The sequence below is a fragment of the Bifidobacterium pseudolongum subsp. globosum genome, from assembly GCF_004155535.1.
Classification (GTDB): domain Bacteria; phylum Actinomycetota; class Actinomycetes; order Actinomycetales; family Bifidobacteriaceae; genus Bifidobacterium; species Bifidobacterium pseudolongum_C.
Genome location: NZ_RYUH01000004.1, coordinates 173015 through 229912, shown reverse-complemented (window position 1 = coordinate 229912; position 56898 = coordinate 173015). Strand labels below are relative to the sequence as shown.

Genomic DNA, 56898 nt, shown 5'->3' with positions numbered 1-56898 from the left:
AGCGGCAGTGCGATGTTTTCCACCGCCGGCAGTTCGGGCAGCAGTTGGCCGGACTGGAACACGAAGCCGAACGCGTTGCGGCGCAGTGCGGTGCGCTCGGCGTCGGGCATGGCGGCAAGGTCGGCGCCACGGAATTGCACGGTGCCGGCGGTGGGTGTGATGATGCCGGCGAGCGCGTGCAGCAGCGTGGATTTGCCGGAGCCGGAGGGGCCCATCACGGCCACGGTCTCGCCGGGTTGGAGTGTGAAGTTGACGCGGTTGAGCGCGAGCGGGTGCGGGGCGAACGCTCCGGGAACGCCCGGGGCTCCCGGGGCTCCCGGAGCTCCCGGGGCGGGTTGTTGCGCGGTGCGCGGTTTGGCGGCCTGCGCGGCGTAGTCCATCGTGAGGCCGGTGGCGGTGAGGATCGGTTGTGCTGTGTTGTTCATGCCTCCGACTGTATGGCGGCGGGAACGGCACAGGTATCGTGCGCGGGAATGAATCGGGGCGCGGAGCGCGCGCGGTCTCATCCTTGGGAATGAGGCGGCATGATGCCGGTTGCCGCAAACGCGGACGGTGTGCGCATGGGGTGGAGGCGCGCGCCGCTAAAGCAGCTTCCAGCTGGTGCGGTGTTCGTCGCAGGGGCCGTATTGCGCGATCGCGGCCCGGTGCGCCTGCGAACCGTAGCCCTTGTTGTGCGCCCATCCGTAGCGCGCGTAATCGGGATCGGATTCGGCGAGGCGGGTCATCAGGCGGTCGCGCGTGACCTTCGCGAGCACGGCCGCGCACGCCACGGAACCGCAGTGCTGGTCGCCCTTGACCTGCGTGACGACGTGCGCGGGCACGGGCACCGCGGGCGCCTCGAATGTGCCGAGCGCCTTGGTGATGTAGTCGTTCGGGCCGTCCAGGATCGCACCGACGCGCGGCATGCGGGCGGTGGGATCGAGCGCGTCCCAGTCCGCGGCGAGCGTGGCCTGCTGGGAGCCAGACGTCGGTATGCTTCCCTGCGCGCGGAATCCACCCCCGGATTGCGCGGCAGGCATGGCATCGGTGGTGTCGCCGGCGGCGTCGGCGAACGCGCCGAACAGTGTGCGCTCCACCGCGTCGAGCGCGCGCAGGGCGGCGATGCCGAGCGCGTGCGAGATGCCCCATTCGTCGATCTCCGCGCTCGAGGCCGCGCCGACCGCCCACGCGTCGGCCCACTGCTGCAGTGGTTCGTAGAGCGCTTCGCGGCGGCGTTCGGTGAGTATCTTCGAATCGGCCAGATACTGCGGCATCTCGCGCGCGGCCTGCGGCAGGCGCCGTGCGAGAAACGCCGCCGCGCCCACCATGACCGGGCCGGCGAGGCTGCCACGGCCGACTTCGTCGAACCCGACGATCACGCTGTGGCCTTCGCGCGCGAGCGACTCCTCAAGATCGAATGTGGGGATTGTGGAAATGCTCATCAGTTCTCTTTTCGGGCGGGGTTGCGGCGTATGCTTTCCCGGCGGCATGCGGGTGGTTCATGCGGACACTCATACGGTTCCGCGAGTGCGGCTGGGCGGTCAGCCAGTGGGGGCGCGCGTGGGCACGTCGCGGAAGACGTTGTGGTGCGCGCTGAGCCAGCCCATGCGGTTGAACGGCCAGTAGCGCATGAACGCCACGCCCTCCACGTCGCCGACCGGCACCAGGCCCTGCGCGCCGTCGTTCGTGTGCGCGCGCGAATCGGCGGAATTGGCGCGGTTGTCTCCCAACACAAACAGGCGGCCGGCCGGCACGGTCACCGAGAACGCGCTGTGGCTGGGCTCCACGCCCGGTTTGAGATACGCCGATTCATCGATCGGCACGCCGTTGATCACAATCGGTGCGCCGCCGCCCGCGCACTCCACCGTGTCGCCGGGCAGGCCGATCAGCCGTTTGATCAAACGGTCGCTGTTGTGCGCGGCGCCCTCGTTCGCAAGCCAGTTGGCGGGGTCCTTGAACACGACGATGTCGCCGCGGCGCAGGGCGATCGGGCGCGGCGAGAGGCGTGTGGTGATCACGCGGTCACCGGGCATGATCGTGTTTTCCATCGAGCCGGACGGAATCGCGTACATGCCGAACACGGCCAGACGCAGGCCGAGCACCAGCACGACCGGCAGCACGCACCACAGCAATATGTCGCGCAATGTGAACGGTGTGCGCGCGTGCGCGGCGCGGGCTGTGTGGGCACGGAGGGGGAAGTGCGCCGTCGGTGTGGGGTGCTCGGCCGGGGCGGATCGAGGCGACGGCGCCGGAGCGGCCGCGGCGGCCGGCATATGCGGATTGGGCGCGCGGCGAGATGGTGCGGGCGCGACGCCGGGAACCGTGCGCGGCGGCGCGGCATGTCGCGGGGTGTGAGGGTTGAGCCGCGCGTCGATGCGCAGCTGGATGAGACGCGGGTTGGCTCGGCGCGCGTCGGGCAGATGGAACGGGGCGCGGCGCGTCTCCCCGTGGCGCGGGCCGGTGCGGTGCGGCATAGAGGGGGTGGGCGCGGCATTGGCGGGGGTGCGTGCGGCATCAACGGCACGGTCTGCGGCAGTGCGGGCGGAGGCGAAAAGTGCGCTTGCGGCTGGTGGAACGTGGGGATTCGTGGAGTGCGAACTGACGCGGCGCGGCGCGGGCCCGGTTTCGGCATGCGGGGCCCGGTGCGGGTTCCCTGCGTGGTGATTGCTCATGCCGACTCCTTATATATGGGCTGCAGTCGTAGGCCATTGTAAGCCACAGCCGGCATATGCCAGATCAGGCCTAACCACGACCTCCGTTAATCATTCCCCGACGAAAGTCATGCTCAGCAACCCCAGACACGACCTCCGTCAAGCACTCCCCGACAAAAGTCATGCCAAGCAACCCAAAACATGACTTTTGTCGAAAGGGGGACGAGGAAAGTCATGCGGGTACATGCAACCAGACCAGTAGATTAAGTGGGCTAAGCAGGCTAAGTGGACTTGGCTTGCGCGCAGGCCAGCACACACAGGCGGCAGAAACGCAAAGACCCCGGGCGAACCGGGGTCTTTCTTACAAATTACCGCGTGAATATCACTTGGCGGAATTGTCGCGGCGCTCGGCGATGCGGGCGGCCTTACCGCGCAGGTTGCGCAGGTAGTAGAGCTTGGCGCGGCGCACCTTGCCACGACGGACGACCTTGATGGAGTCGATCGTGGGGGCATGCAGCGGGAAGCGGCGCTCGACACCGGTGCCGAAGCTAATCTTGCGCACGATGAAGGTCTCACGCACACCAGCACCCTGACGGGCGATGACCACGCCGGTGAACGTCTGGATACGGGAGTTGTTGCCTTCCTGGATCTTCACGTTCACGTCCACGGTGTCGCCGGGGCGGAAGTCCGGGATTTCCTCGGAGGCCTTCAGATGCTTCGCATCAAATGCTTCAATAGCGTTAACCATTGTTCCCTCGCTCGCTGCCGCATATCAGCGCAGTGGTTGGGGCGCCTTGGGCAGGCGCCTGAATCGTCGCGGACCACTTCGGCCCGCGGGCTGCCAATCCGCCGAAAGTCAGGGTTCGGCTGGACCTTGAGATGGGCGGATCTATGCGGCGACCAACCCATCGGCACAACGAGGCATCAGTATATATGGCCATACAGACCGCGCACTTTTTTTGAAGTCTCAGAAAAAGTGCGCGTTGTATTGAGGCATATGCCGTATTTAGAGGGGTTTGACCGCGCACTTTTTCCGTAACCCCGAAAAAAGTGCGCGGTCGACCTGTCAGAACTCACGCACCTTGCGGTAGAAGTTGATCAGGCTGCGCGTGGAGGCATCCTGCGCGGCGAGCGCCTCGTCGCTTTCGGAGATCGCCGGGGTGATCTCCTTGGCCAGCTGCTTGCCCAGCTCAACGCCCCACTGGTCGTAGGAATCGAGGCCCCACACGGTGCCCTCAACGAACGTGATGTGCTCATAGAGCGCGATCAGCTCGCCGAGCGCGAACGGGTCGAGGCGCACGCCGAAGATCGACGTGGTCGGACGGTTGCCGGTGAACACGCGGGCCGGGACGATCTCTTCCGGCGTGCCCTCGGCGCGCACTTCTTCGGCGGTCTTGCCGAACGCGAGCGCCTTGGTCTGCGCGAAGTAGTTGCCCAGCAGCAGTTCGTGCATGTCCTGGTCGCCGTCCTTGAGCGGGTTCGGCGTGTTGGCGAACGCGATGAAGTCGGCCGGGATCAGCTGCGTGCCCTGGTGGATCAGCTGGTAGAACGCGTGCTGGCCGTTGGTGCCGGGCTCGCCCCAGAAAATCTCGCCGGTCTCGGTGGTGACGGGCGTGCCGTCCCAACGCACGGACTTGCCGTTCGATTCCATGGTGAGCTGCTGCAGGTACGCCGGGAAGCGGTGCAGGTACTGGTCGTACGGGAGCACAGCGTGCGAGGCGACCTTGAAGAAGTTGCGGTACCAGACGTTGAGCATGCCCATGAGCACGACGACGTTCTTTTCGAACGGGGTGTTGGCGAAATACTCGTCGATCTGGTGGAAGCCGTTGAGGAACTCCTCGAAGCGGGCCGGGCCGAAGACGATGGCGAGCGTGAGGCCGACGGCGGAATCGACGGAGTAACGGCCGCCGACCCAATCCCAGAAGCCGAACGCGTTGGTCGGGTCGATGCCGAACTCCTTGACGCGTTCCAGGTTGGTGGAGACGGCCACGAAGTGCTTCTCGATGGCTTCCGCGTTCTTCTCGGCGGTGCCGTCGATCGCGTTGCTGGCGGCGAGCTCCTCGAGGAGCCATGCGCGCGCCTCACGGGCGTTGGTCAGGGTTTCGAGGGTGCCGAAGGTCTTGGAGACGACCACGAACAGCGTGGTCTCCGGATCGAGGTCCTTCGTCTTCTCGGCGATGTCGTTGGGGTCGATGTTGGAAACGTAGCGGGCCTTGATGCCGGCGTCGGCGAACGGCTTGAGCGCCTCGTACGCCATGACGGGACCCAGGTCGGAGCCACCGATGCCGATGTTGACGACGGTTTCGATCTCCTTGCCGGTCACGCCCTTCCATTCGCCAGAACGCACCTTCTCAGCGAACGCGTACATGCGCTCGAGGGTCTCGCGCACATCCTTGACGGTGTCCTGGCCGTCCACGATGTACTTGCCTTCGTCTTCGGCCGGGCGGCGCAGCGCGGTGTGCAGCACGGCGCGGTCCTCGGTGTTGTTGATGTGCACGCCCGTGTACATCTGCTTGGTGCGCTCGGCGAGGTTGACCTCGTTGGCGAGTTCGGCGAAGAGCTCCAGCGTCTCCGGCTTGATCAGGTTCTTGGAAAGATCGAAGTGCAGCGTGCCCGCTTCGAACGTGAGGTCGTCCACGCGGTTCTCGTCGTCCGCGAACCACTTCTTGAGGTCGATGCCCTCGGACTGCATCTCGTCGTAGTGACGCTGCAGCTTGGCCCATGCCTCGGTCTGAGTGGCGTCAACTGGCGGATTGATAGCCATATTTGGTCCTTTCATCATCATCAGGTGGAAAGCGTGGCCGCGCCCGCGGCGAATCCGCCCGGCGGCCGCTGTCTCAACGCATGTTCCGCACACGTTCGCAACGCTTCACCGAAAGTCCACACTACTCATGAAATGCGACAGTGCCCGCGCACGCCGCACACCCGTGCAGCGCGCGCCGTGCGCGGCGGAAAACCGCGGCGCGCGCTGCGGCGGCTACAGCAGATCCTCGCGCCCGGAGTCGGCGAGATGCTTGACCATCGCCTTGACTTCCTGACTGCGCGCGCGTGGTGCGATGAGCAGCGCGTCGGGCGTATCGACGACGACCATGTCGTTCACGCCGAGCAATGCGATGGTGCGCCCGGAATTCGGCACCACCACGTCACCCGCCGAATCGAGGTACGCCACGTCGTCCACACTGCCGAGCACCTTGATGTTGCGCTCGTTCACGCTCGGCAGCAGCGCGGCGACCGAGTTGAAATCACCCACGTCGTCCCAACCGAAGTCGCCCGGGATCATCGCCACACCACCCTCCACGGACAGCGGTTCGGCCACCGCATAATCGAACGCGATCTTCTCAATCGACGGCCAGTGCGCGTGCATCGCCTCGTCGCGGTGCTCGTGGAAATCCGCGCGCGCGACCGTCTCCAGCTGGTTCTCGCCGCGTTCGTGCGCCTCGGTGCAGGCGCGCTCGAACGCGCGGTCATCCTCGATGATCGCGTCGGCGATTGTGTCGATCGCGCGCGCGAGCTGCGGTTTGTGCGCGTGCAGGTGGTCGAGCAGCACGTCTGCGCGCATGACGAACATGCCCGCATTCCAGCGGTATTCGCCCGTGGAGAGATACGCCTGCGCGGTCGCGGCGTTCGGCTTTTCGACGAACCGCTCCACAATGCATGCGCTCGGCGCGTTCGGAATCCGCTCGGCGAGCGACGCGCCCTCGTGAATGTAGCCGAACGCGGTCGACGGGCGCGAGGCGGCGATGCCGATCGTGGTGACGTAGCCGGCGCGCGCGGTCTCCACCGCCTGCCGCACCGCTTCGATGAACGCGATCTTGCCGCGGATCACATGGTCGGCGGCGAACGAACCGACAACGATGTCACCGCCGTTGCGCCGCGCCAGCACGGCGGTGGCGAGCGCGATCGCCGCGGTCGAGTCGCGCGGCGCCGGCTCGGCGAAGATCTGGTCCGCGCCGATTTCGGGCAGCTGTTCGCGCACGGTGGCCACGTGGCAGTCGCCGGTGCTCACGCACACATGGTCCATGCCGCAGATCTGCGCGAGGCGGTCGTAGGTGGATTGGATGAGCGTGCGGCCCTGGCCCAGCAGATCGTAGAAGAACTTGGGCCGGCGCTCACGGCTGAGCGGCCACAGGCGCGTGCCGGTGCCGCCGGCGGGGATGATGGCGTAGAAATCGTCGAATCCGTTGGTCATGGGGATTATCTTAGCGGCGGCGGTGGCAGCGTACGAATTGTACGCGCTTTTGCCGTCTCTGCGTACAATTCGCGCGCAATAGCTCCCCTTTGCGTACGATTTGTACGCAGCCCGCTCTCGCCTGCGTACAATTCGAGCGCAACCGGCCTCCCCCGCGCAAGAATTGTACGCACGCTTTTGAAAACTGCGTACAATTCGAGCGCAAGCTCTGCCGCCATGTCCGTGTGTGACTGAGTGTCACCACCAACAGCCACCCGATGCCCCCGCAGCGACCACCCATGACTAAGCATCGCCACCAACAACCACCCGACACCTCCGCAGCGACCACCCATGACTAAGCACCGCCACCAACAACCACTTTTCGTGCCTGCCTTTCTGCGGCTGCATCCTTCCTGTTGCTACGGGTAGTGCTTCCACGCCTGAGGGCTAGACGGAATCGTTGGAATATAGCGGATCATATAGAAGATGGGCGCGAAAAAGCACTACCCGTAGCGAAGAAGGTACTACCCGTAGCGAAAGGTGCGCGAGATGGGACTCGAACCCACACGACCGAAGTCACAGGAACCTAAATCCTGCGCGGCTACCAATTACGCCACTCGCGCGCATAGTACAAAACCCTAGGCGGCGAACACCACCTAGGGCCTTATGGAGCCACTTGACAGAATCGAACTGTCGACCTGCTCATTACGAGTGAGCCGCTCTACCGACTGAGCTAAAGTGGCGTGCCACATGATTTGCATCTGTGCACAGAAAGAATATCTTACCCAACATCGCGGATTTGTCCAATCCTGACGGCGCAGCATGCCCCACACGGCGTGTCGCAAGACACGACACGCGGCATTCATCCGGCCGATATACCATAATCGCGCATATCGGAACACAATCACACAATCCAACCACTACCAGTAGCAGAAGAACCACTACCCGTAGCAGGATAAGAAGTAGCAAAATATATGCAGTACCAGGATAGAAGTAGAAGCAACACAACAGAATAGAAGCAACACAACAAGCGGCACAACCCCATCATCCGCATACGACCCACCGCGCACAACCCCACACAGAAGAACCGACACCATGCTCGCTATGCTCCAACCCATCTCGCTCCTGCTCATCATTGTGGCGGGCTATCTGTTCAAGCGCAACAGACTGTTCGGCCCGCGCGACTACCGCATTGTGCAGGTGGCGCTCTTCGACCTGGTGTTGCCGGGCGCGATCGTCTATTCCTTTGCCAAGAACTCGCACGACATCTCGCTGCTGTGGCTTTCCGCATACGGCTTCATTGTGGCGCTCGTACCGGTGATCATCATCTACCTCGCCACATCACACCGCCCGATCGCCCAACGCGCGTTCCTCATGTTCAACGGCACGGGCCTGAACATCGGCTGCTTCTGCTTTCCCGTGGTGCAGGCGTTCCTCGGCAACGCGGCCGTAGTGCCCGCCGCGATGTTCGACATCGGCAACTGCGTGATGGTGGCCGCCGGCACGAACGTGATGACGCAGACGCTGCTGCACATCCAACCCGGCCGCACGCTCACCGAGCAGCACGCCGGCGACGCCCCGACGCTCCCCTACTCGCCGCCCACCGACCGCGACGCCAAGCGCCTCGCCCGCCGCGCGCTCGCGAAGACGATCGCGCGCGGCTTCGTCGGTTCGGTGCCGTTCGACGTCTACATGCTCATGATCGTGCTGACGGTGGCGGGCTGGTCGGTGCCCACGTGGCTCGCCGACATGTTCGCACCGTTCGCCAACGCGAACGCGTGCGTGGCGATGCTCATGGTCGGCATGCTCATGGACCTGCCCGCGAACAAACACGACATGCTGTCCGTGCTGCAGGTGATCGCCTGGCGGCTGCCGTTCGGCATCGCGTTCGGCCTCGCCGCATGGTACCTGCTGCCGTTCAGCCCGATGATCCGCGAGGCCACGCTGATGTGCTGCCTGGCGCCGATCGCCGTCTTCTCCACGCTGTTCACCGACGAAGTGCTGGGCAATGCGAAACTCGCCGGCTTCTCGCTCACCGTGACCGCCGTGATCAGCCTGCTCACGATGACCGGCGCGCACGCGCTGATCGCCGCGGGAATCCTGTAGAGGCCGCTCAGCCGCCGATCACTTTCTGTGCGATCCGCTTGACCGCGCATCGCACGCGGCTCACCGGCAGCGTGAACTCGCCGGGCAGTTCCTCCACGTACCCGTTGAATCCCTGCTTGAACTCGAGCACGCCGTGCCCTTCGCTGTGCGGGTCGTCGAACACGCCGTCGATGCCGTAGAAATTGTACCGGTCGATGCTGTGCTCCACGCACAGCCGCAGCATCGCCTCGTGCTGGATCAGCGCGGAGGCATAGAACGGCTTGAATTCCTCGAGCGAGCCGGAGAATAGGTAGACGACTTCGTTCGGATGCTCGACGAACAGCGAGCACGCGGCCGGCAGCATGTCGCCGCGCGCCGCGAGTTCGCGCGCCGCCTGCAACCGCTTGTTCGCGGCAGCCAGATTGCTCGACTCCTCGTTGTACCGCCGGCGCAGTTTGGTCGTCTCGCGCGCCTGCATCTTCGCGCTGATCGAATCGACGAGCGCCTGCAGATCATTGGCTTTGCGCTGCATGGATTCGAGGTAGCGTGCGGTGTCGATATACGCGACCATGAAATGCGCGCGCTCACCGAACGCCCGCGCGAAATCATGGAAGTACTGCTCGCCGCGGAACGCGAACCGGCGCCGCTCTGCGGTCTGCTGTTCAATCCGCGCGAACACGCCGAACTGGTCTTCGCCCACTTCGCGCACCACCACACCCATGCTGCGCGCGCGTTTGACGCTCCACTGCGTGCGCTTGGAGTATGACCCGAGCAACGCGCGCTCGCTGGAGATCCCTGTGAGGTCCTTGACGTAGACCCAGCGGTTCATCACCGAGTCGTAGCCGGTGCCGAACCCTTGGTGCCGCCAGTGCGCACTCGTGTAGTCGCGCATAAGCGCGCCGTCCGCCGCGCCGTCCGCGCTGCCGTCGGAATGGTGCCTGCGGTAGACGTCGTTGGGCCAGCACGAGATGCTCAGCGCGTGGTGGCGCCGGCCGTCCGCGAGGATCGCCTCGCTCACCGCGCTCACCATGTCCGGGTCGTCCGGGTCGCACAGCGGCCCCGCCCACACTGACCCGACCGGGCCGAAGCGCGAGGGCGTGTACGCGATCATCGCGCCAGCGACCGGCTCGTCATGCTCATCGACGACACCGACGAGCGACGTGCGCGCGCCGTGCGACTGCGCCATGTCGCGCATGCCCAGCGACTGTTGGAAGCTGCCTTCGGCCATGCGCTGCGAGAGCTGCTCGAATTCGCCGTCGCGCAACGGGCGCACGTTCCAGTGGCGTGCGGTTGCCTGTGCCATCGTCCTGCCTTCCGTGAGCGGTCGACCTTACGGATACCATGAAAATATACCGTAACGATATTGCGCTCAAAGCAGAGATTTATCACACAGAAAAAGAAGCAATGATTATCGCCTTGAGCGAACGGTGTGCACGAACTGTTCAAGCCGGTAGATCGCGGGGCGCAGCACACGCATGAACTCGCCGGGCAGTTCCTCGACGTACCCGTTGAACCCCTGCTTGAACTCGAGCACGCCGCGCCCCTCGCTGTGCGGGTCATCGAACACGCCGTCGATGCCGTAGAAGTTGTAGCGCGCGATGCCCTGCTCGACGCACAGCCGCAGCATCGCCTCGTACTGGATGAGCGCCGACGCATAGAACGGCTTGTATTCCTCGAGCGAACCGGAGAACAGATAGACAACTTCCTGCGGCATGTCCACAAACAGCGACGCCGCGACCGGGAGGCGCTCCCCGCGCTCCACAAGCACGCGCGCCTCGTCGAGCCGCTTGCGCGCGGCGGCGAGATTGCTCGACTCCTCGTTGTGGCGCCGGCGCAGTTTGGTCGTCTCATGTACGGCGATCTTCGCGTCCAGGTCGTCCACGAGCCGCTGCAGATCATCGGCCTTCTGCTGCATCGCGCTCGCGTAGGCGTGTGTGTCGATCTCGGCGATCAGAAAATGCGCGTGCTCGCCGTACGCCTGCGCGAACTCGCGGAAATACTCCTCGCCGCGGTAGGCGAAATGCCGGCGTTCGGCGGTGTCCTGCTCGATCGACGAGAAGATGTGCAGCTCGTCCATACCGATCTGCCGGATGCGCACGCCCATGCTGCACGCGCGTTTGACGCTCCACTGCGTGCGCTTCGAGAACGACGCGAGCAGCTGCTCCGCGCTGGCGATGCCGGTGAGGTCCTTGACGAACCGCCAGCGCGGCACGGCCGTGTAGCCGCGCGTGAACCCGCCGTGGGCCATGTGCGCGGCGGTGATGTTCGCAATCATCGCGTTGTCCGGGTCGCTTGCCGCGTCGCCGGCGATCGGTTCGCCCTGCGCGTCGAGCACACGGTACGGCTGTTCGGGGGTGATGTCGAGGTGCACGGCATGCAGACGCTTGGCGCAGGCCGCCAGATGCTCCAGGAAGAACACGGTCAGCTCGCGGTCGTCGTAGTCGCACAGCGGCCCGTCGTGCACCGCGCAGAACGTGGTGGGGCCCGACCCGTGCGTCTCCAACAGCGCGGCCGCCACGACCTCGCCGCCTTCGCGCACGCCCACGAATCGCGTGGCCACGCCGTTGCGGTTGCGCAACGCGGCCGCCATCACGGTCTGCTGGAAGTTGCCGTGCGCGGCGCGCGCGGAGAACGCCTCGAAATCGTCTTGGGAAAGTTCAGTGAACGTCAAAGCACGCATGAATACCTCCCCAGCCTAGTCGGCGAGCAGCGCCTTGACGGCGGGCACAAGCGCGCGCAGCGCCTTGCCGCGGTGCGAGATCGCGTTCTTCTGCTCGGGCGTCATCTGCGCGCTCGTGAGCAGTTCACCGCTGTCCTGCGCGCTCTGCGGCTGCTCGTCGGGCATGAAGATCGGGTCATAGCCGAAGCCGTTCATGCCGTGCGGGTGGCGCACAATCGTACCGGGCATCTCGCCGAGCGCCACGGTCTCGTGGAACTCGCCGAGGCCGTCGCCATCGCTCTCCACCGGCACCACGAGCGCGGCGGCGCAGCGGAAGCGCGCCGTGCGGTCGTCGTCGGGGATGTCTTCGATCTGCGCAAGCAGCAGGCGGTTGTTCGCGGCGTCGTCGCCGTGCGTGCCGGACCAGCGCGCCGAAAGGATGCCGGGCGCGTTGCCCATCACGTCCACGATCAAGCCGGAGTCGTCGGCGATCGCAGGCAGTCCGGTGGCGCCGGCCACGAACCGCGCCTTGAGCAGCGCGTTCTCTTCGAACGTCACGCCGGTCTCCGCGGGGTCGGCGAGGTCCAGGCTGCCGGCCGAGACGAGTTCGATGCCCTGCGCGGCGGCGCTGAGTTGCTCGGTGAGGATGTTGCGGATCTCGACGAGTTTGCCTTCGTTGTGCGTGGCGACGACGATCTTCACGGTGTGCTCCTTGCTGCGTTGATGTGACTGGATGATCAGTGCTCGGCGAGTTCGGCGAGCGCGTCGGCCTGCGCGCGCTGCAGTTCGCGGTTGCCTTTGGTGGCCAGGTCGAGCAGTTCGTTGAGTTCGGCGCGCGAGAACGGGCGGTGCTCTGCGGTGCCCTGGATTTCGATGAAGTCGCCCGATCCGGTCATCGCCACGTTCATGTCGGTCATGGCCTGGCTGTCTTCGATGTACGGCAGGTCGAGCATGGGCGTGCCGTTGATCACGCCGACCGAGACGGCGGAGACGCTGTCTTTGAGCACGCGCTCCACACTGCGGATCTTGCGCTGGCTTTTCGCCCAGTGCAGCGCGTCGACAAGCGCCACGTACGCGCCGGTGATCGACGCGGTGCGCGTGCCGCCGTCGGCCTGCAGCACGTCGCAGTCGAGCTGGATCTGATTTTCACCCAGGGCCTTCATGTCGACTACGCCGCGCAGGCAGCGGCCGATGAGGCGGCTGATCTCGTGCGTGCGGCCGCCGACCTTGCCGCGCACGGATTCACGGTCGGTGCGTTCGGCTGTGGCGCGCGGCAGCATCGAATACTCCGCGGTCACCCAGCCCAGGCCGCTGTCCTTGCGCCAGCGCGGCACGCCGGAGGTGAACGTGGCGGTGCACATGACGCGCGTGTTGCCGCATTCGATGAGCACGGAGCCTTCGGGCACGTCGGTGAAGCTGCGGGTGATCTTCACGGGGCGCAGTTCGTCGACGGCGCGGCCGTCAGGGCGAATGATCGTCTGGGCGTCGAGCATGTCTTTGATTTCCACGGTGTTGGGTGTCCTCTCATGGTGCGCGCACGGCGGCGCACCGGTTGTGTTGCTCTTTGCAGGATAGTACGTGCGCGCCGGTTCAGCGCGTGGCTACTTCGCGAGCGCGTGTTCGGGAAGCGCGCGGTCGACGAGGCACACCACCGCGCCGCTCGCCAGGAACGCGGCGAGCACTTTAAGGCACGCGATGCCGAACTGCGCCCAGCCCACGGCCGGCAGGTTCAGGAAGTCGTACGGGTAGGGGCTGCCGCCGGCGCCGGGGCCGGCGTGCGGCCACCACCAGGCGCGCACGAGCACGAAGGTCAGGTAGAGCGGCGGGTAGATGAGCCACAGCAGCGGGTACGACGCCTTGAGGCGCCGGTGTTCGTCGAACAGCAGAAAATCGAGCACCACCATGGCGGGCACAATGCGGTGCAGCATCGTGTTGGTCATGATGCCCATGATCTGCGGCACAGTGCGCGGGTCGTCGGGCGGCAACATCGTGAACGCCACAAGCGCCACCACGATCGCGTAGGTGGTGGCCGCGCCTTTGAGCCACGCCGGCGGCTGCACACCGTGCACAAGGCTCGCCGCGGCCGCCCACAGCATGACGAAGCCGACGAGCGCGCCGGTCTGGAACGTGAAATACACCCAACGGTTCGGCTGGGTCCACGCTTCCGACGTGCCCATCACGCACAACGCCACAATCGCCAGGCGCCAGATTCCCGCAACAAAACGCATGGCCCCAGTCTAGCGTGCGGCCCTGCACCACCCGCGCGCCGCCCGCTTGCGAGACGCCCGCAGCGTATTGCCGCTCGCGGCGACTACGCTAAGAGCAACGCTGCACACAGCCCAGCAAAGGAGCCACCCATGCCCACACCAGCCAACCAGCCCGCCAATCTGAGCCGTTCGAGCAGCGGACCGGTCAATCCCTCGATGATGACCGACATGTACGAGTACACGATGCTCGACGCCACACTGCGCGACGGCACCGCCAACCGCGACTGCGTGTTCGAGGTGTTCACGCGCCATCTGCCCGAAGGCCGCCGCTACGGCGTGGTGGCCGGCATCGGCCGCCTGCTCGACGAACTCGAGGCGTTCCACCCGAGCGAAGCCGACCTGCGGTTCCTGGCCGACCGCCACATCGTGAACAAAGAGACGATCGCCTGGCTTGAGAACTACCACTTCAACGGCACGATCCGCGGCTACCGTGAAGGCGAGGCGTACTTCCCGAACTCGCCGATCCTGCAGGTCGAAGGCACGTTCGGCGAGTGCACACTGCTCGAAACACTGATTCTGTCGATCCTCAACTACGATTCCGCGGTGGCCGCGGCGGCCTCGCGCATGACGTCGGCCGCGAAGAACCGCCCATGCATGGACATGGGCGGCCGGCGCACCAACGAGTGGGCGGCCGTGGCGGCGGCGCGCGCGTCGATCGTCGGCGGCTTCAAGGGCACGGCGAATCTGCTCGCCGCGCAACTGTACGGTCTGACCGCAATCGGCACCGCCGCGCACTGCTTCACCCTCGTGCACGACAGCGAGCGCGCCGCATTCGAATCGCAGATCGCCGCGCTCGGCAAGAACACCACGCTGCTCGTCGACACATACAACATCGAGGAGGCCGTGCGCACGGCGGTGGAAGTGGCCGGTCCGGAGCTCGGCGGCGTGCGCATCGACTCGGGCGACCTGGCCGCGCTCGCCCAGCGCGTGCGCAACCAGCTCGACGCGCTCGGCGCGGTCAACACGAAGATCACGGTGACGAACGACCTCGACGAATACGCGATCGCCGCGCTGCAGACCGCGCCGGTCGATTCGTATGGCGTCGGTACGCAGCTCGTCACGGGCTCCGGCGCCCCCACGTGCGCGATGGTCTACAAGCTGACCGAGCGCATGGGCGCGCACGGCGTGATGGAGCCGGTGGCGAAGAAGTCGAAAGACAAGGCCACGGTGCCGGGGCGCAAGCTCGCGTTCCGCTCGTACGAATACTCGCTCGCGAGCTGCGAGCATGTGATCGCGGGCAATGCGCAGGCGCTCGCCGATTTCGCGCCGGGAGAAGGGTGGAAGAACCTGCTCGTAGACTATGTGGACCACGGGCAGATCGACGACCAGTGGCGCGGGCATGACGCGATCATGAACGCGCGCGACTACCACGCGCAGTCGCTGGACGAACTGCCGATCACCGCGCAGTCGCTCATGCGCGGCGACCCGGTGATCCCCACCGAAACGACCGTGCTGCCGCAGTGATGCGAGACCTGCACAACCCGGACACAACCCATTGAGGATGGAGTGACGATGCTCGAACCGACCCATGTCTATACGCCCGACCCCACGCGCTACGCATCGATGGACTATGCGCGATGCGGCACGAGCGGCCTGCGCCTGCCGCAGGTGGCGCTCGGCCTGTGGCACAATTTCGGCGACCTGACGCCGATGGGCCAGATGCAGCAAGTGGTGTTCACCGCGTTCGACAACGGCATCACCTATTTCGATCTGGCCAACAACTACGGCCCCGAACCGGGAGCGGCGGAACGCAACTTCGGGCAGATCCTGCACCGGCACCTGCGCGCGCACCGCGACGAGCTCGTGATCGCCACCAAGGCCGGGTTCGAGATGTGGGAGGGCCCGTACGGCGCCGGCGGCAGCCGCAAATACCTGCTGGCGAGCCTCGACCAGTCGCTCGCGCGGCTCGGGCTCGACTATGTGGACGTGTTCTACCACCACTGCATGGACCCGGAGACGCCGCTCGAGGAGTCGATGGGCGCGCTCGCCACGGCCGTCAAGTCGGGCCGCGCGCTCTACGCGGGACTGTCGAACTACGACGGCCCGACGCTCGAACGCGCCACGCAGCTGCTCGACGCGATGCACGTGCCGTTCATCGTGAACCAGAACCGCTACAACATGTTCGACCGCACCATCGAGCACAACGGACTCAAAGAAGCCACGCGCAAGCTCGGCAAGGGGCTCGTCACGTTCTCGCCGCTCGACCAGGGCCTGCTGTCGGACCGCTACCTGCACGGCATCCCCGCCGACAGCCGCATCGCGCACGACGGCCGGTTCCTGCACCAGTCCCAGCTCGACGAGAAGATCGGGCAGATCCGCGCGCTCAACGGCCTGGCCCAGGCGCGCAGCCAGTCGCTCGCGCAGATGGCGCTCGCCTGGCTGCTGCACGACGACGCGGTGACGACCGTGCTCGTGGGCGCCTCGAAACCGGAGCAGGTTCTCGACGACCTGACCGCGATCGACAACACCGACTTCACGCAAGAGGAACTGCAGCGCATCAACGAGATCACCGGCGCATGAACACAGCACTGCCCGTAGCGGGAAGGACCGCTACGGGCAGTGCTGTATGCAATGCGTGCGCAGTGTGCTGTGGGCACGGCGGGGTTAGAACCCGCCGCCGGCGCCATACTCCTCGAAGATGCGCTTGCACTCCGGGCACACCGGGTAGTTCTTCGGATCGTGCTTCGGCACCCACACCTTGCCGCACAGCGCCACCACAGGGCGCCCCGTCAGGCGCGATTCGGCGATGCGCTCGCGCGAGACGTAATGCGCGAAGCGGTCGCCTTCACCATCGTTGCTGCGCTGCTCCTGCTCCTCTTCGACCGGCCGTTCGAGCACCGCGGTGCCGCCGCCCGAATCGGGCGCGAACAGCGGATCGTCATCAAGGCCATCCATCCATGCACTCATCGATCTCTCCGTTTCTGTATGTGCGCACGGTGCGCGCCAACCGCGCCACCCGCGCACAAGCCTGCCATGTGCCCTCCATTGTGGCACGCATGGCCGGCATCTGCGCGCGCGTAGGGCACCAAGAGCGAAAAAACGGGCGAAACGCCCCGGTTCAGGCGCGCCGCACAGTACTCTAGTGCGTATGACTATTGCAGTATGCCCCGGTTCCTATGACCCCGTGACAATCGGACATCTCGATGTGATCCAACGATGCGCGCGCCTGTTCACCGAAGTGCATGTGGTGGTGGCGGTCAATGCGGCGAAGACGCCGCTGTTCACCGAAGACGAACGCGTGGACATCATCCGCCATGCGCTCGCCGACATGCAATGCCACAATGTGGCCGTCAGCTCCACCGACGGCCTGATCACCGACTACTGCACCAAGGTCGGCGCGCCGGTGATCGTCAAGGGCTTGCGCCAGAACGGCGATTACGAGGCCGAACTGGGCATGGCGCTCGTGAACCGCAAACTCGCCGGCATCGAGACGATGTTCCTGCCCGCCGCACCGGCCCTCGAGCACATCTCGAGCTCGGTCGTCAAAGACGTGGCGCGCCACGGCGGCGACGTGACCGGCATGGTGCCCGACTACGTGATCCCCATGCTGTACACCGCGCTGCACGCCGAACGGCCGGCCACGGCTGCACAGCGGTAAACCGAGGCCACAGAGAGGCAAGAAGGAGCACACCCATGACGGACATGACCGATCCACACCCCGAGCCGGACGCCGAGACCGCCGGCACCGAATCCGCGGCCCCCGCGCAACGCCGGCGATTCTCGATGGACGACCTGCCCGACCTGCGCGAGAGCCACGCCGATGACGGCGGCGCCACGCCGGCGCACGAACAGGCCGAGTTCACCACCGTGTACGACGCGATCGACGCGATGGAACGCATGCTCAACGAGGCGAAAGGCTCGATCTTCTCACCCACGGCCGTCAAGATCGACCGCGACGACTTCCTCGAACAGCTGCAGTCGCTCAAATCGATGCTCCCCGTGCAGCTCGAGCGCGCGAGCGCGTTGATGCGCGAGGCCGAGCGCCGGCTCGCCGACGCGCAAAGCCAGGCGAACGTGATCATCACGTCCGCGCAGAGCCGCGCCGCCGACATGGTGCGCGACGCGAACGACCAGGTGCGCTTCATGGCGAGCCAGGAAAACGTGACACAGCTGGCGCGCGAAAAGGCACGCTCGATGCTCGACAAGGCGCAGAGCAAATCCGACCACCTGACACAGGGCGCCGACCGCTACTGCATCGGCGTGATGAACGACCTCGAAGAACAGCTGCACAAGCTGGAGCGCGACGTGCAGGCGGGGCTCAAGGTGCTCGAGGACCGACAGCAGAAGGCCGCCGAGCAGCTGCCGCGGCTCGACGAGGACGACTATCCGGACGACTAGGCCGGCGCGGCGGCGTGGAATACCACGCGCGCGCAGGCGATTGAACCAAACAGCAGACCGGGCCGCACGCATGGCCCGGCACGAGGAAATGGAGAGAGCAGTCACATGGCACGAGTCACATACACGGATTGGACGATTCCCGTGGCGCAGATCGGTTCGCGCGCGGGGCAGTCGATGGAGGTCGACAAGGCGTTCCCCGCGCCGAGCGGCATCGGCGACACGATCGTCGGCATCACCGAGGGCAGCGACGTGCAGGTGCGCGGGCGGTTCGACTCGATTGTGGACGGGCTGATCTTCACCGGCAGCTTCACCGCGCCGGTGCACGCCGTGTGCACGCGCTGCGACACGCCGCTCGACCGCGACTGGACGGCGCAGGCGACCGCGTTCTTCCCTTTCGAGGAGCAGCCGGACGACGGCAAAGACAAGGACGAGGAAGTGGAGATCTTCGCCGGTGAGGACGAGGCGGAGGACGTGTACCCGCTGGTCGACCGCGGCGCGTTCGCCGACATCGAAGCGCTGATCCGCGACACCTTCGTCGACGCGCTGCCGCTGCAGCCGTTATGCCGCCCGGATTGCAAGGGCCTGTGCCCGCAGTGCGGCGTCGACCTCAACGAGCACCCCGAGCACGAGCACAAGGTGGCCGACATGCGGTTCGCCGGTCTGGCCGCGCTCAAGGAGCAGCTCGAGGCGGAAGAGCAGGGCGACGCCTGAGTTGTACCGCAGCTGTGTTAACATGCTGAACGCTTAAGCTCATATTGTTCGAACGAAACAGAGGATACGACTATGGCACTGCCAAAGTACAAGATGTCGCGCGCCAACACGCGCACGCGTCGCTCCACCTGGAAGGCCAAGGCCGCCCAGACGATCAGCTGCCCGAACTGCGGCGCTCCGACCCTGGCCCACATGGCCTGCCCGACTTGCGGTTCCTACCGCGGCCGCGTCTACCGCGAGGCCATCCGCGCCACGCATTCGCGCTGAATCCAGGCGGTTCACTGACGCTCAACGCCCTGCCATCGACGGGTGGCAGGGCGTTTTTCTATGCCTTGGCGGGCCCGGCGCCCCGTTACGGCACCGAGTAGTATGCCAACTATGAGTTCACATTCCGTTCGGGTAAGCACAGACACCACATCACCTTCCAGCGAGCTGCTCGCCGCGCTCGGCACCACGTTGCAGCCGGACCTGCTCGTGGAGGCGCTCACGCACCGCTCGTTCTCGCACGAGCACCCCGGCGTCAAGAACTACGAGCGGCTCGAGTTCCTTGGTGACGCCGTGCTCGAGCTCGTCACCACCGAGACGCTGTTCTCGCAGCACCCCGACATGACCGAGGGCCAGCTCGCCAAGATCCGTGCCAAGGCCGTCTCCGAAGAGGAACTGAGCGCCATCGCGCGCGACAAACTGCACGTGAGCCCCTACATCCTGCTCGGCCACGGCGAGCGCGAACAGGGCGGTGCCGAGAAAAGCTCGATCCTGTGCGACATCGTCGAGTCGCTCATCGGCGCCACGTTCGTGGAGCACGGCATCGACGAGGCGCGCAAGGTCGTGCATCACCTGATCGACGACACGCTCGCCGAAGTCGCGAGCGAGGGCCCGGCGCTCGACTGGAAGACGTCGCTCACCGTGAAGGCGCATCAGATGGGCCTCGGCGAGCCGCGGTACCAGATGTCGGTGGCCGGCCCCGAATATGCGCCGGTGTTCACGGCGCGCGCCATGCTCGGCGATTCGATTGAGATCATCGGCACCGGCACCGGCACGAGCAAGCGCAAGGCGCAGCTCGCCGCCGCCGAAGAGGGGTGGAAGAAGCTCGACGCACGCGGCAAGTAGCGGCGTAAGCCATCTGCGACGCGCGCGCCGACGGGTGTGGCACGCGCGTCCATATCTCGATTCAGCATTCGGTCACCACTCCCCACGCACCGCATGCGTCCAGTAGTATGGCTGCAATCGTGGGGCCCGCCCCAGCCGTACTATCAATGAGAGGGAAAGCAGTGTCACCTACACCCCTGCAGGCGTTCCGCGGCGTCAATAAATCCGCCGGGGATCAGCACAAGCGCACCATCGCCGACGGAGAGAAGATGACCGGCGCGCAAGCGCTGGTACGCTCGCTGGAGGACCTGGGAGTCAAAGACGTGTTCGGCGTTCCAGGAGGCGCGATCCTGCCCGTCTACCATGCGATCAACGAGGAGACCGGGTTCCGGTTCATCCTCACGCGCCACGAGCAGGCCGCCGGCCATGCCGCCGAAGGCTACGCGGTGGCCACGGGCGAAGTGGGCGTGTGCATCGTCACGTCCGGCCCCGGCGCCACGAACATCATCACGGCGATCGCCGACGCGAACATGGATTCGATCCCGATGGTGGTGATCACCGGCCAGGTGGGCGTCGACTCGATCGGCACCGACGCGTTCCAGGAGGCCGACATCGTGGGTGCCACCTACCCGGTGGCCAAGCATTCGTACCTCGTCACCAATGCGCAGGACGTGCCGCGCGTGCTCGCCGAAGCGCATTACATCGCGCGCTCCGGCCGCCCCGGCCCCGTCGTCGTCGACCTGACGAAGACCGCGCAGAACGGCGAGATGTATTATTCGTGGCCGCAGCGCATGATCCTGCCCGGCTACAACCCCGTGACCGAGGCACACGGCCGCGTGCTCACCGACGCCGCGCGCATGTTCCAACGCTCGTTCCGCCCCGTGCTGTACGTGGGCGGCGGTGCCGTGCGTTCCGACGCCGGCGACGAGATCAAGGCGCTGAGCGACCTGACCGGCGCGCCGATTGTGACGACGCTGCCCGCGCGCGGCATTGTGCCCGATAGCGACCCGGCCGTGCTCGGCATGCTCGGCATGCACGGCACGATCGCCGCGACCGGCGCCGTGCAGCGCTCCGACCTGCTTGTGGCGATCGGCGCGCGCTTCGACGACCGCGTGACCGGCAAGCTCGAGGCGTTCGCTCCGGGCGCGCGCGTGATCCACATCGACATCGACCCGGCGGAGATCGGCAAGAACCGCGTGGCGGACGTGCCGATCGTCGGCGACGTGAAGACCGTGCTGCAGGCGTTGATCCCGCAGATCGAACAGCTGCACAAGGAGCACGGCAAGCCGGATCTGACCACGTGGTGGACGCTGCTCAACAAGTGGGTGGAGCAGTACCCGGTTCGCTACGAGGAGCCGACCGACGGCACACTCGCCCCGCAGTGGGTCGTGCAGCAGCTTTCGGCCGAGGCCGACCCGAACACGATCTGGGTCTCGGGCGTGGGCCAGCACCAGATGTGGGCCACGCAGCTCATCGAGTTCCATCACCCGCACCAGTGGATCTCTTCCGGGGGCCTGGGCACGATGGGCTTCGGCCTGCCCGCCGCGATCGGCGCCGAAATCGGCTCGCAGCAGTACTTCGACGGCAAGAAGCCGGTGTGGCTCATCGACGGCGACGGTTCGTTCCAGATGACGAGCGAAGAGCTCGCCACCGCGTTCATGGAGGGCACACCAATCAAGATCGCGCTGCTCAACAACTCCGTGTACGGCATGGTGCGCCAGTGGCAGACGTTGTTCTACGAGAAGCACTATTCGGCCACGATCCTGCACGAAGAGGAGAAGACCGGGCTCGTGGGCGTGCCGGACTTTGTCAAACTCGCCGAAGCCTACGGATGTGTGGCCATGCGCGCGCGCACCAAGGAAGAGGCCATCGAGTGCATCCGCAAGGCGAACCAGATCAACGACCGCCCGGTGCTCATCGACTTCCATGTGTGGAAGGACGCGATGGTGTGGCCGATGGTCGCCGCCGGCGATTCCAACGACAACGTCACGTACATGCCGGGCATCAAGCCGCTGCTCAACCCGCAGGGCAACGTGAGCCTGCAGGACAGGCAGCCGAGCGCGCAAGACGTGGCGGAATCGCTCGCCGAAGCCGTGGCCACCGAGGAAAACAACTGAAAGGAGCGCAAGACAGATGGCATCGTATCCTGCATCCAAGCCGGGTTCCCAGCGTCACACGCTGTCGGTGCTCGTGGAGAACCGACCGGGCGTGCTCGCGCGCATCTCTGGCCTGTTCGCGCGCCGCGCGTTCAACATCAACTCGCTTTCGGTCTCCCCCACCGAGCGCCCCGACATCTCGCGTGTCACCGTGACCGCCGACGTGGAGGATGTGCCGCTCGAGCAGATCATCAAGCAGCTCAACAAGCTGCTCCATGTGCTCAAGATCGTCGATCTTGACCCCACGACGACCGTGGAGCGCGAACTTGTGCTGATCAAGGTGGCCGCCGACGAGTCGAACCGCTCCGATGTGCTCGAGATCGTGCGCCTGTTCCGCGTGCGCGTGGTGGATGTGAATCCCGAATCGCTCACGATCGAGGCTACCGGCGCGGGCGGCAAGATCGACGCGCTGCTCGGCCTGCTCGAGCATTACGGCATCATCGAGCTCGTGCGCTCGGGCGCGGTCGCGATGACCCGCGGCCCGCGTGCGCTGAGCGAAAAGGTGGTCGGGTCCGAAATCACCGGCCGCTGAAAGCGCGAACGCCGTGCACCGTGCGCGGGGCATCCGCCCCATGCGCGGTGCGCGGCGTTCCTGTATCGGGCGCCCCGGTTCGCAGCGGCCTACGCACCGCCCCATCTTGTGTGTTTTCGCGGTTACGGTCACTGTTTTCGCCGTTATGGTCACTTTTTGGCTGAATTAATGACGATAACAGCGAAAACAGTGACCGTAACCGCGAAAACAGTGACGCAAACGGCGAAAAGCGGCTGGGAGTAGACGGACTGCGCCGCCTCGTCCGGGCAGATGGCACAATAGTGGCTATGAGCAAACCGGAAGTCCTGATTCTTCAGCATGCCGCATGGGAAAAACCCGGGCGCATCCTCACCGACCTCGAAGAGATCGACCTGCCCACGCAGACGCTGAACATCACCACACACAAAAAACCGGACATGCCGGACTTCGACGAAGTGGCCGGCGTGGTGCTGATGGGCGGTCCGATGGGCGCCACCGACTTCGACGACTACCCCGGCCTCAAAGCCGAAGCCAAACTCGTGCGCGCCGCCGTGAGCGTGGGCAAACCCGTACTCGGCGTGTGCCTGGGCCACCAGATCATCGGCACGGCATTGGGCGCCAAACTCAAGCGCAACGGCACGCCCGAAATCGGTGTGATGCCGATCAAACGCATGGAACGCCACGACTACTTCTCCATGTGGAGCAAACAACTCGACGTACTGCACTGGCACGCCGACGCCGTCACCCTGCCCGAAGGCGCGCAACTGCTCGCCCGGTCCGCCGAAACCAAAGTGCAGGCATTCCGCTTCGGCTCGGCCCTGGGCATGCAGTTCCACCTCGAAGTCACGCCACAGCTGCTCGAGGAGTGGCTCGACGAACCCGCCATGGTCAAGCAGCTCAAAGCGTCGGGCGGATCCAAATCCCGACTGCGCGACGCCTACGCCGCGATCTACGGCCAGCTGCAGCCGCTCGCCGAACAGGTGTTCTCCGGGTTCGCCGCGCGCTGCAACACCTACGCGCGCTCGCTGATGAACTAGCCGGCGCGCACGGCCCCGGCACGGTGATTTACCGCGGTCTCATTACAGTGGACCACTATGCCGACTTATGACCTGGGACTTGAGCATGTATCGCTCGCATTCGCCACAAAAACCGTGTTCACCGACGTCACGCAAGGCGTGTTCGAAGGCGACCGCATTGGCATCGTCGGCCGCAACGGCGACGGCAAATCCACACTGCTCAAGCTGCTCGACGGCACACAGGAGCCCGACTCCGGGCGTGTGACGCGCCGCAACGGGCTCACGTTCGGCATGCTCACGCAGCGCGATACGCTCGACGACGACGCGACGCTGCGCGAGGCCGCGCTCGAGGGGCGCGAAGACTACGAGTGGGCGTCGCAGCAGCAGTCGCGCGAGATCGTGGAGGCGCTGCTGGGCGGTATGAACCTCGACGCGAAAGTCGGCTCGCTCTCCGGCGGCCAGCGGCGCCGCGCCGACCTGGCGCGCCTGCTGCTCAAGGACTGGGACATCCTCGCGCTCGACGAACCCACGAATCATCTGGATGTGATCACCATCCACTGGCTCGCCGAACACCTCAAGAACCGGTGGAGCCGCGGCACCGGTGCACTGCTGCTCGTGACGCACGACCGCTGGTTCCTCGACGAAGTGTGCGAATCGATGTGGGAAGTGCACGACGGGCAGATCGAACCGTTCGAAGGCGGCTACAGCGCCTACATGCTGCAGCGCGTGGAGCGCGACCGGCAGGCCGACGTGCGCGAGACCAAGCGCCGCAACCTGGCGCGCAAGGAGCTCGCGTGGCTCTCGCGCGGGGCGCGCGCACGGTCCACGAAGCAGAAATTCCACGTCAAGGCGGCCACCGAACTCATCGCCGACGTGCCGCCGATGCGCAACACGTTGGAACTCAAGCAGATGGCCACCGCGCGCCTGGGCAAGCAGGTCGTGGACCTGGTCGACGTGACGCAGGTCTACGACCGCGAGCAGGGCGCGTATGCCGACATCGACCCCGATGCGGCGGCGCTCGCGGCGAGCGCGCGGTCGGCGAGCACCGTGGACGTGGTGGAGCCGATGGTGCAGGAACCGCAGGTGTTCGGCAGCGTCACGATCGCCGTCGACGACGCCGACGACCCGCGGCTCGCCTCGGCGTTCGGCGCGCGCGCAGGCGAGGTCGCCGCCGAGCACAGGCTGACGCACCACGAGCCGGCGGGCGAGATCAACGCGCTGCGCGGCACGCGCGAGGCCGGGGCCGCGGAGCCGGCGGCGCAGGCCGACGAGACAAGCGCGGCCGTGGAGATCACGGTGAGCGGGCGCAAGATCCTTGACGACGTGACGTGGCTCATCGGGCCGGGCGACCGCTTCGGCATCGTCGGCGCGAACGGCGCGGGCAAATCGACACTGCTCAAGATCCTCGACGGCACGCTCACCCCCACGGCCGGGCGCGTGAACATCGGCAAGACCGTGCGCTTCGCCGTGCTCTCACAGCGGCTCGACGAGCTGGAGAAGCTCGGCAAATACAAGGTCAAGGAAGTGCTGAGCCGTTACAAGCCGAGCTACATCGTGGACGGCAAAGAGGTGACGCCGGGCCAGCTCATGGAGCGGCTCGGGTTCGAGGCGGCGCAGCTCATGACGCCGATCCGCGACCTTTCGGGCGGCCAGAAGCGCCGCATGCAGCTGCTGCTGATCCTGCTCGACGAGCCGAACGTGCTGATCATGGACGAGCCGGGCAACGACCTGGACACCGACATGCTGGCCGTGATGGAGGACCTGCTCGACACGTGGCCGGGCACGCTGATCGTGGTGAGCCACGACCGCTACCTGCTCGAACGCGTGACCGACGAGCAGTTCGCGCTGATCGGCGGCAAGGTGCGCCACCTGCCGGGCGGCGTGCAGGACTACCTCGACATGGTGGAACAGCTCAAGCGGGGCGAGGATCCGCTGGGGCTGGAGGGTGCTGGACCCGGTGGGGCCTCCGATGGCGGGGATGCTGCCACTGCAACCGCGGCATCGCCCGCCGGGCCGGAAGCGCCGAAGCTCAGCGGCAAGGCCTACGCCGACGCCTCGCGGCGCGTGTCGGCGATCGAACGCAAGCTCGAGAAGATCGAAGCGCAGAAGGAGCAGCTTGAAGCGCAGATGGCGGCCCACGACCCGAGCGACTACGCCGGCCTGAACGAGCTCAACGGGCAGTTGCAGGCACTCGAGGCGGAATCGGACGACCTCGAGGCCGAATGGCTCGACCTTTCCGAGCAAATGGGCCAGTAGCGGCTGCACTCGTCTAGTTGTCTACGTACGCTCGAACCATGACCGAGCATACCCACGAAGCAAGCAATTCCAGCACTTTCACGGATCCGCAGTTCGCCGAGACACTTCAGGCCGGCAATGGCGGCGTCGCCAACGCGGCCGTCGACCTGAAACTCTACGACACGGCGTCGCATGAGGTCTCGCGGTTCGAGCCGATCCAGCCTGGCAAGGTGGGCATGTATGTGTGCGGCGCCACCGTGCAGAGCTCACCGCACATCGGGCACATCCGCGCCGGTGTGGCGTTCGACATCATCCGCCGTTGGTTCCTCAGGCTCGGCTACCGCGTCACGTTCATCCGCAATGTGACCGACATCGACGACAAGATCCTCGACAAAGCCGCGGCGGCCGGGCAGCGCTGGTGGGCGCGCGCCTACCACTACGAGCAGGAGTTCACGAGCGCCTACGAGCAGCTGGGCGTGCTGCCGCCCACGTATGAGCCGCGCGCGACCGGGCACATCATGGACATGATCCACCTGATCGAGCGCATCATCGACAACGGCCACGCGTACGTGGTGCGTGACGGGAACGGCGAACTCACGGGCGACGTGTACTTCGATGTGGCGTCGTGGCCGCACTACGGCGAGCTCACGCACCAGAAGCAGACCGCCAAGGTCGATGAGGCGGCGGCCGTGGCCGACCGCATGGGCCCCTCGGTGGACGCCACCGGCGAAGACAAGTACAATCCGGTCGATTCGGCCGACCTCTCCGAAGACAAGCGCGACCCGCGTGACTTCGCGCTGTGGAAGCGCCCGAAGGCCACCGACCCGGCCGACGCACGCTGGAAGACGCCGTTCGGCACCGGGCGCCCCGGCTGGCACATCGAATGCTCGGCGATGAGCTACCGCTACCTCGACGGCATGTTCGACATCCACGGCGGCGGCCTCGACCTGCGCTTCCCGCACCACGAAAACGAGATGGCGCAGACGCGCGCTGCCGGCTACCGCACGGCGAACCGCTGGATGCATTCGGCGTGGGTCACCGCCAAAGGCGAAAAGATGAGCAAGTCCCTGGGCAACGGGCTCTCGGTGCCCGTCGTGCTCAAGGAGCATTCGGCGTGGGTCGTACGTTACGCGCTCGGTTCGGTGCAGTACCGGTCGATGCTCGAGTGGTCCGACCAGACGCTCGCCGAGGCGCAGGCCGCGTACGACCGCATCATGAATTTCATCGAACACGCCGGCGAAGCGCTCGGCGGGCAGCCGTCGCGCGAAGAGATCACCGCTGTGCTCGCCGATGATCTGCCGGTCGACTTCGTTGCCGCGATGAACGACGATATCAATGTTTCACGTGCAACAGCCGCAATCTTCACGCAAGTGCGCGCCGGCAACACGCAACTGACCGAGCTCGTGGATGACGCCGACGCTGCCGCTCGCGGAGCACTACGCCGCACACTCGTCAACGTGCGCGCGATGCTCGACACGCTCGGCCTCGACCCGCTCGCCGAACCGTGGATCAGCGGCGGCGACGAGGTCGGCGGCGAATCCGCGGCGCAGGACGCGCTCGAGCGCCTCATCGACGCGCAGCTCGAGGCGCGCGCCGCGGCCCGCAAGGCGAAGGATTTCGCGACCGCAGACAAGATCCGCGACGACCTTGCGGCCTTGGGCATCACGATTGAAGACGGCCCCAACGGCTCAACCTGGGCCCTCAACTGACCGAACACATCATTCCTGCACCATACAGCGGCGGCTCCCTCTCTGCCTGAGGGCGCCGCCGTTCGCTTCATTCCCGCAGCGCCGCTATTGCGCTCATCTCTTTTATGGAATACGAATTAGTAGTATAATCTGTATACTAGGTATATGGAAGGGGTGAGCATCTTGAAAACGTCCCATCTGCTCGACAGTATTGTTCCGATTTCCACACTGAACCATGGAGGCGCAAGCCGAACCATCAATGCAGTGAAGAACGACCAACCGGCCATTATCATGCGTAACAACAAACCCGCGGCGGTCATCATCACACCAGAGGACTATACGCGTCTGCTCGAGATCGCAGAAGACTACGAGCTGTACATACTCGCAAAAGATCGCGTGGAGCACGACAACGGCAAGCGGTACACCATGGACGAAGCCTTCGGAGAGGATTATCGACCCGTTGACGATGGATACGAACCGGAATTCGAATGACTTGGACCATAACCTTCACCGATAAAGCCGTTCGCGATCTACGCAAAATCAAAGAACCGACTAAAAGCCACATCCAAAAAGCACTTCGTAAAGTCGCCACCAATCCTCTCCCCCAACAGGAAGGCGGCTATGGCAAGCCCCTTGGACACCACAATGGCAGCGACCTCAGCGGCTTATTGAAAATCAAGCTACGCAACGACGGAGTGCGCGTGGTATATCGATTGGAGCGCACCGCCACGCAGATGATTGTCATCGTGATCGGCATCCGTGACGATGGATATGTATATCAAGAGGCCGCCAAGCGCATGCATGACGATTAAGCCATCCACCTACAGTTCCGCCGTGTCCCAGCCGCCGGCGCGCGGGATGCGGCGGATGCGCGCACTGCACAGCACAATCAGGGCGGACAGCGCAAGCGCCGCAAGGAACACCGCGATGGTGCCGCGGAATCCGAGCGCGGGCAGCAACGTGCCGGCGCTCGCGCTGGAGAACGCGGAGAGCGCCTGTGCAGGCACGGTGAGCGAAACGGCGATTCTGCCCTGCATCGACGTGGGCGCCTTGGCATACACGAAGCCGAGCAGTAGCGCGTCGATGATCGGGAACGGCAGACCCATCACCGAATTCGCAACGAACACAAGCGCATACGACGCGCCACGCGATACGCCAGGCCCATACACGAGCAGCATGGGCGCCACGCACACGCACAGGAACACGAAACTGACGCAGATGCAACCGCCGACCGGCACGCGGTCGCTCAACCGCGCGGCGGCGAACGCGCCGACGAGCATCATCGCGGCGAGGCCGCTGCCGATTGCGCCGATGAGCGTCGCGTTCGTGTTGAGCTGCATCAGATGCAACTGAATCGCATATTCGACGCCGTTGACACCATAATTGAGCACCGCCGCCGCAATCATGACCGTCACGAGCAGCGGTTTGCGCAGCGACCACGACCATCCACTCACAAAGTCGCCGAAGAACGACGATCGTGCGGCGGGCGCGTGCGCCGCACGCGGCATGCGAATGTGCCGCGCGGCCGCACCGGAAAGCGCGTACAGGCACGCCGTTGCAAGGAACGGCAGCCAAGGCGCGACGCCGTAGAGGAATCCGCCGACGGGATTGCCGGCGATGTTGATTGTCGCGTCACGCCCGCGGTTGAGACTGAGCGCTTTCGGGTAGTCGCGCACGCCGATGATCGAGCGGAGCATCGCGTCGGTCGCGCTACCAAGAAAGCCGCTGACCGCAGAACCAAGCGTGGCAATCACGAGCAGCAGCGGGTAGGTGAGCATGCGCGCCGCGAGCAGCGCCGCCACACTCCCCCATGCGCACACACCGACCGCCGCGTTGACGACGATCAGCGTGCGACGCTCATGGCGGTCGACGAACGTGCCGCCGAACACGCTCGCCACCTGCTGCGCGACGAGCGCGGCAGTGCCGAGCCAGCCTGCGGCGGCCGTCGACCCGGAGACCGCGTATCCGGCGAGGCTCACGGCGAGCGCACGCAGCGACCCACCCGCGGCGGATGCCGTGTCCGCGGTGAACCAAGCGGCGTAATTCGGCGCGCGCCAGAACGAGCGGCGCATGGCGGGCGCCTCGGTCACGGCACCCATCGGAACACCTGCTGCACCACGGCGACCGGTTCGACGGCGGTATCGTCGTCTGCGCCGGCGCCAGCGTCACGTTCGATAGCCACTCTGCGGGCGTCGCTCAACTGCTCCCATTTATGCATCACCGCGTTGAGGTCTTCCACCATCGCGCGCGTCTCCTCCGCGGTGAGCCGCAGTACGCGGTCGTTTGCACCGCACGTCTGCGCCCACTCCTGCGGCAGCGTGGGCAGCACGTCGAGGAACCGCTCATACGCCATTTGGTAGGTGAGCGCCGCCGTGCGGCTGAACGCGTCGATGACGTCTGCGTCCGCACTGTCCGTCTGTACATTTGTCGCATGATGGCACGATTTCCAGTAGCTTTTGCGTTTGTCCCCATCTGGCGACACCGCTTTTTCGACAAGCCCGACTTTCGCGAGCTGCGCAAGGTGGTAACTCACCGCGCCTGGCGCCTCACCGGTGGCGGCGCTGAGCTCACCGACCGTCTGCACGCCACCGACCCGCAGTGCGCCGAGCAGCCGCATGCGGGCCGGATGCGCCATGCACCTGAGCGCCTCCTCCGACTCCGCGACCGCCGTTCCCTGGCCGTTGTGTACCGAATCATCATCAACCCTTACTTCATCCATCTTTGATTGCCGCTCCATCATCGCATCTCCTTTCATCCACCCCCATTATACAAAATATTTGTACAAATATTTTGCGCTTCAAGAAAGCACCCAGATGGGACTGCAGAACCCCTCCCGCTACGGGCAGTGCCTTCTGAGCTACGGGTAGTGCATATTCATCGACGTACAACAAGTTTTGGCCCATTTTCCACTACCCGTAGCAGGCGAAGCACTACCCGTAGCAGAGAACGTGCCGGCTGTGGATGGCATGGCTGGCATGGCGTGTGTGGTCAGCATCAGACGCAGAAGCACTACAGCGCACTGTCATAGCCGTCGATGGCTACCGGCTAGCAACACACAGCCATAAATCCAGCGGCGCACCGCCTACTCGAACACGAAATCGACGTTGACGATGTGCAGCTTTGGCTCGAGCGCCCCTTCGATCGTCTGGCGCGCGCCCACGAGCTCCTCCATCTGCACGGTGCCCTTGGTGCTGCCGATGAAGATGTCGACGTCGAAGTTCATGCCGGTCTTGAACACGTGGATCTTCTCCATCTCGATGCCCGCGGGCAGATGCGTCTCGACTTCGCGCGTCACGAAACCGGAGATCTCCTCGTCGTCGTGCGTGCCGCCGACGAGTTCCACAAACGCGTCGCGCAGCACCGTGACCGGCTCCTTGATCGTGAGCAGCACAATGATCGTGGTGATGAAGAAATCGCCGGTGTAGTGCAGAAAGTCGAAGGGCGTGCCATCGGGCAGGAAGTACAGCAGCACCGCCACAATGCCAATGCCGAGCGAGATCATGCCGTCGATCCACGTGCCGTTCGCCTCCGCCTTGAGCATGAGGCTCGCATTGCCGATCGAGCGGTTGCGCGCGCGGTAATACGCCACGAGCACGAGGCACACCGCCACCGCCGCGATCTGGTAGATGATCACCGGTCCAAAGCTGAGCCGCTCGCCCTCGCCGTACGCGAAATAGTCGATCGCCACGCGCAACACGTCGAGGAACGAAAACAGCAGCAGGCAGATCGTGAAGATCGATTTGCAGATCGCGTAGATCGGCTCGAGCGCGAACATGCCGTTGGGGAACCGGTCGCTCACGCGCACTGTTTTCTTGGACAGATACGCCGCGACGCCGCCGGAGATCACCGAGATCACCGTGAACGAGGCGTCAAGGAACATCGCCTTGAGGCCGGTGAGGAAGAACACGAAGAACCCGGCGAGCACCATGACGATATTGACGACGATGCCCACCTTCAACGCCTGCTGCTCGATTTTCTTCTGATGCATGCGCGCACTCCTTCACTCGGCACTCAACTTCTTCAGCTTAGCCGCCGCGCGCGGTTATGCGCAGGCCAAAACAGTCCGCTGCCGCCGGCCCGCACCAGCCCGGCGTTTTCCCACGCAAAGGCTAGACTTGGTCACATTATGGCAGCATTTAGTTCTCTTACAGACAGGCTCTCGAATGCGTTCAAGCATCTCAAGAGCAAAGGCAAGCTTTCCGAAGCGGACATCGACGGCACGATCCGCGAAATCCGCCGCGCGTTGCTCGACGCCGACGTCTCGCTCGACGTGGTGCGCTCGTTCACCGCGCGCGTACGCGACCGCGCGCTTGGCGCAGAGGTCTCCGAAGCGCTCAATCCCGCGCAGCAAGTGGTGAAGATCGTCAATGACGAGCTCACCGACATCCTGGGCCAGGGCGTCGATCGCCCGCTCAACTTCGCGAAGAACCCGCCCACGATCATCATGCTCGCGGGTCTGCAGGGCGCCGGCAAGACGACGCTCGCGGGCAAGCTCGGCTACTGGCTCAAGGATTCCGGGCACACGCCGCTGCTCGTGGCGGCCGATCTGCAGCGCCCGAACGCGGTGACGCAGCTCGAGGTGGTCGGCGAGCGCGCCGGCGTGCCGGTCTACGCGCCGGAGAAGGGCGTGCAGTCCGCGGGTGGCGACGCCGTTTCCGCCCCGGGCGAGACGACCGGCGACCCGGTGAAGGTGGCGCGCGACTCGATCGAGTACGCGCGGCAGAAGCTGTACGACACGGTGATCATCGATACCGCCGGCCGACTCGGCGTGGACGAGACGCTGATGCAGCAGGCGCGCGACATCCGCGACGCCGTGCAGCCGAACGAGATCCTGTTTGTGATCGACGCGATGATCGGCCAGGACGCCGTGCGCACCGCCCAGGCGTTCGACGAAGGCGTGGACTTCACGGGCGTGGTGCTCTCCAAGCTCGACGGCGACGCCCGCGGTGGCGCGGCGCTTTCGGTGGCGTCTGTGACCGGCAAGCCGATCCTGTTCGCGTCGAACGGCGAAGGCCTCAAGGACTTCGAGGTGTTCCACCCCGACCGCATGGCCTCGCGCATCCTCGACATGGGCGACATCCTCACGCTCATCGAGCAGGCGCAGCGCGAATTCGATGAGGAGCAGACGCGCGAGGCTGCCGCGAAGATGGCGGAAGGCAGCTTCGGCCTGGACGACTTCCTGGCCCAGCTGCAGCAGGTGCGCAAGCTCGGATCGATGAAGTCGCTGCTCGGCATGATCCCGGGCATGGCGCAGCACCGCAAGGAACTCGAGCAGTTCGATGAACGCGAGATCGACCGCACCGAGGCGATCATCCGCTCGATGACGCCGGAGGAGCGCCGTGACCCGAAGATCATCGACGGCTCGCGCCGTGCGCGCATCGCGTATGGTTCGGGCGTCACCGTCTCCGCGGTCAATGCGCTGCTGCAGCGCTTCGAGCAGGCGGCGAAGATGATGAAGCGCATGAGCAACAAGGCCGGCGTGGGTGGATTCCCGGGCATGGGTGGCCCCGGCGGCGGCAAGAAGGGCAAAAAGGGCAAGAAAGGCAAGAAGGGCGGCTCCAAGTCGGGCAACCCGATGAAGCGCGAGGCCGAAGAGCAGGCATTGCGCGCACGCCTTTCGGGCAAGCCGAGCTCGGGGGGTTCGGCGTTCGCGAAGAAGCAGGGCACCCCGCAGCTGCCGGAAGGCCTGCAGGACGCCTTCGGCGGCGAAATCCCGCCGAACCTGGGCGGCGGCCTGAGCGGTCTCCTTGGCTGAGTCCGCTGCGCGGCGCCACCAACCAAGTCGGGTGGCGCCGCGCAGCCTTTGCTGCTGGCCAGCAGCCTCTACCGCTGACGCTGCCCCATTCTGCATGTGATTTGTCTAGGTTTTCGCTGTTTTGGTCACTGTTTTCGCCGTTTACGTCACAAATACAGCAGAAAAGTGACCAAAGCAGCGAAAATGGTGACCAAAGCAGCGAATGCAGTGACATAAACGGCGAAAACCCATGTGGCCACATGCTTGTTGGCCGCATATGCTTAGGCGCAAAACCGCCCATCCCCATCCATCAGTCGAAAGGACCTCCATGCTCATCGCACTGTGGATCATCCTGATCGTCTGCCTGCTATGGCTCGCGCTCACCGAACTGCCAGCCGGCTGGGACGGCCACAGCCCACTGCCGTACCTGATCGCCCTCACACCCATGCTGTGGATCGCGTTCGCCGCGCTTGGCATCGCCGGCCTGTGCATGCGCGAATGGGGATTCGCCGCATGCTGCGCCGCGGGACTCATCGCCTCACTCATGCGCAAGACCGCGTACTGGCTCAACGACCTGAAGTCGCCGAACACCGGCGAGGCCATCGCGCGCAAGATCGCCGAGCGCAAAGCCCGCGAAGCGCAGACGCACACACAGTCCGCACAACACGCAACCCGCCTCGACGACGCCCACGACGGCCGCTTCCGCGTGCTCACGCTCAACTGCCGCTTCGGCCACGCCAACGCCGCCGAGATCGTGCGCACGGTGCGTGACGAAGACGTGGCCGTGCTCGCGCTGCAGGAGATGACCGAAGACCTCGTGCGCCAGCTCGACGAAGCCGGCCTCGCTGAGCTCCTCCCCTACCGTCAACTCGGCGACCCGCAGGCGAGCGACAACGGCGGCTTCAACGGCGTGTGGCTGCGCGTCGAACCGGCGCAAAGCACGCCCACCGGCGTGGCGATCCCCGCCGCCGACGTGCCCGCCGTCACCCTGCAGGTCTCGCCGATGCGCGACATCACGTTCGCCTCCGCACACCCCAAATCGCCCCAGCGCGGCTGCCGCGAATGGTCCGAAGGCATAATCGGCCTGGGCGCGCTCGCCCACCCACAGCAGAACCTGGCCGCCCCAGATGCCCCTGCGCATGAGACGGTCACGGTGATCCTGGGCGACCTCAATTCGAGCATCCCGCACCCGAGCTTCCGCAAACTGCTCGCGAGCGGCTTCCACGACGCCGCGCTCGACGAGGCGAAGGGACTGCACCCCACGTTCCCCACATGGCTGCCGTGGCCGCGCATCGTGATCGACCATGTGATCTTCACCGACCATCTGCACGCGAGCGACGTGCGCGCCGTGCACATCGACGGCTCCGACCACATGGCGCTCGCCGCCACGCTCACCCTGCAAGACAAGCACGAACCAGTGAATGCGGCCGCCCGCGAGACCTGGCCCGAATCATTGCCCCCGCTGCCCACAAAGAAGGAGCGCGAGCAGGCGCAGCGCTAGGCTCATGCGCTCTGCGGCCGCAGCGTGACGGCGAAGCGGAACTCGGGCGCATCGAGCCGGTACTGCGGCAGCAACTCAGGCCCGCAGCTGTTCGACCCAATGCCCGACTGCATGTAGTCCACGCTCACCACGGTCGCGCCGGCCGTCTCGAGCTCGAAGTCGTGCGCGGCGCGCGTCATCTCCTCGGCCGTGTAGTCGATCGCCTGGAAGTCGAACGCGCGCGCAGGCTGCACGCCGTCGCCGCGCAGCACGATAAGCGCCACGCCGTCGCCCGCCACGCTCGCCCAATCGCAGTCGTGCCGGTTGCCGTTCTCCTGTGGGCGGATCTCGCGCTCGCCGAGCGTGGGCGGAGTGCCTTCGAACATGCCATGCCAGCAGGCGCGGTGCTTGTCGACGTAGCTTTCGCCCGGCCCGTAGCCGCAATACACCACGTTGCGCATGGCGCGCGGCAGCATCATGCGGATGCCGAAACGCGGCAGGAACGGGAACTCGGTGTCGCGCTCCACGTCCATCCGCAGGGCGATCGACCCGTCCGCGTGCACGGTCCACGTGGTCTGCATGCGCGCGATCGGCTGCACGACCGGCGCCACCACGGCCATCGCGCAGCGCAGCTCGACGGCGTTGATCGACATATGCGCGCCCTGCTCGTCGGATTCGCGCGGCACAGCGTCCGCCTGCGCGATGCCGCTCGACGCGACCGCGCGCGCCGAAACGCTGTACGCGCGCGCCGACGCATGGTGGTATTGCGCGCGCTCCCACTCCTCGCGCACAGTGCGGTCGTTGTCCGTCGGCGCACGCCAGACGCTCAGACTCATCGGCTCGGTGAGCAGCTGGTGGTTGCGGTAGCTCAGCTCACGGAACAATCCGGTGCGCGTATCGAGCACATACCGCCAATCCACGCCCGTGAGCACGATCGACGCGCCCGCGCGCTGCACCTGGATCGCGGCGCCGCGCTCGTCGCCGGCGAGCATCTCCTCGTGCTGTTGGCGCACCCACTGGTTGCGCGCGCTGCCCGCGACCGGCACATCGACCTCGTCGAAGCCGAGTTCGAACAGCGGATCCATGCCCCAGCGCGCCTCGCGCGTCACATACCGCAGCACAAGCGTGACCTTGCCGTCGCGCACGAGCGGCGGCAGGCCGATGAGCGGCACCCGGCCGGCGTCATGCGGCGCGATCATCATCGCCTGCTGCGTGGGCTCGTCGTCGCACAGGCGGTACGCCTGCATCACGCCGTCCACGTAGAGTTCCCACATGAGCATGACCTCCGCGCCGAGCGGCGTGAAGTCGAGGTGATTGCGCAGCGTGACGGACGCGTCCGGCCTGTCGCCGTCAGTGAGAGTGAAATCTTCCACGCGCGCGGGGCGGAACACGTTCTTGAACTCGTCGAGGCCGGAATGCGGCGTGCGGTCGGGCGCGACCATGCCATCCACGCAGAAATTGCCGTCGTTCGGGTAGTCGCCGAAGTCGCCGCCATACAGGTATTCGCGCCGCCCCTGCGGTGTGCGGCCGGCGTCGACCGCGTGGTCGCACCATTCCCACACATAGCCGCCCACCAGCCCGGGGTGGCGTTGGATCGCCTGGAAATAGTCCTCCAGGTCGCCCGGGCCATTGCCCATCGCATGGCAGAATTCGCACAGCACGTACGGTTTGGTCTCGCCGCCGGCGGCCTGCCCGTTCTCGCCGAGCGCGCCGTCCAGGTTCGCGGCTGCGCTCGCCGGGCCTTCGTCAAAGTACGCGTCGATCTCGGCGATGCTCGGGTACATGCGGCTGTGCACGTCGAGATTGCCGTATTCGTGCGAGTCGTGCCCGTCGGGCTCCACGTACCGCGCGCTTTCGTAATGCGTCAGGCGCCGCGAATCGTAGCGCTTGGTCCACGCGAGCGCGCGCTCGAACCCCACGCCGAACGCGCCTTCGTTGCCCATCGACCAGAACAGCACGCACCCGTGGTTCTTGTCGCGCTCCACGCAGCGCTGTACGCGGTCGATGATCGCCGGCGCGAAGTCCTCGTTGTTGGCGATCCGCTCGTTCCACAGCTGCTGTTCGAGATGCGGCGCACCGGTGCGTGGATGGTAGGCGTCGTTCGCGCCGTGCGCCTCAAGGTCGGCTTCGTCGATCACCAGGAACCCAAGCTGTTCGAACGCGTCGTAGAAGTGCGGCGCGTTCGGGTAGTGGCTTGTGCGCACACCGTTCACATTGTGCTGTTTCATGAGCAGCAGGTCTTCCATGAACTGCTCGGCGCTGATCGCGTAGCCGGTGCGCGGGTCGCTGTCGTGCCGGTTCATGCCGTGGATCACAATCGGCTTGCGGTTGAGCTCCACCACGCGCTGCACGCCGTCGTGCGCCACCGCGCGCAGGTCGCTGATGGTGAGCAGCTGCGTGATCGCCTCATGGGGCGTCTCGATGGCGAGCCGGTAGCAATACGGGCGCTCCGGATTCCACAATCGCGGCGCGTCGAGCGTGAGCTGCGCCTTGGCGTGCGCGGGGAATGAGCCGTCATCCACACGCTCGTCGAGCATGCACGCCGCGGGCACCGCGCGGGCATGCGCCACCGGCTCGCCATCGGCGTCGAGCACTGTTGCGTCGATCCAGTCGGGCAGGCCGGCCCCGCCGCGCGCGAAGTCGATGGAGATGTGCGCGCGAGTGGGCTCGTCATCGGGCCCGAATTCGACGTTCGTGTGCACAAAGTAGTCGCGGATCATGCGCTCGGGCCGCGTGAGCAGATAGACGTCACGGAAAATGCCGCTCATGCGCAGTTTGTCCTGGTCCTCGAGATAGCTGCCATCGCACCATTTGAGCACGAGCACCACAAGCGTGTTTTCGCCGGGCGCGATGTGCTCGGTCACGTCGAATTCGCTCGTGGAGTGCGAGACCTGCGAATAGCCGATGAACTCACCGTTGAGCCACACGTAGAAACAGCTGTCCACGCCCTCGAAGTCGAGGTAGGCGCGCGGAGCGGATTCGCTCGGCGTGTAGTCGAATGCGCGGCGGTAGACGGCGCAGGGATTGTCCGCGGGCACGTACGGCGGGTCGAGCGGGAACGGGTAGCGCGTGTTCGTGTATTGGTTGTGGTCGTAGCCGTGCATCTGCCACACGCTCGGCACGGGCAGCGTGGCGTAGTCGGCGGCGGTGTCGAAGTCCACGTCGAAGAAACGCGGGGCATACGCGGCGTCGGCGGCGGTCACCTCGGCGTCGAGGTCGTGGATGCTGCCGTAGTAGCGGAACTGCCAGTCGCCGCTGAGCAGCTGCAGGCGGTCGGAGTCAAGGCGGTTGTCGAGCGTCGTGTCGATCGGGCCCGACGCGGGGATGAAGTACGAGCGGTTCGGCTCGCAGCCCACATGCAACGTGTTGAGATCCTCGTAATACCGCGGAATGAACATGCAGACTCCCTTGCCTTGTACGGTATCCACCGCTTGCGATTATAACCGGCCCCGCCGCCCGGCCATTGCCGCCCATTGCCCACAGCATGACGGCGCTCTGCCCTCTCCTGACAAAAGTCATGCAGGGCGGCCGCAACCATGACAAATCTCTGCCGGATGGAGCGGATGGGCAGGCGGTTTTCCATGGCGGATTGTATACTGTATGGGTTATTTGACCATGCGGGGCCCTCTACTACCGTGTGGCCAAGGAACACGTGCACCGGCCGGGCTGTGCCCCACACGGCACGGGATGGCGCACACCCCTAGTTACCAAGGAGAGCCATTTTGGCAACCAAGATTCGTCTCAAGCGCATGGGCAAGAAGTTCTACGCGGTCTACCGCGTGGTCGTCATGGATTCGCGCGCAAAGCGCGACGGCAAGGCGATCGAGGAGATCGGCCTGTACAACCCGAACACCCAGCCTTCGACCATCGAAATCAACTCCGATCGCGCCCAGTACTGGCTCGGCGTTGGCGCCCAGCCGACCGAACAGGTGCTCAACCTGCTCAAGATCACCGGCGATTGGCAGAAGTTCAAGGGCCTCAAGGGCGCCGAAGGCACCCTGAAGACCGTCGCCCCGAAGAAGGACGCCGCCACGCTGATCGAAGAGGCCGACACCAAGGCCCAGAAGCTCAAGGCCGCCAAGGCCGAAGCCGAGATCAAGGCGAACGAGAACGCGACCGACGCCGCCGACGAGCAGAAGGCCGACGAAAAGGTCGAGTTCGCAGACGCCGAAGAGTCCGCACCGGAAGCAGTGTGATCTGATCATGCTTGCTCAAGCCGTGGAACATCTGATTAAGAACATCGTCGATTTTCCCGACGACGTTTCGGTCAAGTCCCATGAGAATGCGCGCGGGGAACTCATTCGCGTACGCGTGAATCCTGAAGACATTGGCCGTGTGATTGGCCGCAACGGCCGCACCGCCAACGCGATCCGCACAGTGGTGCAGGCCATGGCCGACCACAAGGTGCGCGTCGACATCATGGATGTGCGTAGGTGAGTGGTGAACTTCCTGCAGACCCTCAACAGCCCGAGTTGTTGAGGGTCTGTCGTATCGGCCGTGCACAGGGGCTCAAGGGCGAAGTGACCGTGCGCATCTTCACGGACGAACCCGAAGAGCGGTTCGCCCCCGGCGCTGAGCTGTTCAACCGCGACGGCTCCGTGACCTACATCGTGGAACGTGCACGCACGTTCAAAAACCGCTGGTACCTCAAACTCGAAGGCGTGGACGACCGCAACGCCGCCGAGGAGCTCAACGGCACCGTGCTGTACGGCGAACCGTGGGAGCTGGAAGACGACGAATTCTACCCCAAGGACCTCGTGGGCCTCGAGGCACGCCTGAAGGCCGACGGCCGCGTGCTCGGCAAGGTCGTGGACATGATCGAGGGCGCGCAATGGCTGCTCAAGATCCGCTTGGCGCAGCCTGTGGGCGATGAGACCACCGCACTCGTGCCATTTGTGATCGACCTGGTGCCGGACATCGACCTTGAGGAGGGCTATCTGACGATCGACCCGCCTGGTGGCCTGATCCCCGGGGTGTGATCTTCCACTTTTTTCGGGGCGTGGTGATTTGTGCGCGCTCCAGCGCGCACAAATCACCATTTTCCCCTCAAACTCCTTCCACTTTTTTCCAAGCCTGAAAAAAGTGCGCGCTGCAATTTCTCAAAGGACTGCCATGGACATCGACATCGTTTCGGTCTTCCCCGAATACTTCGACGTGCTCGACCTGAGCCTGCTCGGCAAGGCGAAAAGCAAGGGGCTCATCAGCGTGCACGCGCACAATCTGCGCGATTGGACGCACGACGTGCACCAGTCCGTAGACGACACTCCTGTCGGTGGCGGCGCAGGCATGGTGATGAAGCCTGCCGTCTGGGCGGAGTGCCTCGACGAGTTGCTTGGCCTGCCGGAGGCTGATAATACAGACCGCCCGATCCTCATCTTTCCCAATCCCTCCGCCCCACTGTTCACGCAGCAGGACGCGACCGAGCTCTCGCACGCGCAGCACCTCGTGTTTGGCTGCGGCCGCTACGAGGGTTATGACGCGCGCATCCCCACCTACTACCGCGAGCGCGGCGTGGACGTGCGCGAATACTCGATCGGCGATTATGTGCTCAACGGTGGCGAAGTGGCCGTGTCGGTGATGCTCGAGGCGATCACACGCTTACTGCCGGGGTTCATGGGCAATCCCGACTCCATTGTCGAAGAGTCATACACCGGCGGCAACGCGCTGCTCGAACACAACCAATACACGAAGCCCGCCAGCTGGCGCGGCCTCGATGTGCCCGCCGTGCTGCTCTCGGGGGACCATGCGAAGGTCGACCGGTTCCGCCGCGACGAGGCGCTGAAAAAGACCGACCGCATCCGCCCCGACCTGATTGCACAGCTCGACTGCCATGCGCTGAGCAAGGCGGACCGCAAAACGCTGATTGAGCTCGGCTGGGAGGTTTCCGGCGACCACCCGCGCCGCATCAGCTGATCATTCCCCTGACTGTTCCTGCACGGTCTGCTCGTATTCCTGCGAGCGGAACGTGTAGACGGCCGTCTCGCCGTAGTCGCGGCGGTCGGTCATGATCCAACCGGCCGGGGCCGCCGGCGGCGCGGTGCGCGTGGAGCGTTCAAGCACGATCGCACCGAAGCGTGCCACAAGCCCGCGCACGGTCAGGTCGCTGAGCAGGTGCTCGCAGTCGGCTGTGGAGAACGCATACGGCGGGTCGATGAGCACCAGATCGAATGGTTCGCCCGGCTTCGCTTTCGCCGCGTACCGTTCCGCTTTCGCGTGCACGACGCGCGCGCTCATGCCCTCTTCCCAACCGGCATGCCGGCGCAGCGCGGTGAGTGTCTGCGCGATGAGCTGTGCCGCCTGCGCGGATGATTCCACCGTGACGAGTTCGCGCGCACCACGGCTCAGCGCCTCGATGCCGAGCGCGCCGGTGCCGCCGAACAGGTCGAGCACGCGCGTGTCGTCGATCACGCCGATGGATTCCAACCGCGAGAACATCGCCTCTTTTGTACGGTCGGTCGTCGGCCGTGTTTCGGCGCGCGGCGTGGTGAGCGGCATCCGCTTGAATCGTCCGGTAATCACATGCATATCCCCGAGCATAGCCGCCCAACTGCACCGCATGGCGATCGGCGACCCCACTACCCGTAGCATAAGGCGACCGTCGTCGCTTCCCCATTGCCATGTTAAGTAGGTTCCGAAGTTGGAATCCGGTCGCCGATCATGGTATGGCTCTTGTTCCCTGTCGTTGATGATCCGGGGTGTTGCCGCCATGGACGGGACGCCCCCCGCGAGGGTATTTTGATGCGGCCAATCCCCATCCCAACACGCCGAAAGGCAAAATTGTACGAATGTTTCACAACCTGCCCCACATACCGGACAGGCCGTCCATAAAACAGCCATTTCCATCTCACATGTCGCAACAGCCAGCCGTCAGTTGCTCGTCAGGTACTGCTCGTTGCCGCGCGTGAAGTCGAGCACGGCGCCGGCGAGCTGCACATGCCCCGCCAGATCGGGGTCGTGCGCGAGCAATTCCTGCGCCCGTGCGCGCGCATCGGCGATCACGCGCGCGTCCTGCACCACGCGCAGCAGCTTGAGGCTCGACGCGCCGCCGGACTGAGCGTCGCCGAGCACGTCGCCGGCGCCGCGCAGCTCGAGGTCGCGGCTCGCGATCTCGGCGCCGTCGAGCGAGCCGGCGATCACTTCGAGCCGCTCCTGCGCGATTGTCCCCGGTTCGGCACGCGAGACGAGGAACGCCCAGCTGTCGGTGCCGCCGCGCCCCACGCGCCCGCGCAGCTGGTGCAGCTGCGACAGGCCGTAACGGTCGGCGTCGAAGATCGTGATGCAGCTCGCCTGCGGCACATCTACGCCCACTTCGACGACCGTCGTGGCCACCATCACCGGCGTGGCGCCCGACTCGAAATCCGCCATGATCCGCGCCTTCTCGGCGTCGTCGTCGCGCCCCGTCAGCGTGCACAGCGGCACGCCGGCGAACTGCGGCAGCGACTGCAGGCGCTGCGCGATCTCCACCACGGCGTGCAGCGGCGCGCGCGGCTGTGCGGATTCGCCGAGCGCCTCGCCACTGAGCAGCTCGGGCGCGTCCGGCTCGCCGGCGCCCTCGTCTTCGGCGTCGCTTGGCTCGATGCGCGGACAGATGATGTACGCGCGCTCGCCGGCGTCGATGCGGCGGCGGATGTGCCAGAACATGTCGGCCATCACGCGCGCGTTGTCTTCGGGGATCACGACCGTGCGGATTGGCTTCCTGCCACCGGGCAGTTCGGTGAGCCACGAGATGTCGAGGTCACCGAACCACGTCATCGCCGCCGTGCGCGGGATCGGCGTGGCCGTCATGACGAGCAGGTGCGGGTCGCGCTCCGATTTGGCGCGCAGTGTTTCACGCTGCTCCACGCCGAAGCGGTGCTGTTCGTCGATCACCGCGAGCGCCAGGTTCGGCGCCTGGAACGTCTTCGAGAACGCGGCGTGCGTGGCCACCACAATGCACGGCTCGCCGCTCGCCGCCGCCGCGAGCACCTTGCGCCGCGCGGCGAGTTTCATGCCGCCGGTGAGCAGATGCACGGGCACGCGCTCGCCCACCGAGGCGCTAATCAAGTGGAAGTGCTGTTCGGCGAGCACCTGCGTGGGCGCCACGAGCACGGCCTGGTGCCCGGACCCCACGGCCTGCAGCATGGCCGCGACCGCCACGACCGTCTTGCCGGAGCCGACTTCGCCTTGCAGCAGGCGTTGCATCGGGTGGGCGCGGCCCATGTCGGCGCCGATCGCGTCGATCACCTCGCGCTGGCCGTTCGTCAGCGCGAAGGGCAACCCTGCAATGTACTCGTCGCGCATGTGCACGTTGGCGCACGCGTAGGCGTTGCTCGCGGCGGCGCGGCCTCGCGCCATGAGCAACGCGCACTGACAGACGAACGCCTCCTCGTAGCGCATCGTCTCGATCGCGCGCTTGAAGTCGGCCACCGACTGTGGTTCGTGGATCGCGCAGAACGCCTGCGCGCGGTGCATGAGGTGCTTCGCCGCGCGCACCGATTCGGGCAGCACGTCGGGGATCTGTTCGGCGAGCCGCGCGCGGGCGGCCTCGCCGAGCGCGAACTGCTCGTCGAACTGCGCGCTGTCGACGCCGCCGGGAGTGGCGGCGGCGAAGGGGTCTTCGTCGGCGAGCAGGCGCAGCACCTGGTCGATCGTCTCGTGGATGTGCTCGCTCGAGATGCGCGAGTTCGCATGGTAGACGGGGCGCGGGCGTGTGGCGCGTGCAAGGCCCTGCGCCACGGAATCCACGTCGTAGCGCAGGCGCGGCGCGGGCTGCACGGCCGGCTCGCCGAACGCGAGCTGCGGTTCGGCCGCCGGCGGCTCGGCCGGAGCCACGGTCAGGATGTCGGGGTGTGTGAACTGCAGGCGGTCGTTGAACGTGCTCGGGTCGCCCGAGATGACGAGTTGCAGGCCCGCGCGCAGGCGCGAGGCCATCCAGTCCACATAGGATTTGCGGTGCGAGAAAAAGACGAGCGCGGCGGTGCGCGGCTGCACGGCGCGAGAGGCGGCGGTCGGCGCGTCGTCGACGAGCACTTCGAGCCGGTAGCCGCGGCGCGCGTTCATCGGCGTCACGCGCAGCGCGCGCACATCCACCGCGCACGCCATCTTCTCGCCGAAGCGCGCCTCGGCGAGCGCGCGCACCGGCACGGGGTCGGTCACGCGGAACGGGTAATACGTGAGGGCGTCGGCCACGGTGAGCACGCCGAGCGCCTTGAGGGCGCTGACGCGGCGCTTGTTGGTCAGCAGCGCCGCAAGGGGCGTGTCCACTGTGGTGTTGGTCATGCGGTCCATTGTACAAAAACAACCCCGGGAGCATAGCTCACCGGGGTTGTGGTCGTCTGCGCATATCAGACAGCGCTCACACGCTGAACCTTGCCTGCCTTGAGGCATTTCGCGCACACGCGCACGCGGACGTTCTGGCCGTCCACGGTGGTGCGCACCGGCTGCAGGTTCGGCAGGAAGCGGCGCTTGGTACGAATATGCGAGTGCGAAACGGTGTAACCGGTCTGCGGTCCCTTGCCGCACACTGCACAACGAGCTGCCATAATGGACTCCCTACAATTACTTCTATAGACTTGCAAGTCTGTGCACTCGCGCACGCGCCCAAAAAAGGGCATGCACCAATACACACAACTTCCCAATAGTACAACCGGGCCACGGACAACGCAACACCCGCTCGCTTATGGCGCTGCACGGGCGCGGTTTGACACCGTTTTCAGGCAATTCCCCGCAAACACGGTCTACAATCGTGCTAACCGTGATGCGCCACACCCATCAGCGTCGATGCATTGCGGGGCCGGTCGGGAATTTTCAGGGAAGGAACCCAACGCACATGCTCAGCGACATCCTGCATAAGATACGCGCACAGCGCGACCATGAACCAACGGTCATCTCGGTGGGCCAGATCTGGGTCGACATCACCATGCATGTGCAGGAGATGCCGCAGCCGGGCGAGTTCACGAACGCCCCTTCGGTGACCAAATCGGCAAGCGGCAGTTTCCATGTGCTGCAGGCGGCGAGCCGCATGGGCGCGCGCACCGAACTGGCGAGCATCATGGGCACCGGCCCGTGGTCCACGATGCTGCGCGATTCGCTGCGCCGCTCGCACATCCTGCACACCGGCCCCACCAGGCCGAACCAAGACAACGGGTTCCGCATCGTACTGACCGACGGCATGCAGAAGTCGTATGTGGCACACCATGGCGCCGAAGCGCACGGCGACCCCAGCGTGTTCGCGCATGTGCGCCCGCAGCGCGGCGACGTGGTGCACATCAGCGGCAATGCGCTGATGAACGAGTCGTCGCTCGCCGTCAACGCGTTCATCCAGCAGCCGCAGTGCCGCCCGCAGGGGCGCGAATTCCGCATCGTCATCAACCCCACGAACACGCTGCGGCTCGTCAACGACCAGCTGCTCGAGAACCTCGTGCTCACGCGCCCCATCTGGTCGATGAACCGGCAGGAGGCGCGCACACTCGCCTACCGCCTGGGCGTGACCTTCGACGAAAGCGCCACGATGCGCGTGAACGCCGGCTTCGACGAGTCGATGCACGCGCTGTGCGAGGCGCTCGGCGAGGCGCTGCGTGCGCCTGTCGTGCTGCGCGCCGGCGCACGCGGCGCCTGGGTGCACCAGCACGGCCGGGGCATGGAGCACATCGATGGCTTCCCCACGAAGGCCACGCACATCCGCTCCGCCGGCCCCGCGCACACGGGCGCACTGTGCGCGCTGCTCGCCGAAGGGTGGGACCTGGAAAGCGCGGTGCAGATCGCGAACGCCGCCGCCTCGCTCGCGATCGAGCACAACCACGCGGGCATCCCGTTCTGCCCCACGTACGATGAGGCCGCCAAACTGGTGTCGGACGCCCTCACCACACCGAAGAAGGACTGATCACTCGTCGCTGTCCGGGGTGATGCCGGCGGCGCCCCACCGCAGGCTGCGGCGCAGCGCCGGCAGCACATCGGCCGGCTGCATGATGCCGAGCAGCCACACAGCCTCGTCGGCCGCGAGCGGGAAGCCCGCGTCCACGAGCATGATCGCCACCTTGGCGAGCTGTTCGAGCAGCGCGAGCGGCGGCGCCACCGGAATGCCGGCCGCGCGCAGCGTCTGCTCGGCGCGGTCGCGGTCCGGCAGCTCCTCCTCGCCCATCTCGGCGAGCAGCTGGTTCGCCTCGTCACGGCTCCTGTCGTGGAACGGGCCCTCGGGCATCGAAAGCACCATCGCGTAGCACGCCAGACCGGCCTTGTGGCTGTTGGTCTTCCACAGTGCATACCCCAAGCGGTAATACATGAAGCCCACGTCGATCGGCATGAGCGCGGTCTTGAGGCCACGGATGAGCGCATCCGCCGACCCCGCGTAGTCCTCGCCGACATCGGTGTAGTCGAGCGAAAGCTCGATGGCGCCGCGCGCGGTCGTCGGCGCCAGTCGCATCATCTCCTCGGAATGGGCCACCGCCTTGTCGCGTTCGCCCAGTTCGCGGTTGAGACGGCTGAGCGCGCCGTGCGCGTTGTACACGGCGTCGGGCAGCTTCCAGTAGCGGTCGGTCGCCTTGCCTTCCACATTCACCATGAGCAGTCGCATGAGCGGGTGCTCGCAATACAACGGCTTGCGGTCGCCATGGTCCTTCTCGGCGCTCTCGATCTGCATCAGCGCGGATTCGACCTCGAACATGGCGGTCACCGGCGAATCCTCGTTCTGGTTCACGATGTCCCAGATCTCGGGGCCCTTGACCACGCAGTCGTCGTGCATCACGTCGAGTTCGTACGCGTAGTCGGCGCGCACAAGCGTCTTGATGTCGTCGGGCAGTTCGCGCTTGTCCTTCCACAGCGGCACATGCTGGCGCACGAGCGCCTTCGGCAACGGCAGCGGCTCGACCGGCATGAGGCCACGGTCGGCGCCGAAGCGCAACGCGTGGCGTGCCGGCTGCAGCATCTGCACGATCGCCGCCGGATCGTTGTCTTGCGCCGCGTCGTCGAACCGGCCGCTGACATACGCCGGCTGCACGCCCATCTGGAACGGGCTGCGGTCGAAGCCGAGCGAGAGCACAGGCTGGCCACTCAGCGAGCCGAGGCGACCGGTCACGTCGACCGACGTGACGCGCGCGCCGGTCGTGAACGCGGCCTGTGCGAGCAGGCCCGCAAGGCGCAGCGCGTACGACGCCGCACGACCCGCGCGTTGGGCGCGCATGTCGACCCACTGGCCACCCACGAAGTCCGACCCCGGCATCATCGACGCGGTGGGCACGCTGAACGTGACCGCCATCTGCCCGCTCTTCGGGTCCACGTCGCACAGGTACTCGAGGCGGAACGGCAGCTTGAGGCGCTCGCAGATCGCGATGAAGCGCGTCATCACGTCCCATGCGCCACCGCGCGCCGCTTTCGTGCCGCGCACGGTCTGCTCCGGGTTCTCCACCGTGGCCTCCTGCTGCACGAACTTCGCGTGCGTGGCCCACATGTGCATCGAGCGCATGGCGGATTGGAAGCACTCCTCCTCGGTGAACGTGGAGACAAGGCCCATGCCGTTGTCGTGGCCACGCGCGTCGAGGTCCACGAACGACAGGCGGTTGAGCGCAGCCTCCACACCAAGCACCAAGTCGCGCTGCAGTCCTTCGATCTCGTCATCGTCGAAGCGCATCCAGAACATGTCAGTCGAGTCGAGCCGGATCACGCTGAGCGGATGCTCGCCTTCGATCTGGCGGATCTGCCCGGCGCCGGCCTCCACGAGCTGGCGCGCGGCGAAGCGTTCGAACACCGAGGACTGTCCGGCGTTGTTCGTGGTGCCGCGCCAGATGATCTCGTCGAGCCCGTCGGGCAGCGGCTTGTCCATCATGTCGCGGAACAGTTCGCTGATGCGGCCGGCACCGGCGCCCACCGTCTTGCCAGCGAGGCGCGGCACAAGGCATGCGCCGATCCAGCACGCGGCGATCAGCACGGCAAGCGGGTGCTTGCCTTCGCGGTATGCGCCGAGGTTCTCCGTGCAGGCGGTGAGCCATGCCGTGCCGCCATCCACCGCATATTCGCCGATCGTGATGGTGCGGTCGAAGCCGTCGGAGCTCTGCACGCGCACGGCGCCCGAGTTCGGGGTGTCGGTCCACGGGTCGAAATGCAGTTCGCCGCGGCCGTCCGGTTCGCTTGTAAGCGTCTGGGCCGTGGGGAACACCTTCATGTCTTCGCTGATCCACGCCAACACCTGCACCTTGCGGCGCCCCACGACCTGCGCCACATACCCGAGGCCGCCCTTGGGCTGGTCCAGGTCCTTGACCAGGCTGTACGAGGCGTCGATCGGCTGGCCCGGCAGCGTGCCGAGCGCCGTGGCGTGCGAAAGCAGTGGCAACCTGTAGACGTTCTGTTCCATAAAATCTCTCTCCTGGTTCTGTTCCATTCCATCCGGCCGCAGGCGCGGGGCACCGCGCCTCATGCCGTTCCTCGTTGCACGGCTCGCTGCACGGGTGGGGCCCACCCGACAAAGCGGCATGTTGTTGCACTGTAACACGCCGGCACGGTGGCGTCGAGCCCCATTCCACCGTGCAACCACACCAATGACCACGATTGCAGAACATGCCCGCCGCGGGCATGCGGTAGCGTTGGCGGCATGACTTGGCTCGCACTCGAAAAAGTTTTCCTGTGGTTCCTGCTGTACAGCTTCGTGGGCTGGCTGTGGGAGACCGTACTCAACATCGTCATGAAGAAGCGGTTCGTGGACCGCGGCATCCTCAACGGCCCCATCTGCCCCATCTACGGCTTCGGCGCGCTGCTGGCGATCTACGCGCTGCCCGGCGAACATTCGGTCGTCGCGATCTTCCTCAGCAGCGGCGTACTGTGCTGCACGCTCGAATACTTCACGTCGTGGGCCATCGAAAAGCTCTTCCACATGCGGCTGTGGGACTATTCGGGCAAACCGTTCAACCTCAACGGGCGCGTCTACCTCAACGGGTTCCTCTTCTTCGCCGCCGGCTGCACCGTGGTCAAACTGTGGGTGCAGCCGCACGTCATGGATATGCTCGACGCGATCGACCCGCGCACCATCACGATTCTCGCCGTGACGCTGCTCGTCGTACTGCTCGCCGACGCCGCCGTCACGCTCGCCGGACTGACGAGCCTCAACAGCCGCCTCGGGCACGCCGAGCAGGACATCAAGGCGCTCAAAGCGCGCGGCATCGCGCACATCGACGTCGGCATCACCGCCGCCGACAAGCGCATCGGTTCGGCCGAGACGCGCATCACCACCGCGTGCGCGCAGATCGCCGCACGCGCGCAGACCGACGGCGAGGCGCTCGCCGCGCACGTGGCGCACCTGTTCGACTGGCAGCAGCGCCGCCTGATCCGCGCCTATCCCGGCATGCGCACCGAGCACGGCGAAGGCCTGCTCGCCGAAGTGCGCGCGCAATTCGACCGCGCACGCCATGCGCACACCAACACCAAGTGAACGCCGTCACAGGCGCCGGTGCGCGCATGCGCTACGGTAGTGGCAGTGGCGCAGCCCCGGGCGAACAGGAGAAGACCCCATGATCAACGCAACATACCAAGCCATGCTCAACGGCAAATCCGTGATCCGCATGATCGGCGAACGCGCAAGCGCCCGCCGTGCGCAGATCGGCGCAAGCGAGGTCTTCGACTTCTCGCTCGGCAATCCGAGCGTGCCATGCGCGCCGGAGTTCACGCGCGCCATGATCGACCTCTACGAGACGCAGGCGCCGTACGCGCTACACGGCTACAGCCCGTCCGTCGGCATCGAGTCGGTGCGCGGCGCGATCGCCGATTCGCTCAACCGCCGCTTCGGCATGGACTACACGCCCGCGCACATCTTCCCCACCGCCGGCGCGACCGCGGCGCTCGCGCACGCGTTCCGTGCGGTGACCAAGCCGGGCAGCGAGATCATCACGTTCGCGCCGTACTTCCCCGAATACCAGCCGTATGTGGCGGGCACGGGCGCCACACTGACTGTGGTGCCGGCCGACACCGCGCATTTCCAGATCGATTTCGACGCGTTTGAGCGCGCGCTGAACCCGCGCGTGGCGGCTGTGCTCATCAACACGCCGAACAACCCTTCGGGCGCCGTCTATTCCGAGCAGACGCTACGCCGGCTCGCGCAGGTCCTCGAGGAGCGCGAGCGCGAGTGGGGCCACAGCCTCTTCCTGATCAGCGACGAGCCGTACCGCGAGATCATGTTCGGCGGCGCCGAGCAGCCTTACCCCGCGCGCTTCTACGCGAACACACTCACGTGCTATTCGTTCTCGAAGGCGCTTTCGCTGCCCGGCGAGCGCATCGGGTACGTGGCGGTCAATCCGCGCGCCGAGCACGCCGAGCTGTTGGTGCCGATGTTCGCGCAGATCAGCCGCACGATCGGGCACAACTGCCCGTCGTCGAGCATGCAGCTCGCCGTAGCGCGCGTGATCGACAAGACGAGCGACCTCGCCGTGTACGAGCGCAACATGGAGCTGCTGTACGGCGCGCTCGTGCGGCTCGGGTTCACGGTGGAGAAGCCGGGCGGCACGTTCTACATCTTTCCGCAGTCACCCAACCCCGACGCGATGGAGTTCTGCGAGCAGGCGATGGAATACGACCTGTTCATGGTGCCGTCCGATTCGTTCGGCGTGCCGGGGCACCTGCGCCTGTCGTACTGCATGGAGACGGATCATCTCGAGCGCGCAATCGAGCGGCTCGAGCAGTTCATGCGCGAGCGCTACGGCCGCTGAGCACGCCCAGCAGCTGAATGCCCGCGCACCCGCCCGCCGTCCCCTAGAATTGAGACGAACGCGGCGCGCCACCCGGTGCCCGCTTGAGTGACGGGAGCATACGTGGAGGAGCAGCACACGAGCACGATTCTCGATTATGCGCGCACGCAGACGCGGGACTTCACCGAGTTCCCGTTCCAGACGGCCGACGCGCTCGTGTTCGCGCTGCTCAGCTACGACCGGATCCCGCCGTCGGTGCCGCGCCTCAAGTCGCTTATGGCGCGCTATGGCTCGCTGTCGCGGCGCGTGCATTCCTTTGACTGGCGGCACCCGGTGGCTTCGGCGCAGGCGCTTGTGCGCGTGCCGTTCAGCGGCCCCACGATGCGGCAGGTGGAGCAGGAGCTGACGCTGTACGAAGAGCACCACCCGTATCTCGAGGAGCACGCCGGATTTATACCGGCGGGCACACCGCGCCAGTTCTACCGTTCGATTGCGCACAACCCGCGCTTCGCCGTCACGCGCATCAACGCCGCCGACGAGCGCTTCGACATGAGCCAGCAGACGCAGTTCGCGGCCATGACGTTCCTGCTGCCCACCGGCACGCTCGTGGTGGCGTTCCGCGGCACCGACGATTCGCTCATCGGGTGGAAAGAGGACTTCAACATGGCGTTCACCTACCCGGTGCCCGCCCAGAAGCAGGCCGCCGACTATCTTGAGCGTGTGGGCTCGCTGTGGGGCGGCGACATCATCCTCACCGGGCATTCCAAGGGCGGCAATCTGGCCATCTACGCGGCCATGAACGCCCCGGACGCCGTCAAGGACCGCATCACACGCATCTACACGCTCGACGGGCCCGGGTTCAGCCCCGAGGTGATCCACAGCTACGAATACAGCACCGTGGTGCACCGCATCACGCGTGTGATCCCCGACGGGTCGATCATCGGCATGCTGCTCACGCATTCGCCGCACGCGCAGCGCATCGTCGTCGAATCGAACGCCGACGGCCTCATGCAGCATTCCTGCTACACATGGCTCATGCACGGCGACCGTTTTGCGCGGGCGCCTGATGTGACGCCGGCTTCGCAGACCTTCGCCGAGGCGATGAACTCGTGGCTCAGCGGCATGACGCAGCGCCAGCGGGAACACGGCGTGGAGGCGCTGTTCCGCGTGCTCACCTCCGCCGGCCACGGCACGATCACCGAACTGATGACGGCCGGCCCGCGCATCATCCCCGGCATGCTGGGCAGCTATGTGGGCCTGAGCGCCGAGGAACGCAAATACATCAACCAGGCGCTGTGGATGTTCGCCGGTGCCACATTCCATCACTAATCGACCAAATGTGCGGCTTTTCGCCCGCAGCCATGGTCGCGGCGGAATCGGCGCGGCGCTTATAGACTTGAGAACACAGATACACCATGCAACGGTACGAAGGGCCGCAAACCGTCGGCCTTTCACGAAGGAGCGCATTATGCCGAGGCCGCGTCGCGATTCAGAGATTCTCCCCGCCAAGGAGCGATTGGAGAACGCCTTCTGGACGCTCCTCGCCGACCGCCCCTTCGGCAAGATCACCGTGACCGACGTGGTGCACGAGGCGCGTGTGAACCGCAACTCGTTCTATTACCACTTCTCCGGCCTGCCCGAACTCGCCGACTCCGCGATCATGGTCGAAATCGAACGGCTGCCGTTGCCACCTGTGCCGGATTCGCACGACGACCCGCTCGTGGTCTGGCACACGTTCTGCTCGTCGATGGTCGCCTCGCCGGAGAACATCCAACACATCGACCGCCTGGCGCTGCTGACGAGCGACCACAGCACGCGCGATCTCGTGGACTCGCTGCGCGACTTCATGCGCCTGACGCTGCTGAGCCTGCTCGACGAAACGCCGAACTCGATCAACAACACGAAGCGGGTGCTGCTCGACTTCACGGTCGGCGGCATCCTCTCGCTCCTGTCACATTGGCCGAGCATGCGCCACACCGTGACGTTGCGCGAAGTGCAGGACCGCGACGTGGCCGTGCTGGCCATGGGGCTGTATGTGTCGATGTCGCGTCAGGACACCGACGGCTTCTGGGAGCGCCTGTACTTGGATTCCGCGCACCTGGGCGGCAAGGATTCGGCGATCGCCGGCCTTGAGGCGTACCGCGTCTGACCCTGCACCCGGTTGCGCACACCCCCTATGATGGAGGCTGCCGCCCGCCCGGCGGCGCCCGCACGCACGTCAGGAGTGGTATGGAACACATGGATATGCACCAAGCCTTGGACTGGCTCAAAGGCCATTCGTCGCGCATCATCTTTCTGGCCATCGTCTGCGCGGCCGCATATGTGACGGCCCGCCTCGTCTCGCGCGCATTGCGCAAGGCGCTCGAGAAAACACAGATGCCCGACGCCTCGATCTTCGTCAACCTCGCACGCGTGCTCATCTGGGCCGTGGCCGCCATGATCGTGCTCAAGCCGGTGTTCGGCATCAACCCGATGACGCTGTTCACCGCGCTCGGCATCGGCGGCTTCGCCGTCTCCCTCGGACTCAAGGATTCCATCGCCAATACGATCGGCGGATTCCAGCTCATGTTCTCGCATGTGCTGCAGCCCGGAGACATGGTGCGCATCTCGGGCATCACAGGCGAGGTGCAGGACGTCACATGGCGGCAGACCGTGGTGCGCGAACGCGATGGCAACCTGATGATGATCCCGAACTCGGTGTTGAACACCACGCTGCTCGAAAAACTCGACCCGCACAACGAGGCGAGCGTCACCATCCCCTTCACCGCCAAACCGAATGTGGACACGACGCGCCTGACGAATGAGCTTTTGTCGAAAATCGACGAGTCCGCGCATGGCCTGATGGACCACACGAATCCGCCGATCGTACGGCTGACAGGCTTTTCACCCGCCGGCGTGACCGGCAACATCATCGCCTACGCCAAACCGCACGCCTCGCAGGCGCAGCTCATCGACGCCGTGACACGCTCGGTGAGCTCATCCGACCTGTTCACCGACCTCGTGGCGAGCGGCGACGCCAAAGCGCGCGACCTGCTCGCCACGCAACGCGATGCGAGCGGCAGCGGCGAATAACCTCACGTGAACAGCATGAGCAGTGTGCCGAGCGCACCGACGGCGATGCAGGTGATGACGCCGGGGTTGCCGAACGCGGCACGGCCCGCGGCGCCACTCGGCAATTGTTCGGGCGCCAGATAGAATTCGCGGCGCTTCCAGCGCACGATGAGCAGCACGAGGCCGGCCAGTGTGGCGGCGAGCAGCACGAACGCATAGGCGAAGCCGCCGAGCAGCGCGCCCATCTGCGCGTTCGTGATCGTCTCGGCCGTGGGGTGCGCCTCCACGACCGCCATCATCCGGTTCATGAACCACGGGGCCACCATGCCGCCGTTGGCGTTGATGAGCATGTGCAAACCCACCGTGTAGCGCAGTTTGCTCGTGCGTGTGTAAACGTAGCCGAACAGCACGCCCAGCCCAAACGCGTAGAAGAACTGGAAGAGGTTCAGGTGGAACAGCGCGAAGAACAGTGCGGAGACCAGGATCGCCGGCAGTTCGCCGAAGCGGCGCAGGCGGCCTATGAGCTGTTTGCGGAACAGCCATTCCTCCACGATCGGCGCGAGCAGCACCGCGGCCACGATGTTGACGGCCCAATCCGACCCGCCGGTCATGTCGAGGATGCGGTTGCTCGCCCGGCCGCCCGAAAGCGCGGCAGAAAGCAGGATGCCGATGATGTTGCCGGCATAAGTGATCGGCAACGCGATCAGCAGATACATGAAGAACTGTGAAGGTCTGAGCGTGAACCTGCGTGTGGGCAGCATCGGTTCGGTGCGCAGCACGATGAACCCGAGCGGCAGCGCGATGCAGTACAGCACGCCGCTCGAGATCACCACGCTCAGCCACATGGAAAGCTGCGGCGTGCGCAGCATGCCTGCCACGGCCCCCTGCAGCAGCAGCGCCAACAGCACCCACACCACGAGCATCAGTGTGATGGCGGCGCCTGCACGCGAATAGGCGCGCTTCGCCGTCGTGATGCGCGCATGCCACGGCGATGGCGCCGGCGCCGGCCGCACGGCGGCCATGGGCGGTACGGGCGGCCAATGCGTCGGCGGCCGCTGCGGTTGGGGGTGCTGTGGGCGTTGCTGCTGTGGGGGCATGGTCATGGGAGGTTGGGTCTCTTTCGGCTAGCGGATCGTCAGGCCGGCGAGCAGCGCCTCGGGCGTCTCGCGCGCGGCGAGCTCCGCGGCGCTGTGGTACCCGGTCTGCACCGTGGCGTCGTCGCACACGTCGCTGTACGGGTCGCACACGGCGCTTGTGCTGGTGGTGTCGAGCTCCTCGAGCGCCACGCCGGCCACACTGACGCCGATCGCCACGAACGCGATGATCATGACGACGGTCATGACAATCGACAGGCCCGAGATGATGATGCCCGCCAAGGCGAGCTCCTTGCCTTTCTCACCCGTCTTCTTGGTCTGGTTATAACCGATGATGCTCAGCACCAGGCCGACGATGCTGAAGAAGAACGAGCAGACGAAGCCGGCGATGGCCATGCCGTTCCAGCGGTCCTGCGGGTAGTAGGCCGGCTGCTGCGCATACGGCTGCCCGTAGGGCTGCTGGCCCGCATAGGACTCGCCATACGGCTGCTGCGCCTGCCCATAGACCGGCGGGGTGTACGGCTGCTGGCCCACATACCCGTGTTCCTGCGCGTACGGGTTCGGCTGTTCGGCCTGTGGCTGCTGTGGCGCGCCGTACCGGGGTTGCTCACCGCCGTATGGGTTGGTTGGTTGGGTCATCTGCTGTGCCTCACTCCGTGTAATCCTTGTCGATGATCGTCTGGCCGTCCGCGAGCTTCATGCTCAGGTGCACCACCACGTCGTCGGTGCCGAGCTCGCTGTTGAGATTGCTGGCGATCTCTTCCATCTGCGAGCCGAGCGCCGACTCGGCCATGCTGCGCACCTGCTCTATCTGGTCGTCCGTCAGCGATTCGTTGATCGTGGCGTCAAAGGTGAGGGTGTTGCCCTTGGCGCTGACCTTCATGTCCATGTTGTCGGGCATGCCCGCGGTGGTCTGCTGTTCGATCTGCTCCTTGAATGTGGGCATATTCAGCAGGTCCTCGAGCGTCACGCCGTCCGGCAGTGCATCCACGTCGGCGTCGAAATCATCGAGACCGCTGTCCAAGTCGTCGATGTCGGTGTCAAGGTCGTCAATGTCCGGGTCGGTCGCGCTTGGTGAGGAGGACGAGACCGACGGGCTCTGCGACGCGGTGGCCGCCGTGCGCACGGCGCTGTTGGCGGCGTTGAGCATCGAGAACACGAGCAGGCCGTTGAGCACCATCACCACAACCGAGACGATGATGCCGGCGATGGCCATGCCCTTGCTCTTGCCGCCGTTCTTGTTGATCTGCACCATGCCGATGATGCTCAGGATCAGACCGACGATCGGAACCAGGAACGCGCACACGAACCCCGCGATCACCAGGCCGTTCCATTTGTCGTTGCTCTGCGGCGCGCCATAGCCAACCATCGGCTCCTGCGGCGGGATCTGCGGCGGGATCTGCCCGCCGTACTGCTGCTGGCCCTGCTGACTGTAGTCGAAGGCCTGCGTGGGCTGCTCCTGTGCCGCATACTGGTTCGGCTGCATCTGCCCGTAGTCCGGCATGACCTGCGTGGGCTCGGCCTGCGGCGCGCCATACGGCTGTTGTGCAGGCTGGCCGTAGGGCTGCTGCGCAGGCTGGCCGTACTGCTGTGTCTCGTCGGCCGGCTGCCCGGTGCCCGGTGCGTACGGGCCGCCATTGTACGGATTGCCGTTGTACGGGTTCTCTGGGGTCGTCATCACTTCTTTCCTTCCGGGAGGTACTCCGCACAGCGCCATGCGGACGCGCGCGATGTGCATCCCAGTGTACTGAAAGCCCATCGCCGCGCCAGACGCCGTCCGCTGGTTGGGCACACGTGCCCGCCTGTCAGGCGTGCAACGCCCCGTTGATCAACGTGGTGATCAGGTCGGTGTACGCGATGCCGGTGGCTTCCCACGCCTTCGGGTACATGGAGATCGACGTGAACCCGGGCATCGTGTTGATCTCGTTGACAAGCACATCGCCGCCCGGCGTCACGAACGTGTCGACGCGGCTCAGACCGGTGCCGTCGATCGCCAGGAACGCCTTCAATGCCGTCGCGCGCACCCGTTCGATCAGTTCGTCAGGGATGTGCGCGGGCACCTCGGCGTGGCTCGCCTGCGCATCCATGTATTTGCTGTCGAAATCGTAGAACTGGTCGTCATCCTGCGCACGGCGGTCAAGCACGATCTCGCCAGGCAGGCTCACGCGCGGCTCTTCCTCGCCGCGCGGGCGCAGCACCGCGCACTCGATCTCGCGTGCGTCGATGCCCTGCTCCACAATCACACGCCAGTCGTGCAGGCTCGCCTCATACACGGCGGCGGCGAGCTCCTCCGCGTCTCCCACGCGCTCCACCTTCGTCACGCCGAAGCTCGAGCCAGCGCG

General features: G+C 65.6%; 51 protein-coding genes and 2 tRNA genes (2 of these 53 only partly in view). 27 read left to right on the top strand and 26 right to left on the bottom strand.

Going from position 1 to position 56898, the window contains the following annotated elements; genetic code table 11:
• The 8 genes from PG2093B_RS01520 to PG2093B_RS01485 form a co-directional block, all read right to left on the bottom strand.
• Positions 1-425 carry the 5' portion of an ABC transporter ATP-binding protein gene (locus tag PG2093B_RS01520; protein WP_242502768.1) on the bottom strand. It extends 400 nt beyond the left edge of the window, so 425 of the gene's 825 nt are visible here — the first part of the coding sequence; it begins with the start codon at positions 423-425; its stop codon lies beyond the left edge, outside the window.
• A gap of 156 nt (positions 426-581) precedes the next feature.
• Entirely contained in the window at positions 582-1421 is an 840-nt protein-coding gene (locus PG2093B_RS01515; protein ID WP_129896825.1) for a ribonuclease HII, read from the bottom strand.
• A gap of 99 nt (positions 1422-1520) precedes the next feature.
• On the bottom strand, positions 1521-2252 hold the full coding sequence (gene lepB, locus PG2093B_RS01510; RefSeq protein ID WP_129896852.1) for a signal peptidase I: 732 nt from the start codon (positions 2250-2252) through the stop codon (positions 1521-1523).
• 760 nt (positions 2253-3012) lie between these two features.
• Positions 3013-3378 (bottom strand): 50S ribosomal protein L19, encoded by a 366-nt coding sequence (gene rplS, locus PG2093B_RS01505; RefSeq protein ID WP_022858343.1) that lies wholly within the window; start codon positions 3376-3378, stop codon positions 3013-3015.
• A gap of 318 nt (positions 3379-3696) precedes the next feature.
• Complete coding sequence (gene pgi, locus PG2093B_RS01500) at positions 3697-5394, bottom strand: glucose-6-phosphate isomerase (RefSeq protein ID WP_101430005.1); 1698 nt, start codon at positions 5392-5394, stop codon at positions 3697-3699.
• Between the two features lie 213 nt (positions 5395-5607).
• Positions 5608-6819: a mannose-1-phosphate guanylyltransferase gene (locus PG2093B_RS01495; RefSeq protein WP_129896824.1), complete on the bottom strand. Its 1212-nt coding sequence runs from the start codon at positions 6817-6819 to the stop codon at positions 5608-5610.
• A 520-nt stretch (positions 6820-7339) separates the two neighbouring features.
• Positions 7340-7421 (bottom strand) — tRNA-Leu (locus PG2093B_RS01490).
• Between the two features lie 44 nt (positions 7422-7465).
• Positions 7466-7541, bottom strand: a tRNA-Thr gene (locus PG2093B_RS01485).
• Between the two features lie 352 nt (positions 7542-7893).
• Between PG2093B_RS01485 and PG2093B_RS01480 the strand changes: the two genes are divergently transcribed.
• The gene (locus tag PG2093B_RS01480; RefSeq protein ID WP_129896823.1) at positions 7894-8904 is read left to right on the top strand and encodes an AEC family transporter; all 1011 of its coding nucleotides are present in this window, start codon (positions 7894-7896) and stop codon (positions 8902-8904) included.
• Positions 8905-8911: 7 nt separating this feature from the next.
• On the opposite strand, the gene PG2093B_RS01475 is transcribed toward PG2093B_RS01480, so the two are convergent.
• The 5 genes from PG2093B_RS01475 to PG2093B_RS01455 all read right to left on the bottom strand — a co-directional run bounded on the left by PG2093B_RS01475 (position 8912) and on the right by PG2093B_RS01455 (position 13770).
• Positions 8912-10186 carry an aminoacyltransferase gene (locus PG2093B_RS01475; RefSeq protein WP_129896822.1) on the bottom strand — a complete coding sequence of 425 codons (1275 nt, stop codon included), beginning with the start codon at positions 10184-10186 and terminating at the stop codon, positions 8912-8914.
• A 105-nt stretch (positions 10187-10291) separates the two neighbouring features.
• On the bottom strand, positions 10292-11563 hold the full coding sequence (locus tag PG2093B_RS01470; RefSeq protein WP_129896821.1) for an aminoacyltransferase: 1272 nt from the start codon (positions 11561-11563) through the stop codon (positions 10292-10294).
• A 15-nt stretch (positions 11564-11578) separates the two neighbouring features.
• Positions 11579-12244 (bottom strand): RdgB/HAM1 family non-canonical purine NTP pyrophosphatase, encoded by a 666-nt coding sequence (rdgB, locus tag PG2093B_RS01465; RefSeq protein ID WP_022858337.1) that lies wholly within the window; start codon positions 12242-12244, stop codon positions 11579-11581.
• A gap of 35 nt (positions 12245-12279) precedes the next feature.
• A complete protein-coding gene (gene rph, locus PG2093B_RS01460) occupies positions 12280-13035 on the bottom strand; it encodes a ribonuclease PH (RefSeq protein WP_129896851.1) in 756 nt (251 codons plus the stop codon).
• A gap of 108 nt (positions 13036-13143) precedes the next feature.
• Positions 13144-13770, bottom strand: a complete 627-nt coding sequence (locus PG2093B_RS01455) for a Pr6Pr family membrane protein (RefSeq protein ID WP_095507418.1) — start codon at positions 13768-13770, stop codon at positions 13144-13146.
• Between the two features lie 129 nt (positions 13771-13899).
• Here PG2093B_RS01455 and PG2093B_RS01450 point away from each other — a divergent pair, with 129 nt between their 5' ends.
• Both PG2093B_RS01450 and PG2093B_RS01445 read left to right on the top strand, forming a co-directional pair.
• Positions 13900-15273 carry a nicotinate phosphoribosyltransferase gene (locus PG2093B_RS01450; RefSeq protein ID WP_129896820.1) on the top strand — a complete coding sequence of 458 codons (1374 nt, stop codon included), beginning with the start codon at positions 13900-13902 and terminating at the stop codon, positions 15271-15273.
• A gap of 48 nt (positions 15274-15321) precedes the next feature.
• Entirely contained in the window at positions 15322-16329 is a 1008-nt protein-coding gene (locus PG2093B_RS01445) for an aldo/keto reductase (RefSeq protein WP_129896819.1), read from the top strand.
• Positions 16330-16413: 84 nt separating this feature from the next.
• Here the strand turns inward: PG2093B_RS01445 and PG2093B_RS01440 are convergent, their stop codons facing one another.
• Positions 16414-16716, bottom strand: coding sequence for a DUF3039 domain-containing protein (locus PG2093B_RS01440; RefSeq protein WP_026647964.1), 303 nt, complete (start codon positions 16714-16716; stop codon positions 16414-16416).
• 181 nt (positions 16717-16897) lie between these two features.
• On the opposite strand from PG2093B_RS01440, the gene coaD reads away from it, so the two are divergent.
• The 12 genes from coaD (at position 16898) to PG2093B_RS01380 (ending at position 28365) form a co-directional block, all read left to right on the top strand.
• Entirely contained in the window at positions 16898-17407 is a 510-nt protein-coding gene (coaD, locus tag PG2093B_RS01435; protein ID WP_101398295.1) for a pantetheine-phosphate adenylyltransferase, read from the top strand.
• A 44-nt stretch (positions 17408-17451) separates the two neighbouring features.
• On the top strand, positions 17452-18147 hold the full coding sequence (locus PG2093B_RS01430; RefSeq protein WP_242502773.1) for a cell division protein: 696 nt from the start codon (positions 17452-17454) through the stop codon (positions 18145-18147).
• A gap of 105 nt (positions 18148-18252) precedes the next feature.
• A complete protein-coding gene (locus tag PG2093B_RS01425; RefSeq protein WP_101398294.1) occupies positions 18253-18858 on the top strand; it encodes a YceD family protein in 606 nt (201 codons plus the stop codon).
• A gap of 72 nt (positions 18859-18930) precedes the next feature.
• A complete protein-coding gene (rpmF, locus tag PG2093B_RS01420; protein WP_022858328.1) occupies positions 18931-19125 on the top strand; it encodes a 50S ribosomal protein L32 in 195 nt (64 codons plus the stop codon).
• A gap of 111 nt (positions 19126-19236) precedes the next feature.
• The gene (gene rnc, locus PG2093B_RS01415; protein ID WP_129896818.1) at positions 19237-19968 is read left to right on the top strand and encodes a ribonuclease III; all 732 of its coding nucleotides are present in this window, start codon (positions 19237-19239) and stop codon (positions 19966-19968) included.
• A gap of 146 nt (positions 19969-20114) precedes the next feature.
• Complete coding sequence (locus PG2093B_RS01410; RefSeq protein ID WP_129896817.1) at positions 20115-22064, top strand: acetolactate synthase large subunit; 1950 nt, start codon at positions 20115-20117, stop codon at positions 22062-22064.
• Between the two features lie 16 nt (positions 22065-22080).
• Complete coding sequence (ilvN, locus tag PG2093B_RS01405; RefSeq protein ID WP_022858325.1) at positions 22081-22635, top strand: acetolactate synthase small subunit; 555 nt, start codon at positions 22081-22083, stop codon at positions 22633-22635.
• A 287-nt stretch (positions 22636-22922) separates the two neighbouring features.
• Positions 22923-23651, top strand: a complete 729-nt coding sequence (locus PG2093B_RS01400) for a type 1 glutamine amidotransferase (RefSeq protein ID WP_129896816.1) — start codon at positions 22923-22925, stop codon at positions 23649-23651.
• A gap of 57 nt (positions 23652-23708) precedes the next feature.
• The gene (locus tag PG2093B_RS01395; protein WP_129896815.1) at positions 23709-25886 is read left to right on the top strand and encodes an ABC-F family ATP-binding cassette domain-containing protein; all 2178 of its coding nucleotides are present in this window, start codon (positions 23709-23711) and stop codon (positions 25884-25886) included.
• A 38-nt stretch (positions 25887-25924) separates the two neighbouring features.
• Entirely contained in the window at positions 25925-27574 is a 1650-nt protein-coding gene (gene cysS, locus PG2093B_RS01390) for a cysteine--tRNA ligase (protein ID WP_129896814.1), read from the top strand.
• A 144-nt stretch (positions 27575-27718) separates the two neighbouring features.
• On the top strand, positions 27719-28045 hold the full coding sequence (locus PG2093B_RS01385) for a type II toxin-antitoxin system Phd/YefM family antitoxin (RefSeq protein ID WP_129896813.1): 327 nt from the start codon (positions 27719-27721) through the stop codon (positions 28043-28045).
• Complete coding sequence (locus PG2093B_RS01380; RefSeq protein WP_129863935.1) at positions 28042-28365, top strand: type II toxin-antitoxin system RelE family toxin; 324 nt, start codon at positions 28042-28044, stop codon at positions 28363-28365. Before PG2093B_RS01385 ends, PG2093B_RS01380 begins: the two co-directional genes overlap by 4 nt.
• Before the next feature lie 9 nt (positions 28366-28374).
• Here PG2093B_RS01380 and PG2093B_RS01375 read toward each other — a convergent pair whose 3' ends face one another.
• From PG2093B_RS01375 to PG2093B_RS01365, 3 genes are all read right to left on the bottom strand, one after another.
• Positions 28375-29652 carry an MFS transporter gene (locus PG2093B_RS01375; protein WP_207214989.1) on the bottom strand — a complete coding sequence of 426 codons (1278 nt, stop codon included), beginning with the start codon at positions 29650-29652 and terminating at the stop codon, positions 28375-28377.
• Positions 29640-30188, bottom strand: coding sequence for an ArsR/SmtB family transcription factor (locus tag PG2093B_RS01370; protein ID WP_242502767.1), 549 nt, complete (start codon positions 30186-30188; stop codon positions 29640-29642). Before PG2093B_RS01370 ends, PG2093B_RS01375 begins: the two co-directional genes overlap by 13 nt.
• A 447-nt stretch (positions 30189-30635) precedes the next feature.
• Complete coding sequence (locus tag PG2093B_RS01365; protein WP_129896812.1) at positions 30636-31541, bottom strand: cation transporter; 906 nt, start codon at positions 31539-31541, stop codon at positions 30636-30638.
• A 138-nt stretch (positions 31542-31679) separates the two neighbouring features.
• On the opposite strand from PG2093B_RS01365, the gene ffh reads away from it, so the two are divergent.
• Both ffh and PG2093B_RS01355 read left to right on the top strand, forming a co-directional pair.
• The gene (ffh, locus tag PG2093B_RS01360; RefSeq protein ID WP_101430024.1) at positions 31680-33308 is read left to right on the top strand and encodes a signal recognition particle protein; all 1629 of its coding nucleotides are present in this window, start codon (positions 31680-31682) and stop codon (positions 33306-33308) included.
• 307 nt (positions 33309-33615) lie between these two features.
• Positions 33616-34788 (top strand): endonuclease/exonuclease/phosphatase family protein, encoded by a 1173-nt coding sequence (locus tag PG2093B_RS01355; protein ID WP_129896811.1) that lies wholly within the window; start codon positions 33616-33618, stop codon positions 34786-34788.
• Positions 34789-34790: 2 nt separating this feature from the next.
• Here PG2093B_RS01355 and PG2093B_RS01350 read toward each other — a convergent pair whose 3' ends face one another.
• Positions 34791-38165, bottom strand: coding sequence for a glycoside hydrolase family 2 TIM barrel-domain containing protein (locus tag PG2093B_RS01350; RefSeq protein ID WP_129896848.1), 3375 nt, complete (start codon positions 38163-38165; stop codon positions 34791-34793).
• Between the two features lie 324 nt (positions 38166-38489).
• On the opposite strand from PG2093B_RS01350, the gene rpsP reads away from it, so the two are divergent.
• The 4 genes from rpsP (at position 38490) to trmD (ending at position 40680) form a co-directional block, all read left to right on the top strand.
• Positions 38490-38963, top strand: coding sequence for a 30S ribosomal protein S16 (gene rpsP / locus PG2093B_RS01345; protein ID WP_129896810.1), 474 nt, complete (start codon positions 38490-38492; stop codon positions 38961-38963).
• A gap of 7 nt (positions 38964-38970) precedes the next feature.
• On the top strand, positions 38971-39204 hold the full coding sequence (locus PG2093B_RS01340; RefSeq protein ID WP_022858313.1) for an RNA-binding protein: 234 nt from the start codon (positions 38971-38973) through the stop codon (positions 39202-39204).
• Complete coding sequence (gene rimM / locus PG2093B_RS01335; protein WP_129896809.1) at positions 39201-39746, top strand: ribosome maturation factor RimM; 546 nt, start codon at positions 39201-39203, stop codon at positions 39744-39746. The genes PG2093B_RS01340 and rimM overlap by 4 nt, the downstream gene beginning before the upstream one ends.
• 133 nt (positions 39747-39879) lie before the next feature.
• Positions 39880-40680: a tRNA (guanosine(37)-N1)-methyltransferase TrmD gene (gene trmD / locus PG2093B_RS01330; protein ID WP_129896808.1), complete on the top strand. Its 801-nt coding sequence runs from the start codon at positions 39880-39882 to the stop codon at positions 40678-40680.
• On the opposite strand, the gene rsmD is transcribed toward trmD, so the two are convergent.
• From rsmD to rpmB, 3 genes are all read right to left on the bottom strand, one after another.
• Positions 40681-41292, bottom strand: a complete 612-nt coding sequence (rsmD, locus tag PG2093B_RS01325) for a 16S rRNA (guanine(966)-N(2))-methyltransferase RsmD (RefSeq protein ID WP_129896807.1) — start codon at positions 41290-41292, stop codon at positions 40681-40683.
• 342 nt (positions 41293-41634) lie between these two features.
• The gene (locus PG2093B_RS01320; protein ID WP_242502766.1) at positions 41635-44025 is read right to left on the bottom strand and encodes an ATP-dependent DNA helicase RecG; all 2391 of its coding nucleotides are present in this window, start codon (positions 44023-44025) and stop codon (positions 41635-41637) included.
• Positions 44026-44090: 65 nt separating this feature from the next.
• The gene (gene rpmB / locus PG2093B_RS01315; RefSeq protein WP_022858854.1) at positions 44091-44288 is read right to left on the bottom strand and encodes a 50S ribosomal protein L28; all 198 of its coding nucleotides are present in this window, start codon (positions 44286-44288) and stop codon (positions 44091-44093) included.
• A 287-nt stretch (positions 44289-44575) separates the two neighbouring features.
• Here rpmB and PG2093B_RS01310 point away from each other — a divergent pair, with 287 nt between their 5' ends.
• Entirely contained in the window at positions 44576-45628 is a 1053-nt protein-coding gene (locus PG2093B_RS01310; protein ID WP_129896805.1) for a PfkB family carbohydrate kinase, read from the top strand.
• Here PG2093B_RS01310 and PG2093B_RS01305 read toward each other — a convergent pair whose 3' ends face one another.
• Positions 45629-48091, bottom strand: a complete 2463-nt coding sequence (locus tag PG2093B_RS01305; RefSeq protein WP_129896804.1) for a hypothetical protein — start codon at positions 48089-48091, stop codon at positions 45629-45631.
• A gap of 237 nt (positions 48092-48328) precedes the next feature.
• Here PG2093B_RS01305 and PG2093B_RS01300 point away from each other — a divergent pair, with 237 nt between their 5' ends.
• The 5 genes from PG2093B_RS01300 to PG2093B_RS01280 all read left to right on the top strand — a co-directional run bounded on the left by PG2093B_RS01300 (position 48329) and on the right by PG2093B_RS01280 (position 53483).
• Positions 48329-49162 (top strand): putative ABC transporter permease, encoded by an 834-nt coding sequence (locus PG2093B_RS01300; protein WP_129896803.1) that lies wholly within the window; start codon positions 48329-48331, stop codon positions 49160-49162.
• 79 nt (positions 49163-49241) lie between these two features.
• Complete coding sequence (locus tag PG2093B_RS01295) at positions 49242-50432, top strand: pyridoxal phosphate-dependent aminotransferase (RefSeq protein WP_129896802.1); 1191 nt, start codon at positions 49242-49244, stop codon at positions 50430-50432.
• 87 nt (positions 50433-50519) lie between these two features.
• Positions 50520-51740, top strand: coding sequence for a DUF2974 domain-containing protein (locus tag PG2093B_RS01290; protein WP_242502765.1), 1221 nt, complete (start codon positions 50520-50522; stop codon positions 51738-51740).
• Between the two features lie 139 nt (positions 51741-51879).
• On the top strand, positions 51880-52560 hold the full coding sequence (locus PG2093B_RS01285; RefSeq protein WP_129896801.1) for a TetR/AcrR family transcriptional regulator: 681 nt from the start codon (positions 51880-51882) through the stop codon (positions 52558-52560).
• A gap of 95 nt (positions 52561-52655) precedes the next feature.
• The gene (locus tag PG2093B_RS01280; RefSeq protein ID WP_129896846.1) at positions 52656-53483 is read left to right on the top strand and encodes a mechanosensitive ion channel family protein; all 828 of its coding nucleotides are present in this window, start codon (positions 52656-52658) and stop codon (positions 53481-53483) included.
• 2 nt (positions 53484-53485) lie between these two features.
• Here PG2093B_RS01280 and PG2093B_RS01275 read toward each other — a convergent pair whose 3' ends face one another.
• The 4 genes from PG2093B_RS01275 to PG2093B_RS01260 form a co-directional block, all read right to left on the bottom strand.
• Positions 53486-54484, bottom strand: coding sequence for a CPBP family intramembrane glutamic endopeptidase (locus PG2093B_RS01275; RefSeq protein WP_165369668.1), 999 nt, complete (start codon positions 54482-54484; stop codon positions 53486-53488).
• 102 nt (positions 54485-54586) lie between these two features.
• Positions 54587-55195 carry a DUF4190 domain-containing protein gene (locus tag PG2093B_RS01270; protein ID WP_129896799.1) on the bottom strand — a complete coding sequence of 203 codons (609 nt, stop codon included), beginning with the start codon at positions 55193-55195 and terminating at the stop codon, positions 54587-54589.
• Between the two features lie 10 nt (positions 55196-55205).
• Entirely contained in the window at positions 55206-56234 is a 1029-nt protein-coding gene (locus PG2093B_RS08925; RefSeq protein WP_165369667.1) for a DUF4854 domain-containing protein, read from the bottom strand.
• 127 nt (positions 56235-56361) lie between these two features.
• Positions 56362-56898, bottom strand: the final stretch of a protein-coding gene (locus PG2093B_RS01260; protein WP_129896798.1) for a D-alanine--D-alanine ligase family protein. The gene runs 606 nt beyond the window's last position; only the last 537 of its 1143 coding nucleotides appear in the window; the start codon falls outside the window, past its right edge; its stop codon occupies positions 56362-56364.

What these genes read in the sequence shown, in the direction of transcription:
- PG2093B_RS01515 (WP_129896825.1), bottom strand. Translation starts at nt 1,421, where the DNA reads ATGAGCATTTCCACAATCCCCACATTCGATCTTGAGGAGTCGCTCGCG.
- lepB (WP_129896852.1), bottom strand. Translation starts at nt 2,252, where the DNA reads ATGCCGGCCGCCGCGGCCGCTCCGGCGCCGTCGCCTCGATCCGCCCCG.
- rplS (WP_022858343.1), bottom strand. Translation starts at nt 3,378, where the DNA reads ATGGTTAACGCTATTGAAGCATTTGATGCGAAGCATCTGAAGGCCTCC.
- pgi (WP_101430005.1), bottom strand. Translation starts at nt 5,394, where the DNA reads ATGGCTATCAATCCGCCAGTTGACGCCACTCAGACCGAGGCATGGGCC.
- PG2093B_RS01495 (WP_129896824.1), bottom strand. Translation starts at nt 6,819, where the DNA reads ATGACCAACGGATTCGACGATTTCTACGCCATCATCCCCGCCGGCGGC.
- PG2093B_RS01480 (WP_129896823.1), top strand. Translation starts at nt 7,894, where the DNA reads ATGCTCGCTATGCTCCAACCCATCTCGCTCCTGCTCATCATTGTGGCG.
- PG2093B_RS01475 (WP_129896822.1), bottom strand. Translation starts at nt 10,186, where the DNA reads ATGGCACAGGCAACCGCACGCCACTGGAACGTGCGCCCGTTGCGCGAC.
- PG2093B_RS01470 (WP_129896821.1), bottom strand. Translation starts at nt 11,563, where the DNA reads ATGCGTGCTTTGACGTTCACTGAACTTTCCCAAGACGATTTCGAGGCG.
- rph (WP_129896851.1), bottom strand. Translation starts at nt 13,035, where the DNA reads ATGCTCGACGCCCAGACGATCATTCGCCCTGACGGCCGCGCCGTCGAC.
- PG2093B_RS01455 (WP_095507418.1), bottom strand. Translation starts at nt 13,770, where the DNA reads ATGCGTTTTGTTGCGGGAATCTGGCGCCTGGCGATTGTGGCGTTGTGC.
- PG2093B_RS01450 (WP_129896820.1), top strand. Translation starts at nt 13,900, where the DNA reads ATGCCCACACCAGCCAACCAGCCCGCCAATCTGAGCCGTTCGAGCAGC.
- PG2093B_RS01445 (WP_129896819.1), top strand. Translation starts at nt 15,322, where the DNA reads ATGCTCGAACCGACCCATGTCTATACGCCCGACCCCACGCGCTACGCA.
- PG2093B_RS01440 (WP_026647964.1), bottom strand. Translation starts at nt 16,716, where the DNA reads ATGAGTGCATGGATGGATGGCCTTGATGACGATCCGCTGTTCGCGCCC.
- coaD (WP_101398295.1), top strand. Translation starts at nt 16,898, where the DNA reads ATGACTATTGCAGTATGCCCCGGTTCCTATGACCCCGTGACAATCGGA.
- PG2093B_RS01430 (WP_242502773.1), top strand. Translation starts at nt 17,452, where the DNA reads ATGACCGATCCACACCCCGAGCCGGACGCCGAGACCGCCGGCACCGAA.
- PG2093B_RS01425 (WP_101398294.1), top strand. Translation starts at nt 18,253, where the DNA reads ATGGCACGAGTCACATACACGGATTGGACGATTCCCGTGGCGCAGATC.
- rpmF (WP_022858328.1), top strand. Translation starts at nt 18,931, where the DNA reads ATGGCACTGCCAAAGTACAAGATGTCGCGCGCCAACACGCGCACGCGT.
- rnc (WP_129896818.1), top strand. Translation starts at nt 19,237, where the DNA reads ATGAGTTCACATTCCGTTCGGGTAAGCACAGACACCACATCACCTTCC.
- PG2093B_RS01410 (WP_129896817.1), top strand. Translation starts at nt 20,115, where the DNA reads ATGAGAGGGAAAGCAGTGTCACCTACACCCCTGCAGGCGTTCCGCGGC.
- ilvN (WP_022858325.1), top strand. Translation starts at nt 22,081, where the DNA reads ATGGCATCGTATCCTGCATCCAAGCCGGGTTCCCAGCGTCACACGCTG.
- PG2093B_RS01400 (WP_129896816.1), top strand. Translation starts at nt 22,923, where the DNA reads ATGAGCAAACCGGAAGTCCTGATTCTTCAGCATGCCGCATGGGAAAAA.
- PG2093B_RS01395 (WP_129896815.1), top strand. Translation starts at nt 23,709, where the DNA reads ATGCCGACTTATGACCTGGGACTTGAGCATGTATCGCTCGCATTCGCC.
- cysS (WP_129896814.1), top strand. Translation starts at nt 25,925, where the DNA reads ATGACCGAGCATACCCACGAAGCAAGCAATTCCAGCACTTTCACGGAT.
- PG2093B_RS01385 (WP_129896813.1), top strand. Translation starts at nt 27,719, where the DNA reads ATGGAAGGGGTGAGCATCTTGAAAACGTCCCATCTGCTCGACAGTATT.
- PG2093B_RS01380 (WP_129863935.1), top strand. Translation starts at nt 28,042, where the DNA reads ATGACTTGGACCATAACCTTCACCGATAAAGCCGTTCGCGATCTACGC.
- PG2093B_RS01375 (WP_207214989.1), bottom strand. Translation starts at nt 29,652, where the DNA reads ATGGGTGCCGTGACCGAGGCGCCCGCCATGCGCCGCTCGTTCTGGCGC.
- PG2093B_RS01370 (WP_242502767.1), bottom strand. Translation starts at nt 30,188, where the DNA reads ATGGCGCATCCGGCCCGCATGCGGCTGCTCGGCGCACTGCGGGTCGGT.
- PG2093B_RS01365 (WP_129896812.1), bottom strand. Translation starts at nt 31,541, where the DNA reads ATGCATCAGAAGAAAATCGAGCAGCAGGCGTTGAAGGTGGGCATCGTC.
- ffh (WP_101430024.1), top strand. Translation starts at nt 31,680, where the DNA reads ATGGCAGCATTTAGTTCTCTTACAGACAGGCTCTCGAATGCGTTCAAG.
- PG2093B_RS01355 (WP_129896811.1), top strand. Translation starts at nt 33,616, where the DNA reads ATGCTCATCGCACTGTGGATCATCCTGATCGTCTGCCTGCTATGGCTC.
- PG2093B_RS01350 (WP_129896848.1), bottom strand. Translation starts at nt 38,165, where the DNA reads ATGTTCATTCCGCGGTATTACGAGGATCTCAACACGTTGCATGTGGGC.
- PG2093B_RS01340 (WP_022858313.1), top strand. Translation starts at nt 38,971, where the DNA reads ATGCTTGCTCAAGCCGTGGAACATCTGATTAAGAACATCGTCGATTTT.
- trmD (WP_129896808.1), top strand. Translation starts at nt 39,880, where the DNA reads ATGGACATCGACATCGTTTCGGTCTTCCCCGAATACTTCGACGTGCTC.
- rsmD (WP_129896807.1), bottom strand. Translation starts at nt 41,292, where the DNA reads ATGCATGTGATTACCGGACGATTCAAGCGGATGCCGCTCACCACGCCG.
- PG2093B_RS01320 (WP_242502766.1), bottom strand. Translation starts at nt 44,025, where the DNA reads ATGACCAACACCACAGTGGACACGCCCCTTGCGGCGCTGCTGACCAAC.
- rpmB (WP_022858854.1), bottom strand. Translation starts at nt 44,288, where the DNA reads ATGGCAGCTCGTTGTGCAGTGTGCGGCAAGGGACCGCAGACCGGTTAC.
- PG2093B_RS01310 (WP_129896805.1), top strand. Translation starts at nt 44,576, where the DNA reads ATGCTCAGCGACATCCTGCATAAGATACGCGCACAGCGCGACCATGAA.
- PG2093B_RS01305 (WP_129896804.1), bottom strand. Translation starts at nt 48,091, where the DNA reads ATGGAACAGAACGTCTACAGGTTGCCACTGCTTTCGCACGCCACGGCG.
- PG2093B_RS01300 (WP_129896803.1), top strand. Translation starts at nt 48,329, where the DNA reads ATGACTTGGCTCGCACTCGAAAAAGTTTTCCTGTGGTTCCTGCTGTAC.
- PG2093B_RS01295 (WP_129896802.1), top strand. Translation starts at nt 49,242, where the DNA reads ATGATCAACGCAACATACCAAGCCATGCTCAACGGCAAATCCGTGATC.
- PG2093B_RS01285 (WP_129896801.1), top strand. Translation starts at nt 51,880, where the DNA reads ATGCCGAGGCCGCGTCGCGATTCAGAGATTCTCCCCGCCAAGGAGCGA.
- PG2093B_RS01280 (WP_129896846.1), top strand. Translation starts at nt 52,656, where the DNA reads ATGCACCAAGCCTTGGACTGGCTCAAAGGCCATTCGTCGCGCATCATC.
- PG2093B_RS01275 (WP_165369668.1), bottom strand. Translation starts at nt 54,484, where the DNA reads ATGGCCGCCGTGCGGCCGGCGCCGGCGCCATCGCCGTGGCATGCGCGC.
- PG2093B_RS01270 (WP_129896799.1), bottom strand. Translation starts at nt 55,195, where the DNA reads ATGACCCAACCAACCAACCCATACGGCGGTGAGCAACCCCGGTACGGC.
- PG2093B_RS08925 (WP_165369667.1), bottom strand. Translation starts at nt 56,234, where the DNA reads ATGACGACCCCAGAGAACCCGTACAACGGCAATCCGTACAATGGCGGC.